This window comes from Burkholderia sp. COPS, assembly GCF_019425585.1.
In the GTDB taxonomy this organism is placed as follows: Bacteria; Pseudomonadota; Gammaproteobacteria; order Burkholderiales; family Burkholderiaceae; genus Burkholderia; species Burkholderia cepacia.
Genome location: NZ_WIXR01000059.1, coordinates 112,422 through 167,799, shown reverse-complemented (window position 1 = coordinate 167,799; position 55,378 = coordinate 112,422). Strand labels below are relative to the sequence as shown.

Sequence of the window (55,378 nt, the reverse complement as noted above, 5' to 3'; positions counted from 1 at the left end):
GCCGGCGGCGTCGAGTACGCGAGCCGCGCCCAGTGCGCCCCACACGCCGGCAAAACCGGCCCCCACTATCAGGATTTTCTGCGACATGATCATTGCCCTCGGTTGATGTCGACCGCGGCCATCCGCCGCGCGAAATCATCGTAGGGCGATGCGGACGCGCGCAGTAGGTCCGCAACCGTGCCCACGATGTTGCCTGCGCGGCACCAATCGATCGCATGTCACCGGAATCGATAGCAGGCATGATGTGCGGCGAAGTTCGTGCGTTGCTGCCCCCCTTCGTCACCCACCTGAATCGTCGATGAGGCAAATGAAATGCATCTCGGAAGATCGTACAAGCTATCGGAATTCCTGATCTGGACGCGCTGGAAGATCTACGAGCTGCTCATTTTCGGTTCCGTTCCGGTCGTGCTGTACAAGTTCTTTTCGATCACGTGGCTGTCGATCCCCCTGACGATCGTGGTGCTCCTCGGCACCGCCACGTCGTTCATCGTCGGCTTCAAGAACGTCCAGACGTACAACCGTGCAGCGGATGCGCTGGAAATCTGGACCGGCATCCTGAGCAAGAGCCGCCGCTGGGGACAAATTGCGCGCGACTTCGTCGCGGACGAAGAGGTTGCCCGAAAGCTGGTATACCGCCACCTCGCCTGGCTGACCGCGCTGCGATACGACCTGCGTCGCCCGAGGATCTGGGAAAGCACGACCAGACGCTACAACGCGGAGTACCGCCGCTTCTATCGTGTTCCCGAATGGGAAAAGGACATCGGGGAACTGCTGCCCCAATACCTGTCTCCCGCGGAAACGGCGCAGGCGCTGTCGTCCTCCTCCATCACGACATGCGTGCTGAGCCTTCAAGGTACGTCGCTCAAGACGCTTTACCAGGCCGGCCAGCTGAATTCGGGTTTTTACATGGAGCTTCAAAAGACGATCGGGGACTTCGTCGATCTCCAGTCGAGATCGGAGCGATTCAAGAACTTCCCCTATCCGCGCCAGTACGCGACCGTCAGCTCGCTGTTCGTGCGGTTCTTCTGCCTTTCGCTTCCGTTCGGTCTTCTGAACGAATTCAATCGATTGAACGACGGCGTGAGCGGCTTCATGCACGGCAACATGGTATGGCTGGTCGTGCCGTGCAGCGTCGCCGTCTCGTGGATGTATACGTCGCTCGAACAGGTGGGCGAAAGCACCGAGAACCCGTTTGAAGGCGGTGCGAACGATGTGCCCATTTCAACGCTGTGCAGCACGATCGAGCGCGACCTGAAGGCGATGCTCGGAGAACAAGAAAGCGAAGCGTCGAGCCGCACGATCATTGCGCTTTAGGGCGCTCAGCGCCTTTCCGACGCCGCTCGACGCGACTACACGCTGCACGTGCCGCCGTCGATGCCGTCGTTCGAGCCGCATCGCGCTCCCTGCCTGTTTCCTGCTCCGGGCAATCCACCTTTCGTCGATTGTTGTCGCCGAGACAACATGGTGAGGTCCTTCGCGGCGCTACTGCCGCGCGACTACATCGCCTACGCTTGGCGCTGACGGTGGCCGTACATGCTGCCCGATGCGTTCCGGAGCACAGGGACGACACCGCAAGCGCAACGCGCGAAACCACGCGGCAAATCTACGCCGCGTCGCGTCTTCACGCGTCATTGGTCGCGCCGGCAAACGCCTCAAGGAGAGCATCATGATGTCGCATGAATTGATCGCGCGGTACGGCACATGGGTCGTATTCCTGAACGTGCTCGGGTCTTCGCTCGGCCTCCCGTTGCCTGCCATACCGACGTTGATCACGGTAGGTGCTGGCACCGCGCTCGTCGCGCATGTCGGGTCGTCGACGCTGCTGCATTTCCTGACGATACTGGGTGCCGCCGTGATCGGCGGCCTGCTCGGCGATCTGGTCTGGTTCCAGGGAGGCAAACGGTATGGCAAGCGCACGCTTCACACCGTCTGCGGCCTGTCGCCGTCGCGCGAAGCGTGCGTCACGACGACCGAGCGCTTTTTCGGACGCTGGGGCGTTCGCGTGCTCGTCGTGGCACGATTCGTACCCGGCCTTTCGCTCGTTGCCGTTCCGCTCTGCGGTGCGATGGCCGTCCGGGTGCGTGCCTTCGTCCTGCACGATTGCGCCGGCATTGCGCTGTGGGCGTCGATCGGCCTCGCCGTCGGCACGCTGTTCGCGTCGCAGATCGATGCGATCTTCGCGACTGTCGCCCGTCTCGGCTGGCAAGCGCTCGTCGTGATCGGCATCGCCCCGGTGCTGTACTTTCTGTATGGCTACTGCCGCAGGCAGATGATGGCAAATGCGCTCGGGAACGCGCGGATCAGCGCGGGCGAATTGCATGCGCTGCTCGCGAACAAGCCGCGGCCGGCCGTGATCGATATCCGTTCCGCCGAGGGGAGAACGCGCGATCCGTTTGTCATTCCGGGCGCGCTGATCGCCGATGAACACCAGCCCCGCCAGATCATGGAGCGCTATGGAACGAACCGGACGCTGGTCATCTATTGCGCGTGTCCGCACGAAGCGTCTGCCGCATCGGTGGCCAGGCAGTTGCGGCTGTCCGGCGTCAAGCTCGCCTTGCCGCTCACCGGCGGCATCGATGCTTGGCGTGTCGCCGGCTTCGACGTGGAACCGATGATCGCGATGAACGACACGGCAATCGGCGTCGCCGGGCAGCAGCTTTTCACGCAGTGACCGCCATGGCGCCCTCATGCGCCGAAGCAGCGCGTATCGCCCGGCTCGTGCGGCGGGCGACCGAAATCGCCACCACGACTCTTGCTGCCCCGGCTTCGCGCGTCCTCCCGCCCCGACCCCGACGAACCGGGCATTGCGCTCCCGAGACCGTGCGCCGCTCGACAACTGAGCCGGTACTTTGCTCGGGTACACTCATGCCTCCGCCACACGCGCCGTCACAGCATGGACAGTCAGCTTTGGATCATTTGCGGGCTTACATTCGTCATCCATGTGATCGCGACACTGGCCTATGCGGTGCGGATTGCCGGCGTTCGAACGCGCCGGATCGCCTTGTCGTTCTCCTTGTTCGGGATCATCGCGCTGGTTTCCCGGACGGCCAACTCCTTCCAGGGGCCGTTCATCGCGAAACGGGTCGAAATGGATATTGCGCATCGGATGGGCAGCGGGTTGCTCACCGATTTCCGGCTCTTCCTGCTGAGCGCTACCGTGGCGAGCATTGCCGGCGCCTTCCTGATCCCGACTTTCCAGCGTTATTTCAGCCGCGCCGTCGAACATTTCCAGGTGAACCGTTCGATTCCGCGGCTGCTGGTGGACGCCTGCAGTCGCGCCGGCGTCAACTATCTTCGCGTGGGCGCACGATTGCCTTCCCGCCACAACGTCACGCAGCTGACCGCGAGCACCGGCGTGTCCTGGAAAGTCATCGTGCTGAACGTGGCGGCCATGGCGATCTGGACGGTCGGTGTGTTCGCGTCGCTGTATGCGGGTTACCTGAAACCCGACCTGAGGGTGACATGCGCGAACCTGTCGTCCGTCATCAACGGCTTCGCGACCGTGGTGCTGGCCGTCGTCATCGACCCGCAGGTTTCCGTCATGACCGACGATGTCATCGAGGGCCGGATATCGGAAAACAGCTTTCGGCGGGCCATCACGACGCTCGCCGGCGCGCGTGTTCTCGGCACGCTGTGCGCTCAGGCGGCGCTCGTTCCGGCGGCGTGGGTCATCGTCCACGTTGCGGAAATCATTTAACCAGGAATAGTAGTCTGCGGATGCTGTATCGTAAGCACCCACACAGTCGCGCAGACGGGCCCACGATCTCCGTCGAGATGTTCCAGATGATCCCACTCCACAGCAATCCAGCGTTCTATCAGCTCCTTGCCGACAGCTACGCCCGGCTGCTTGGCCGCCCCCTGGTGCCTCAGGCCATGCACGTGGACGAAGCTACCGAATGGCTCTATGAGCATGCGCCGTTCGCGGTACTCGCGCACAACACCGATCCCGACCCGGTCTTTATTTACGGCAACAAGGCCGCGCAGCGCCGGTTCGGGTACAGCTGGGATGAAATCACCCGACTGCCGTCCCGACTTTCAGCCGAGGCCCCGAATCGCGAGGAGCGGCAGCAATTCCTCGCACGCGTACAGCGGCTCGGCTACGAGGCGGGCTACAAGGGCGTGCGGGTCACCAAGTCAGGCCAGCGCTTCATGATCGAGGAAGCCACGCTGTGGCAACTACTCGACGCCGACGGCACACTGCACGGCCAGGCGGTCGTCATCCCGCGCACGCGGGACATCTGATCGAGCGGCCCGGTTTCTGAACCAGGGTCTGGCCGCCCTGCACGCTCCCCCCTTCCATCGACTGCATTGGTGCGGAACGGGCAACACCATGCATCCCGAGTCGGTCTGGTGCGTCGGCTCGTCTTTGCCTAGCATGCAAGTACGTGTGGTCCATCGACGGGATGGCACTCGAGGGGATTGACTGGCAGGCAAGCGCTGCGCCGTTGCGCTGATTCGCTTCGAAGAACAACGCAGCGCCTCGATACGCAAGGTACGAGAGACGTTCGCGTTGGCTATACCAGCAACCGGGAGGCATATGGAGAACGAGAGGTTGCAACCTCCGCCGCTGACACTGCTCGACAAATACCGCGGGAAGGAATTCGCCCCGCTCTACACGACCACGGTCACGGTCTCTGGCGGTACATCCAGGCACGGCCGTGCATCGGGCGTCGCGAAATCCGACGACGGCAGTCTCGCCCTCGATCTGCGCGTACCTGTCGAACTGGGCGGCCCGGGCGGCGGCACCAATCCCGAGCAGCTATTTGCCGCCGGTTACGCCGCATGCTTTCACGGTGCGCTGAGCCTGCTGGCGCAACGCGCGCGGGTCGATATCCGGGAAACGACCGTCGCCGTTGAAGTCTCGTTCGGCCGCGATCCGGTAGATGGCGGATATGCGCTGGTTGCCAACGTCATCGTCCGCATGCCGGGTGTCGAGTTGCCCGTCGCGGAAGGTCTCGTACGCGACACGGAACGTCTCTGTCCTTATACGAAGATGGCACGACAAGGCATATGTGGCTTCATCGCCGTGTCGGCATGATGAGCGACTGGTGCGGAAGCGGCAACAGAGTGCGCACCTTGCCGGTACTACTGGCCCCCGGGGCGCACGATTACGATGGTTGCCAGGCAGGTGCTGCGGCGAATCACCATCCGACGCGCCGGCGGCACCGCTTCAACCGATCAGGAGAACAGATCATGACGCAACGTATCAACTACTTCCAGCAATCGCCGGAACTGACCAGGAAGCTCATCGAGCTGGACGGCCTGTTTCAGAAGACGACGATCGAGGCGCCGGTGCGCGAGCTCGTCGAGATCCGGGCATCGCAGCTCAACGGCTGCGCATTCTGCGTCGACATGCACATCAAGATGGCGAAGATTCATGGCGAGCGTGAATTGCGCCTGCACCACGTCGCGATCTGGCTCGAATCGACGCTGTTTTCACCCCGCGAGCGCGCCGCGCTGGAATGGACCGAGGTACTGACCCGCCTCCCCGCGCATGGCGTGCCGGACGACCTCTACGCACGCATGCGGGAACACTATTCCGAGCAGGAATTGTCGGATCTCACCGTCCTCGTGGGCGCCATCAATAGCTGGAACCGGCTGAATGTCGCATTCCGCATCGTGCCGGGATCGTTCGACAAGATGTTCGGGCTCGACAAGGCCAACCTGGAGTGACGACATGAAACGCATCATGCTCGTACTCGCGTCGCTGGTATCGTCGCTGCTGATGGCCGTTCAACCCGCCGTCGCCGCGCCGCACGCGAAGGTCACGCCGCTGACCACGGAGCCGTTGCCCGAGTATCCGGGCAAGGAAGTCCAGATGATCGTCGTGGACTATCCGCCCGGCAGCGTCGACCCCGTTCATCGTCACGACGCGCACGCCTTCGTCTACGTGCTCGACGGCAGCATCGTGATGGGCCTGAACGGCGGCAAGGAGGTCACGCTCCATGCCGGCGACACGTTCCACGAAGGCCCGGAGGATGTCCACACGGTCGGGCGAAATGCCAGCAGCACGAAGCCGGCAAAATTCGTCGTGTTCCTCATCAAGAACAAAGGCGCACCGGTCCTCACCCCCGTGAAGTAGGGTAATCGTCGTCGCGGCCCGGTAACGGCGGGCCGCTTCGCCGGTTTCAATCGCGACAATGCGTCGAACCCATGTGTTTCGTGTACGGCGACGACTCGATCCACTTCGGATCGGCAAACAGCAGCGGATCGATTCGTGTTTGAGGCCACGTTGAGGCGATCGAGCGACTTGAGCGGATACGCGACGGGCGATCGCCCGATCGGGCGCCGGCGCACCGTGGTGGCGTCGGAACCTGACCCGGTTGACACGGCGGATGCGACCATCGGCCTGATCTTGCTTACCGCCCTCTGATATATGCACAGTGATCGGCCGCCGCGAACTGCCCCCGCTTCATTGGAATCAATCGCTGTCTCAAGCTTCGCGATCAGCCAACTCGCATCAACCTTCGATGCACTTGTCTCGAACCCCGACTCGCTTTCCGCGATACCGATCGCGGAGATGAGCCGCGGGCTTCGCGCGACGCGTGACCAAGTGGCCGCGCGCGGATCTCGCGCCGGCCGCATGCCCGGTCTCCGCCGGTACCTGTGCCCTCCTTCGTACGCGCCCGGCCGTCAGCGGCTCGCCGCAAAGGCATCGATTCCGGTCAGCTTCGCGGACCACGCCCACAGACGCGCCGCCTCATCCGGATCGATCGCATGCGGTCGCACGCCGAATTCCTCGTTTCCCTGCGTGACGACCGCAACGTCGCAATCCTCGCAATAGATACCGCCGATCGCCGCAAGGCGCGGCGACGTTGCCGCCCATACCTGGGTTGCGGCACCCTGGGCCGGCGTCTTGAAAGTCGGATCGACCGGCACACCGTGCTCGTCCACCCAGCCCTGCGCCATCATCTCTTCACGTGTCAGATGGCGCTGCAGCGGCGTCGCGATCTTGCCCGGATGCAGCGAATAGGCGCGGACACCGAACGGGGCGCCCAGCGCGTCGAGCTGCACCGCGAACAGCGCGTTGGCGGTCTTCGACTGCCCGTACGCGAGCCATTTGTCGTAACCGTGTGCGAACTGGACGTCATCCCAGCGAATCGGCGACAGCCGGTGCCCGAGCGACGACACTGCGACCACGCGGGCGCCGCCGCCGTGCGCAAGCACGGGCCACAGCCCGTTGACGAGTGCGTAATGGCCAAGATGATTGACGGCCATCTGCGCTTCCCGGCCATCGCCGACGCGCGTCTCCGGGCACGCCATGATGCCCGCGCTGTTGATGACGATGTCCACGTTGCGCCGCCCATCGACGAACCGCGCCGTGAATGCGGCCACGCTCGCGAGATCGGCGAGGTCGAGTGCCGCAATCTCCACACCGTCGATGCCGCGCGTTGCTTCGCGTGCGGCATCGACGTGCCGTGCGCCGACGACAACGGTCGCACCGGCTTGCGCCAGTGCGCGCGTCGTTTCCAGGCCGAGGCCCGAATGGCCGCCCGTGACGATGGCGGTCTTGCCACGAAGGTCGAGATCGGCCAGTACGTCGCTTGCCGTCGACGCTGCGCCGAATCCGGAATGAAGGGGGTGTTGCCTGCTCGTCATCGAAGGCTCCTGGAACGATGCGTGAAGCACGCGCCCGCCTGTCGGTCGCGTCACTGCACGAGGCCATTTTCCGGCGGCGCCCCCGGACTGTGAATGCAATAGAATCCGATTTTTCGTCGAGATCGTCCGGAGCGTGAACGTGGATCCCCTGTCGGAAGTGCTGTCGCTGCTGGAAACGCGCGACTCGTATTTCACCGGCCTGAGAGCGGGCGGCCAGTGGGCGGTTGCCATTCCCCCGCCCGAGGGAATCAAGTTCAATGCGGTTGTCGAGGGAAGCTGCTGGCTGACCGTCGACGGCGCCGGGGTGCCGATCCGGCTGCGCACGGGAGACTGCTTCCTGCTCGCATCGCCGCGGGCATTTTCGCTGGCGAGCGATCCATCTGTGACGCCGGTCCCCGCCGCCGACGTGTACCGGAACGTCGAACACGGCATCGCGCACTATGGCGAACAGGCGAACTGCTTTCTGATCGGCGGCCGCTTCTCGTACGAGGAAGGCATGCCGCTGCTGCTTGGCAGCCTGCCGCCCGTGGTGGTCGTGAGCGGCGAATCCGAACAAGCGGCGGTGTTGCGCTGGGCGCTGCAGCGGCTCGCACATGAGTTCGGCAAACCATCACCGGGGGCGTCGCTGATGGTTCGGCATCTCGGCCACATGATGCTGGTCGAGATCCTGCGCCGCTACGTGGACGACGGCGCGAACAGCGATGTCGGATGGCTCGCCGGGTTCGCGGATTCCCGGGTGAGCACGGCGCTTGTCGCCATTCATGCGGAGCCCGCGCGACGCTGGACAGTCGACGAACTCGCGACCTGCTGCCACGTATCGCGGTCGACGTTCGCGCTGCACTTCAAGCGGCGGCTGGGATTCGGGCCGCTCGAGTACGTACTGCGCTGGCGCGTGCAGCTCGCAATGCGGGAACTGCGACGCTCGAACGCATCGATATCGGCAATTGCGCAAATGCTCGGCTACGACTCGGATAGCGCGTTCGGACATGCGTTCAAGCGCATCGTCGGTTGCTCTCCCCGTGCCTATCGACATGACATCACGGGCGGGGCGGGCGGCTAGCGTCATCGCCCGCCACGCTACGGCCTCTGCTGGCGCCCCAGAACCCGTTTCAGTCACGCCAGTGATGCTGCCATCCGCCGATGGGATTCACTCCGATCAACATCATCGGGATAAGTATTCTTATCACAATAGCATTGTTATCAGATAAAACTCGCAATCGACACAACGCGCGACCACGAGCGTCCCCGTCGTGACGGCCCTGTCGAAAGTTGGCAGAAGCCTTTGCGTAGCCTCCCCCCCCTGTGACAACTTCAGTGCGTGGCGCGCAATCGCGTGAATTCACCACGGTTCCGCACCTGTCGACCGACGACGACTGGCGAATTGACATCATTGCTTCGCAAACGGTGACAACCCCATTTTTGTCTACGCCCGCCTGCAGTGGCATGCGCGCTATGTGCCGAATCCCGTTTCGTCGAACGCCAATCGAATGATCGCGCCGGCTTACCGCTCGCATCACGGAACGACGTGCGTCGGCTGGCCACTGACACTGCCTTCGCACTGACGTCCAGACGCGGGCCCCCTGTCGATTCGACAGTTGTCACAATTTCGGCAAGCAACATCAGGTGCATACCACCCCTGCCCGATGTCGCTAAATGGGGAAAAGTTTCGTTTTCCGTAAGAGGCATGAACGGTCGGCGTCGACTGGTTGTCGAGGCAGTTGCGTCGTCGCGGTCGAAATAAGATGGACACCCGCTCGACGATGCGCGTATGATGGTTTCATTCGAGCGCCCGTTTGCTGTTTGCCCGCTCGCCCTCCACCCGCCACCGTGTTGCGTCGCGTACTGCCTCGCTCGCAACGTTTGTCCCTTTCACACCGACCCGCCGCGCCAAGCATCAGGCGATGCTGGCTGAATACGCTCGTCCTTGCGAGTCGCCGCAATCGATCGCCAGGAGTTCATGATGAGCATGCATATTTACCGTGGATTCGAGATCTATCCACTGATTTACCCACACGTGCCTGCGTTGGATGGCAACCCGCATAACTACGATGCCGGCTTCGACGCAGCGGTCAAGATTTGTCTTCGCGGCACCACCGATACGCTGACGCAGAGCCAGACGTTCAGGCTTCTCGACGACAGTCCGTTCGATACCGCCGGTGACGCACGTCGTGCGTCATTGCGCTATGCCGAGAGTGTCATCGACGAAAATCGCGAAAAGCAGGGCTTCTTTTCGAGCGCCGTCTGACGCGACTCACGATGGCAAAGCAACTTTCCAGCAATTTGGAGGACGAAATGATCGTCGACGAACTTCTTGACCTGATCAGAGGGTGCAAGGTCACGCGGAGCGACGCTGTCCTGCCCGCTGGAATGACCCATTCCGCGCTATGTCATCAACAGGAGTTGCAGATGTTCGCGGCCGTGCGTGCGTTTTCAATCGGAGCCGGGTATTCGGAATTCGAATCCGACGAGATCGCAAGCACCGTCATGACACGACTCGGCTAGATTTCCTGTCGACCGTTTTCAACCAGGAGTTACATGACAACCATCACACTGAAGACCAACGAACCGATCGATGTCGCGCTGCGACGATTCCGGCGCAGTATCGAGAAGACCGGGTTGATTCGGGAGTTGCGCAGTCGCACCAGCTACGAAAAGCCCACGACGGAGCGCAAGCGGAAAAAGGCCAGTGCCGTTGCCAGGCAGCGCTTGCGGACGAAACGCCTGATGCCGCCCCGCAAAATGTTCTAGGAACATCGAGCACGCCGTGCCGGCCAGAGGGCCGCGTGCGTCGCCCTCTCGCCCTCCGGCATGAATTGCGGTGGCCGGACGACGCAGGCTGCAAGCCGGCCGGCCGCCTCGCAGCCGCAAGAAGGATGATCAGTACGCCCGTCACGCCGTGCAGCCGTGGTGCTGCCCGACATTGACTCCAGCATCGCCTTAGGCGTGAGCGCACGTGCGCTCGCCGTGCAGCAAGTCAGGATGAAAATCATAATTAGAAGGCGAAAAACATGAGCGGGTACTGCGACGCGGCACACGAGTTGGCCCATATCAGACGATCGATCGGGCTGCTTGAGCAAGCGCAACACGCGTTCATCAACAGATCGACCGTCAACGATCCAGCGTACTGGAGAGTCAAGCTCAACAAGCTTCGCACGCAATCCGGGCGCAACAAGGTTCTCTCGCTCCAGGTGGACGAACTCCTGGCCCGCCTCGAACGCATTCACGATTCACGCTCCCGAAAATAAGAGCCGACTCCTCCGTCGCCCCCTCTTTTTCCGGGTGCACGCGCATTGCAGGGAGCAATCCCGGGAGCACCATCATGATCGACGCCAACCCAGGCAACACGTTTCGACACCTTCCACTCTCGCCCGAGCAGGACGCGGAAATCCGGCACTATATAAAGAAGAAGGCGCGAAAGGGCGAAGCGTGGGACACCCCTGAGTTGGCGATGATGCTCGGAGACATGCTTTCCCCTCCGCCAAGCGACGACGAGACGCCAGAGGCTACCGTCGAAGAAGTGAAACTGGCCTGCGAACATGCATTGGCCTCGATCGACGAAGCCATGGAGTCCGTATCCGCACGTGAAGAACGAGTCGCCGCGATGGAAGCCGAGGAAATGAAGCACCCCAGGCGGTAACGCATCCACGATGCCCGAAGCTCGAGCCGCAGTTGCGCCGCCGCCCCTTTGCCTTCAGCCGGATCGAACGGCCTGGCCATCCCTCCGCCCATGACGTCGCGTACGCAATCGCATCGTCACTCGCCTCGAAAAAACGCGAATTTCCGCGAACGCCCCGCCTGCAACGGGGCGCCCGTCGTTCAGCGGCCGATCGGCAACCCCGTCGGCTCGATCCAGCCCAGCTTGTAAGCGATCAGCAGCGACAGGAACAGCGTGACCGACAACCCGACGCGTGCCGCGAGCGACCATGCCATCCGCTTGGACTTGCCGCGATCGTGATTCATGAAATACAGCGCGAAGATCAGGCTCGCGATGATCATCGCGAATGCCACGGAAACCAGCAGAGTTTTCATTGGTGATGCCCTTGAAGATCTGAATCGGCCTGAATCAGTTCGGCCAGTTTTTGCCGCTCGTCGGCGAGCGCGCCGACGCCCGACGCCGGCCAGTCCAGCGCGACGCCGTTGCCCAGCGAATCGCGCACGAGCGCCTGGTAGCGCCGGTCGTTGATCCGGCCGTGGTCCATCGTTTCCGAGATCTCGCGCCGGAACGGCAGCGGGAAACTCGCGTACGCACGCGACAGCGCCGCATATTGTCTCGCATCGATCTCTTTCGACGATGGTATGACTGTCCAGATCACCACGGCCACGATGGCCGTGAACGGGATCGCAGTGTAGCGAAGGATGAACTTGATCGGGGTCATGAAGCGGTGGGCAGAAGTGATCGCGAATGCGGGCGGCACGGCAATGCGGCAGCGAAGACGCGGCCGGCCCGCGCAGCACGACATTGTACTGTCAGCCCCATACGGCTGACAGAGTATGATAATGACATTATCATGTCCATCACATGATTCAAGAGACCCGGCACCCGTACGCATGCGGCGTTCCCGCCCTGCCACCCGGCGCCGGTTTTCATGTCCGTGCCCGCGATCCGCGGCGATTGAGCGAAGCCACCATGCCAGCGCAGTACTTTCGAAACCTGACGGGAAAACACCGCAGCGCGACCGCAAACCGTCAGCTCGGGTTTTCGCTGGCGTTCGTCGCCGGCGCGGCCAATGCCGGCGGCTTCCTCGCGGTCAAGCAATACACGTCGCACATGAGCGGCATCGTATCGGCGATCGCCGACCAGACGGCGCTCGGCGACGTGCGGCTCGCGCTGGCCGGCATCAGCTCGCTGGGGTCGTTCCTGATCGGTGCCAGCTGCTCGGCGATCCTCGTCAACTGGGGCCGCCGTCGCGGCCTGCACAGCCAGTTCATGCTGCCGCTGCTGGTCGAGGCCGCGCTGCTGCTTCTGTTCGGGCTGCTCGGCAGCCATCTCGCGCTGTGGGAAACCTTCTTCGTGCCGGTGACCGTGACGCTGCTGTGCTTCATCATGGGGCTTCAGAACGCGACGATCACGAAGCTGTCGGGCGCGGAGATCCGCACCACACACATGACCGGCATCGTGACCGACCTCGGCATCGAACTCGGGAAGCTGTTCTACTGGAACCGGTCGGCGATCGACGTCGACGCGCATGCGGTGATCGCCAACCGCTCGAAGCTGCGGATTCACGCAACGATGCTTTCGTCGTTCTTCATCGGCGGCCTGGCCGGCGCGATCGGCTTCAAGCATGTCGGCTACGTATCGACCGTGCCGCTCGCCGCGGTGCTCGTCACGCTGGCGATCGTACCGGTGATCGACGACCTGCTCGCGCTGGTCCGCAGCAAGCGCTGAATGCGCACCCGGCCGCGTTTCCCCACGCTTCCCCGCGTGTCCGGTAGTGGCACCGAAGGCTCATCGATTATAATTTGATTAACATACCGACCACCCTCGCCCCGCAATGGAAACAAAAACCGCCCGCCTGACCGTCCTGATCGATCCCGCGAAGAAGGAAGCATTCGAGATGCTCTGCGCAGAGCAGGATCTCACGCCTTCGCAAGTCGTGCGGCAACTGATCCGCGAGTATCTCGACCGTCACGGCGTGACGTACAAGACCAAGAGCGCGCTCGGCAAGCGCGTGAAGTAAGCGAAGCGCGGCCGCACCGGCCACGCACGCGGCGGCGCTTAAAAGCCGCTCAACGCCTACGCGCCAATCTCCCACCGCCCCGGAGGCTGCGTACGCTGCACCAGCCGCTGCGGCTCGATGCACTCCCCGGCCTTCATGCGTCTCGCCGTGGCTCCCAGCTTGAGCTCGCCGGCCTGTGCGCACGCAAGTGCGCGTTCGAGCAGGATGCGGAGTGACGGCAGCCGCTGGCCGCCCTTCCACGCGAACGCGATGTAGTTGTTGTCGTCGCCGCACGGCACCAGCGTATACGACGCACCGAACACCGCTCGCAGTTGCTCGAGATGTTGCGGCAACGCCGGATCGTCGTCCATGAAGTTGATCGCCAGTACGCCGGTATCACTCAGGCGCGCCCGGCACGCAGCGAGGAATGCGGCACCCGTGCACCGGCCACGCATGCCGTCCGCGACGAACGCGTCGTGCAGGATCACGTCCGTCCGGACCTCCGCCCTTTCCAGGTGATCCGCGGCGTCGGCGCATACCACCTTGAACCGGCCGTCATCGGCAGGAATCCTGAATACGTCCCGCAGCGCGATCACGTCCGGGTTGATCTCGACCGCGTCGATCGCCGCACCGGGCAGGTGCCGGTAGCAGTACTTCGCCAGCGAACCGCCGCCGAGCCCGAGCATGCAGATGTGCGCGGGCTCCGGCTGCAGCAGCAGAAAGCCCATCATCACGCGTGTATAGCCGAGCTCGAGCCGGCCCGGATCCCGGAGCGACATGAAGCTCTGCGTGCCGAAATGGTCGAAATGGAGCGAAAGCGCGTGCTGCGTCTCCAGCACGAAAGGCCGGCCGTCGTTCAGCGGCGTCGCCAGGAACCTGACGAACGCATCGTAGGAAAATCGTTCCTCGGCCATGGGGGGGAAGTCGATCAAGCAGTCGATTGGCGCGGGTGCACTCAGACCTTCTTCAGGTAGCAGGCCTTCAGCATGAAGCCGCCCATGTCGGTCTTGCAGTCGACCTCGTGATCGCCGCCGACGAGCCGGATGCTCTTGACCTTGGTACCCATCTTCAGCGTGATCGACGAGCCCTTCACGCGCAAGTCCTTGATCAGCACGACCGAATCGCCATCCGACAGCACGTTGCCGTTCGCGTCCTTGACGACGTCGCCGGCCGGCTCGTCACCGGTTTCGGCGCCGGCACCGGCCGACCATTCATGGCCGCAGTCCGCGCATACGGTCAGCGTGCCGTCCGGGTAAGTGTTTTCCATCGCGCATTGCGGGCAGGCGGGGGCGGCGTTCATTGCAGCTTCCATTCGGGATGAGTTGGGTCGTCGATAAAAATGCCGGGCGCGCTGGCAGCGTCGCCCGGCCGGCCTGACGGCACGCGCCGACGGATCGGCGGACCACCGTCGGCGCACACGGCATTATAATGCAATTCACATATCTTGATCGCTGTATTATAATCGGCGTTTTCGTGCCGTTCGCCGGATTTGCAACCCGTTTCCCCGAGAATGCCGGCACATCCACGCAGGATGCACCCCCCCCCGGCCTCGCCGCCGGCTTCTCCGGGTTCCGCGGGAAAGCGTGTTTCACGCGCGCCAGGCGCAGCGCCGGCCCGGCACCGCACACCGATTCCCCGTTCTGAGGCTTTCCGACATCGTGGCAACCGTCGTGTACGTTGAAATCGGCCCCGCGTGGAACCGCAACCGCGGCGGCGCCGCACGAAAAGCAGCCGTCGACGCGGCGCGCGGCTTCGACAGCGACATCCTGCTGATCGCGAACGGGATCAGCAGCAACGCAAAGGACAGCGCCGCCGTCGCAGCGCTGCAGGTGCACGGCGGCACGTCCGCGCAAGTGCTGGCCACCGGCCCCGACGAGGAGGCGGCGCTGCAGGCGCTGCTGCCCGTGCTGCAAGCGCGCTGATTCGCGCACCACCCGGCGTCACGGCATCCCGCCCACCCCGAATCCCCTTTTCACGAGGAAGCGATGAGCGACAACTTCACGTCCAACACCCCGAACCTGTCGGCCTCCGCCATCTGGGCGCTCGAGCGCCTCGCCGACGTCCGCTACGGGCGCGATGCGCCCGCGCTCGGCTGGTCGATCGCGCGGGAACTCGTCAGCGCGGGCTTCGTCAGCCATTCCGCACACGGCCGCTCCGGCGCGTCGATCACGGCCGAAGGGCGGACCTTCCTGAAAAGCCGGAAGTAGACCGCCGGCGGCGGCGGATCGACTTGATCCTTTTGAGCATCACAATGGCGATTTTGCGCCTTATGAGGATCGCCCTGCGCTTCTAAAGTGGAGTCACCCCGAACGAACGGGCGTCAACTTTCCGATCAAGGAGCCAGTCATGAGCCGCATCGCCATCCCCGCCATCGAAACCGCCACCGGCGCAACCGCCGACGTGTACGCACAAGTCCGCAAGGTCGCCGGCGGCACCGTCCCCAACCTGTTCGCCGCCGTCGGCCATCTCGCGCCGAACGCGCTCGCGGCCGTGCTCGACGCCGAAGGCGTGCTCGCCGGCGGCACGCTGACCCGGCAGGATCTCGAAACGATCAAGCTGCTCGTCAGCGCCGATACCGGGTGTGACTACTGCGTCGCCGCGCACAACCTGCTCGGCAAGATGACCGGCCTGTCGGCCGACGCACTGCGCGCGATCCGTTCGCGCGAGCCGAACACCGGCGACGCGAAGCGCGACGCACTGATCCGTTTCGTGCTGAACCTGCAACGGACGAGCGGCACGATCACCGACGACGAATTCGCCGCGATCCGCGAAGCCGGCTACACGGACACGCAACTCGCGGAAATCTCGCTCGCGATCGCGCTGACGATCTTCACCAACACGTTCAACCGCATCAACGACACGGTCGTCGATTTCCCGCCTGTGAAGTAAGTCGCGCGGCTGCAAGAGCATCGGGACGGCATGCGGTACCGCTGCCGTTTCGATCGCGCCCGTCGCCGGCTCCATTGCCGCGGCGGGCGTGCCGCCTGGATGACGGCTACAGCGCTGCCTGGGGGATCGGAAAATCCAAGGTGCCGCGCTGTTCGTCGAGTGGTTCGTCGGGCCGGACAACCGTAGCGATGGGCCTGGCATCGAACCGTGCGCCGACATCTGGCTGATCCGCCTGCGATTGCATCGAACCGCAGCAGGCGCCGCCTCCTTCGCGTTTACTCCGCATCGCCGGCCACGCCATCGTCCAATGCCGCCGCATCGCGCGGACCACCGAACGACTGGCGCCGCCATTCACCTGGCGTCATCCCCGCCCAGCGCGTGAACACGCGGCGAAACGCAGCCACCGACTGATAACCGACGTCGGCCGACACGGCCTCCGCGCTGGCCGACGGCCGGCGCAGCGCATTCGCGGCGAGGCTCATCCGGATATCCGTCAGCAGATCGGCGGCCGAGTGCCCGAGTTTCGACTGGAAATGACGCATGAAGGTCGCGCGCGACATGCTGCACAGCGCGGCCAGTTCGGGCAGCGTCCACGGCCTTGCCGGATCGTCGAGCATCGCGACGATCGCGGGCGCGAGGCGCGGCTGGCCGGCCAGCGCCAGCAGGCCGGTCGGCGCCTGCCCCGATTCGCTGATCGCGCGCAGCGCGAGCGCGAACAGCGCCGCCGACAGCGCGTCGAGGATCGCGAGACCGCCGAGTTGCTGCTCGAGCGATTCCGCGCGCATCAGCTCCACGAGCGCGGTCAGCCGCGCGGTGGCGGCCAGCGCGTCCGCCGTGCGGCTGTCCGCCACCGCGCGCACGACGAGATCGGCCGGCAGGTGGCGCCGGATCAGCCGGTCGTGCGGCGGCGCGACCACGAAACGCCCGCACAGCATGTCCAGCCGCTCGCCGGTGCCCGCGTTCTCGCCGATGAAGACGTGACCGCCGGGCCGCTTGACCGCCGACACCGGCGGCAACCCGCTGCCGTCGTGGAGCACATGCGGGGAACCGTGCGGCAACAGCACGAGATCGCCGCCGCCGAGTTCGCGCACGGAGCCGTCGTCGGGATTCTCGAGGATCGCGCGGCCGCGCAGCACCACGTGATACGGAATCTCGCACGCAGGCGATCGTTCATACGTGACCGCCCACGGCGCGCCGAACGCGCAGCGGATTTCGAGCTTCCCGGTGACCGTGACGAGCGCCATGAAGCGGCTCAGCCAGTCGGATTCGGGTGTCATGTCGAGGGGTGAACGCACATCGGAAGTGCGGCGCGCGCCGCATGAAAGTCCGATTATCGCGCGGTCTGCCGCTGCAATCGCGCACGTTTCCGGTTCGACGCCGTCGATGCACCGGCGTCACTCGCGGCCGCCGGAGGCCGCCGGACGCGACGCCCGCCGCGACAAGGGTTTTGCTATCATTCCCGCGCCCTGTCTTGCCGAAATGGACCTGCCCGCTCGCAGCGTGCCGCGCTCGCGTACCGCCGATCACACGCCGCCGCTCACCGACCAACACCGCCGCCCGACCTGCCGGCGAGCGCGTGAACGGGCCCCGACCAGCGCGGCATCGACGTGCCGACGGCCCGGCCGTCCCATGCGCCCCCTTCTTTCCGGAAACCACGATGCCGCCTGTCTCTTCCCCGCCCGTTCTCGACACGCCGCGCCTCATCCTCGAAGGCCATCCGCTCGGCGACTTCGACGCGCTCGCCACGATGTGGGCCGAGCCCAAGGTCGTCGAGCACATCTTCAACGGCGAGCCGTCCGCGCCGCGCGACTCGTGGATGCGCATGCTCGCGTATCGCGGGCTGTGGCCGCTGCTGGGTTATGGCTACTGGGCGATTCGCGAGAAGGCGTCGGGCCGCTATGTCGGCGACCTCGGCTTCGCCGATTTCCACCGGCTCATCGAGCCGTCGATTCGCGGCGTGCCGGAAGCCGGCTGGGCCCTCGCGACGTGGGCGCACGGCAAGGGCTACGCGACCGAGGCGCTCGCGGCCGCGCTTGCGTGGCTCGACGGGCAGCAGCGGTTCGAGCGCAGCGTATGCGTGATCAAGCCGACCAACGTTGCGTCGATTCGCGTCGCGGAGAAAGCGGGTTATGGCGAGCCGCAGCGTATCCGCTTCAACGACGCCGATTCGTTGCTGTTTTCGCGCAAGCGCCGATAGGCGGGCGTGGTCCGTCGGTCACGTCAGTCCACGACCGGTTCGTAAAAGCGCAGGAAGAGGCCGTTGTCCATCGGCCAGCAGTTCCCGCTTTCGTCGAGCAGAATCCAGTCTCCCGGCTTCACCGGACGCCAGCCTTCCGGCGTCGCGACTGCCCACGTGTCGTGGCGCCGCGCCACCCGGTCATGGTCGCCATCGACGAACCATCGTGTGGCATCGACGTAGGCGGTACGTTTTCTGAATCTCATCCTGCCACCCAAGAAAGCGGATATCTGCGTCGCGCTCAATGACGGAGCGCGAATCGCGTGTCGGTGCGGGGCGCGCATCGCGATGCCGCAGCGTCCGCGTCGAGCGCACGCTGCCCGGCCTGCAACGCATGCGTCGCCGCCTGCGTTTCGTGCAACGCCGCCCAGCCCTCGGCGACGAGCGCCTGCAACGTTTCGCGTGCGACGATGGAGATCCGGACATCGGTCTCCTGCATTCTCCCGAGCGCAGACACGACCTCGTCTGGCTGATCGGGCGCCAGCGCAAGCACGAACCGCGAACGCGTCTCGGCGGCGCGGACGGCCTCGGCCCAGTCGGCCCGCGCCACCGCGGCTTCGATCGCGTTCGTGAGCGCTTCGAGACTCCGCACGACTTGCCACGGCATCATGTCGCCTTCCCGTCAGTTGCCTGTCACCGTCCGCATGACGGACGAAATCGCGGCGCATCATGCGCGCGCATCAGGAAGCGAAATTGTAGGGAACGATACGCGGCGACATCGGTAATATTTTGTAATGAAATGTCGAGTAACCTTGCCTGGCGGGGAGATCGACTCGTACAGACGACGTTCGAGACGGTGGAATTCCGCAAACGGTTTCGCCGGAAGCATGTTCGACGGCCCCCGCTCAGCCGCGCCGCTGCCGGACATCGCATCGAAGCGATTCGGCAACACGCGCGTGCTGGATGCCGCCCGCTTCGCGCGTTCCGCCCGGCAGCGGCGACTTCCCGATAGCTGCGTGTCATACCCGGATTCAGATTTCGCCACATTTCGGCGAAATTCTGCACCGTATCATCCGCATCGCTTCTGCGACGACGCGGTGCCGACATCATGGTGACCGCGTCTGACGAACGACTCGTCAGGACCATCCGCTCCGACGGTCATCCGGCCGACAGGCACGGTAACGCCGCGCGCTTGCCGCTATCGCCCGGACGCCGTGTCCCTGCCCAAAGCCGCGGCCGTGCTGGCCGGCCATCCTCCACCCAGCGCCTTGTACAACGCGACGAGATCGGTCGTGGTCTGCAATGCGCCCTGCTCCGCCTGCTGGCGCCCCTCCGACCACTGTCGCTCGGCGTCGAGCACGTCGAGGAACGGCGACAATCCCTTGCGGTAACGGTCGCGTGCCAGTTCGAGCGCGCCCTGTTCGGCCTTCGCCGCATCGTCGAGCGCGGCCGCGCGCGCCTGGTCGGTGCGATACACGGCCAGCGCGTTGTCGACGTCGCGCAGCGCAACCAGCACGGCTTGCCGGTAAGCCAGGGCCGCTTCGGCCTGGCGCGCTTGCGACAGCCGCAGGTTCGACACGAGCGCACCACCGGAAAATACCGGCAGCGACACGGCAGGCCCGAACGCATAAAACAGATGCGACCAGTGAGCAAGTTCACGCACGTGCGACGCGCGCAGGCCCACCTGCCCGGTCAACGAGATGTCCGGATAGAACTGCGCGACCGCGACGCCGACATCGGCGGTGGCCGCATGCAGGTCGGCCTCCGCGCGGCGAATATCGGGGCGTCGCCGCGCCAGCGTCGACGGCAGGCCGACCGGCACGGTCGGCGGCACGCCCGGCAACGCCCGCGGGGCGGCCAGCCAGTCGTCGAGCGCGCCAGGCGCACCGCCGACGAGGTACGCGAGACCATTGCGCAACAGCACGATCTGCTGGTCGAATTGCGGCAGCTGCGCGCGAATCTGTGCGAGCCGCGCGTCGGCACTGCGCACGTCGAGATCGCTCGCCAGGCCGTGCGCTGCCCGCTCGCGCGTGAGATCGAGCAGGTCGTGCTGCGCACGTTGCAGGTCGTCGGCAAGCGCGCGCTGTGCCTCGGCACCGCGCAGTTGCAGATAGGTCTGCGCGACTTCGGCCTCGAGCGACAGCAGCGCGTCGTCGCGGCTCGCGACCGCTGAACGCGCCTGCGCATCGGCCGATTCGACCGAGCGGCGCACGCGCCCGAACAGGTCGAGTTCCCACGATGCGTCGAATCCGGCCTGCCACAGGCTGACCGGCGCCTCGAGGGCATCGAGCGCGTCTTGCGCACCTCGCCGCGCGCTCGCGCCGGTACCCGGCCCGAACCGGTCGAGCGGCGAGCCCGGTGCGCCGAGCTGGTCGACGCGGCGGTCGATGCCCTGCTCCTCGACGATGCCTTTCAGGCCGAGCTGTTCACGCTGATAGCTCGCGTTCGCGCGCACGTCGGGCAAACCCTGCGCGGCGGCCGCGCGAACCTGCGCCCGCGCCTGTGCGATACGCAGCACGGCAGCCTGCACGCCGAGATTGTCTTGTGCCGCGCGCTCGACGAGCCGGTCGAGCAGCGGATCGCCGAACGCCTGCCACCAGCGCGGATCAGGATCGACGTCGGTCACGGGCGACGACCGCATGGCGGTGTCCGGGGCCGCTTGCGCATCGGCATGCATCGCATGCCAGGTGTCAGGCATGTCGGCGTGCGGCGGCTTGTAATCGGGGCCGACGGTACAACCCGATAACGTTGCGTATGCAACCAGTGCAATCGCCGTGCCGCGCACGAGGCACTCCCTGCGGCTACGATCGTGTCGGCGCATGCGCATCTCAATGCCCTCCCGCACCGCGCGCCGCTTTCACCGGCGAGAACAGGAACGTCAACGGAATGCTGAACGCGCAGAACACCGCGAGCAAGGCGAACACGTCGATATAGGCGAGGATCGTCGCCTGCAGCACGAAGGTTTCATACAGCCGCCCGGTGGCCGTTTGCAGCGCGACCGACGGCGGTCCGCCGGTCAGCTCGCCGATCGCGCGCGCGTTGTCCTGCAGCGCGGCCTGGAAGTTCTGCGACAGCGGCGACATGTGCCCGGACAGATGCGCCATCCGCGCCTGGGTACGCTCGCGGATCAGCGCGGTCGATAGCGAAATGCCGATCGAACCCGCGACGTTGCGGAACATCGTGAACAGCGCGGACGCATCGTCGTTGAGCCGTCGCGGCACGGTCAGGTACGCGAGCGTCGTGATCGGCACGAACATGAAGCCAATCGCGAGCGACTGCGCGCACCGGATCATCACGAGATGCCGGTAGTCGATGTCGGGCACCAGCATGCGCGAATAGGCGAGCGCGCCGCACAGCAGCACGAAGCCGGACCCGACGAGATAGCGTGTCTGCACATGCGGCATCAGCCGGCTCACGAACGGAATTTCGAGCGTGATCAGCAGCGCGCCCGGCGACAGCACGAGCCCCGCAAGCGTCGCCGTATAGCCGAGATGTTGCTGCGCGAGCTGCGGCACGATCACCGCGCTGCCGTACAGCACAGCCGCGAACGTCGCGATCGTCACGCAGCCGAGCGCGAAATTGCGATCGCGCAGGCACGACAGGTCGACCACCGGCTTTTTCGCGCGCAGCAGCCACAGGGTCGCGCCGACGAGACCCAGTGCCGACAGCACCGCGAATATCCGGATAAGCGGCGAGCCGAACCAGTCCTCGTCCTCGCCGCGATCGAGCATCACCTGCAGGCAACCGAGCCCGATCGCGATCAGCCCGATGCCGATGTAGTCGACGGAGATCCCGCGTTCGGCGCCGCGCCGCCAGGGCGGGTCCTCGACGAGCTGCATCACCGCGAGCACGGTCAGCGCACCGATCGGCACGTTGAGCAGGAACACCCAGCGCCACGAAAAGTGATCGGTGATCCAGCCGCCGAGCGTCGGCCCGAGCACCGGCGCGACGACGATCGCGATCGCCGAGATCGAGAACGCGCGGTTGCGCTCTTCGGGCGGGAACGTGTCAAGAATGATCGACTGCTGGTTCGGCTGCAGGCCGCCGCCGAACAGCCCCTGCAGCACGCGAAACACGATCAGTTCGCCGAGATTGGTCGCCACGCCGCACAGGAACGAGCACACCGTGAAAGCGGCGATGCACAGCACGAAGTAGCGCTTGCGGCCGAGCAGGCGTCCAAGGAAACCCGAGATCGGCAACACGATGCCGTTCGCGACGAGGTACGACGTGAGCGTCCAGGTCGCTTCGTCGTAGCTCGCCGACATCGTGCCCGCGATATGCGGCAGCGCGACGTTGACGATCGTCGTGTCGAGCACTTCCATGAATGCGGCGAGCGTGACGACGATCGCGACGAGCCACGGGTTCGAGGCCGGACGCCATGCGTCGCCCGGCTCACCGTTTCGGTCGGACGGCCGGTTCATCGGCGGAGTCCGCGAAGCGGGAACGGCATGCGAGTGTCGGGCATCGGAACGCTCCGGTCGGGGCCGGCCGCCGTATGCCGGCGCAACATGCGGCGGCCGTTCATTTCAAATGCACGGTCGGCTCGACCGACAGACCGAGACCGAGCGGCGGACGGTTCGGCAGCGGACCGTCGAGCACGATCTTCACCGGTACGCGCTGCACGATCTTCACGAAATTGCCGGTGGCGTTCTCGGCCGGAAACGCGGAGAAGCGCGCACCGCTGCCGAGCTGAATACTGTCGACGTGGCCGTGCAGGTCGAGGCTCGGGTACGCGTCGACGGACACGTCGACGCGATCGCCGACGCGCATCCGTTCCAGCTGCGATTCCTTGAAGTTCGCGGTGATCCATACGCGCGGCGCGACGAGCAGGAAAATCGACGTTCCCGGCTGCAGGAACGAGCCGAGCTGGACATTGCGCCGTGTCACCCACCCGTCCGACGGCGCACGCAATTCGCAGTACGACAGGTTCAACGCGGCAGTATCGAGCTGCGCGCGCGCCTGCAACACTTGCTGGCGCTGCTCCTCGACGGCCGTCTCCGCCTGGCGGATCTGCTGCGGCACGAGGCTCGCGGTGCGCGCCTGCGCCTGAGCCATCGCGACGTTCGCATCGGCGCTCGTGCGTTGCGCGTCGGCGGCGTCGATCGCCTGCTGCGACGTCGCGCGCGCATCGACCGCGCGCTGCCGCTCCTGCGCGGCGAGCGCCTGTCGATAGGCAGCTTCCGCCGATTCGATCTGCGCACGTGCCTGCCGGTACTGGGCTGGATACTGCACGTGCGCGATGTCGAGCTGCACGCGCGCCGCATCGAGCCGGGCCTGCACGAGGCCAAGCTGCGCCTGCGCTGCGTCGACCTGCGCGCGGTAGTCGCGCGGATCGATCTCGACGAGCACGTCACCGCGTCGCACGAACGTGTTGTCGTCGACCGCGAGCCGCGTCACGTAACCGGACACGTGCGGCGCCACCGCGACCGCGTTGCCGTCGGTGTACGCGTCGTCGGTGCTTTCCTGGTCGCGCGTCGCGAGCCACCAGACCAGGCCCGCGACGAGCAGCACGCACAGCATCGCGCCGAAGACGAGGAGCGGCTTCTTGCCGGGACGTTTGCGTTCGCCTTCGCCGTGGCCGCCGTCTCCATCGCCACCGGTGCGTCCGCCGCGATCGTCGTGCGGATGGCCGTCGCCTCCACCGCCACCCGAGGCATCGGTCGAACGTTCGTCGTCGCGGCGCGGTGCCGGGCCGTCGCCGTTGCCGCCGGGCCGATCGTCGTCGCCCGCACGCGCGACGGCGGCCGGTGCCGGACCGTCACCGTTCCGGCCGGCCGGTTCGCCGGATTTCCCCGTCACGCGCGCCCGGCCCTCACGCCATCCGGAGATCGGTGCACGCGGCGCGAAGCCGAATCGCTCGGGTACGGACAACGGACACGGAATGGCATCGGGCATCAAATGGCGCTCCTGGCGGCGGCCGCGTACGTCATTGCACGCGCCGGCCGCGTCGCACGTCATCCAGCAAACGGCGGGCCCGGGCGCAGCAGGCGAAGCGCCGGGCCGCCGATACGGCCGAAAAACGCCGGGGCATCGTCACGTACCAGTCGCGTTCCCGCCGGACGCTGTGACGGGCGCCTCCGGATCGCGCGCCAGCCCTTGCGCGAACACCTTCAGGCCTTCGAGCAACGGCGTCAGCGCGTCCCACAGCGCTTCATCGTGCAGCAGCCGGTACGCGCCGCGCACGCCGGGCGCGACATGCTCGTGCTGCGCCGGCTGCCATGCGCCGACGTGATGCAGCGCATCCGCGGCCGCGAACACGGCCTTGCCGAACTGCTCCGGCGGAATGCGCGACAGCGCCATCAACAGCACCGCGAGATTCTGCATCCCGCTCTGCATGCCCGGCTTGTCGAGTGCATCGACGAACGTATCGGCCAGCCGCGCGTTCGCGCCGACGACCTCGCTCGCCAGATGCAGGAATCCATGCCGGTGCAGGCTGCCGAGCAGGTGCTCGAGCGCTTCGTGCGCACCGGGCTCCGTGTGCGGCGGCGTCGAGTCGCCGGACGGACGTTCGATCATCGGCTGTGCTCCAGGTGAGGCGCGCGGCAGCCGCCGCTCGAGCGACTCCGCATGCGCCGAGTTCGTAGTTCGTGCGTTGCGCGGCTCACCGCATCGCCGGCAAACGCCACTGTCAGCGCGAGTGGCCGGGCGGCACCTTGTACTCGCTGCGCGCGCCCATCGCGTCCTCGACTGTCTCCACGCCATGCAGCGCGGCCACACCGTCGACGACGGTTCGCCGCTCGGCCTCGTCGATCTGCCCGCTGAGCCGCACATGCCCGTGTTCGACGATCGCTTCGACGTCGCGTGGATGGCCGGCCAGCCGGCCGAGTGCCGAACGCACGCGCTCGGCTACCTGGGCGTCGCCTGCATCGCCCGCAAGCCAGTCCGCACGCAGGCCTGCGATCGCGCCCCGCGCATGGTCGGCCACCCGCCTCGCCTGCGCATTCGCATAATCGGTCACGCCGTGCCGGCCCGAGGCCGCCTTGTCGCGCAGGTACGCACGCCGCCGCCGGCCCGATGCCGGATCGAGGAAGTACATCGCGACCGCGCCGCACGCAACGGCTACCGCAAGATTCAACAACGGGTACGAAGGAGGTCTGGCGTTCATGGCAGCACCGTAGGCAATCCCCGGAACGACCGGGTTTCGTCGCGACGTGCAGCACGTGTCGTTCCCTGTGCGCCCTGCACCCGCCGGAAGACGGCGCGCCGCCATGCGTTCATCGCGCGGATGCCCTGCATGCCGATGTGCATGGACAGAAATGACAAGCGGTTGAAAAATCGTCCGCGGGTCGCGCCCCGATCGCGCGCAGCCCCGCAGCGTCACGTCCGTCATGATTCCGGCGAAGGTTCGGCCGGTTCGCGGTCGCAATCGGTATCCGGATCGGCGTCCCGGGCGGCTACCCGCTTCGCTTTGTCGAGGTAGGTCTGCGCCATTGCGCGCAACTCTTCCTCCGATGCGTCCTCGATCCCGATCAGCCGGTCGCTCGCCGCGTGCGTGACGGCCACGAGTTCGTCGAGCTTGAGGTGCATCGCGACACTGTCGCGGTTCTGGTTGCGCTGCAGCAGGAACACCATCAGGAATGTGATGATCGTCGTTCCGGTATTGATGACGAGTTGCCATGCATCCGAATAGTGGAAGAGCGGGCCGGTGACGAGCCACAGCGCCGTGACGGCGACCGCGCTGCCGAACGCGACCGGCGAGCCGGCCCACACGGTCACGCGCGACGCGAAACGTTCGAACGCGCGCGTGACGGGGTGCCTGACCGTGACCGCCCGGGGATCGGTCGCAGCCTGTCCGTCCGGGCCCGTCCGGACACTGGATGGATCGCTCGATTCACGCATGGCGCCTCCCGGATACAAATGTCTAGATCGGCGCACACGCGGGCCCGCGACACGCAACGGCACGCGGTTCCGTGCCCGCAGGCGGGCGCCGTCCAAAGGCGGAGCAACGTGCGTGCCCGCGCCGCACGGCCGCTCACGGCGCCTTGCCGTGCATCTTTTGCCAGCGCTCCATCAGCGCGATCTCGTCGCGCTGCGCCGCGACGATCCGGCTCGCGAGCTGCCGCAGCGTCGGGTCCTTTCCGTATTTCAGCTCGACCTGCGCCATGTCGATCGCGCCCTGATGATGCGGTGCCATGTGGGCGACGAAATCGCGGTCGGCGTCGCCCGTGTACCGCGCGGCCTCCATCGCGTCCATCATTTTTTGGTCGGCGCGCTTGTACGCCTGCGTAGATGAATCGGGCACGCTGGCCGGTTCGGCGGGGCGCAACTGGCCCGCCGCCGGCAGCGCCGACGCGCACGCCGCGAGCACCGCACCGGCGACGCACCGGCGCACGGACAAGCAAAGGAATGCTGGCATGGGATAGGTCCTCGATAAAGGATTGAAACGGGTCACACGCGATCGCCCCTGTCGTGCTCGAGCATCGCCAGGCGCGTCGGCGCGTGGTTCACCGCCACCGGGCACGCGCATGCGCGTCGCCGCGCGCGACCAGCGTACGGATTCGATCGGCGGTGCGGCACGCGATCGCCTGAATCGTCAGCGACGGATTCACGCCGCCGACGGTCGGAAACACCGAGCCGTCGCATACCCACAGATTCGGAATGTCCCAGCTGCGGCAGTCTGCATCGACGACGCTCGTCGCCGGATCGCTGCCCATCCGCGCGGTCCCGGCGAGATGGCAGGTATCGTCCTCCTCGTGCCAGACGTCGCGTGCGCCGGCCGCTTCGAGCGCGCGCCCCATCTGCGCAAGCGCGTGACGGATCATCCGCCGGTCGTTGTCGTCGTATGCATAAGTCACGCGCGCGACCGGCAGCCCGAACGCGTCGCGCTCGTCGGCGAGCGTCACGCGGTTGTCCGCGCGCGGCAGCGTCTCGCCGACGATCTTCAGGCCGGCCTGGAAGTTGTAGCGCGCCATCTCGCGCTTCAGCGCGTCGCCCCACAACCCGCGCGCGGCCAGCTTTCTCGCCCATTCGATCGGCAGCGGCCCCTGGCTCATCCAGCAGTAGCCGCCGAAGAAATCCTTGCCGTCGTCCGCGTAGTTCCAGTGCTCGGTCAGCGACAGCGACGGCGGCCCCTTGTACCAGCGCACTTCGTCGTCCATCGTCCCCCACGACGCCTGGTTGAGCTGCGCCATCATGAAGCGACCGACGAGGCCCGAGCTGTTCGCGAGCCCCTGCGGATGCCGCCCGGTCGCGGACAGCAGCAGCAAGCGCGGCGTCTCGATCGCGTAGCCGGCGACGACGACGTTGCGCGCGCGCTGGAAACGTATACGCCCGTCGCGGGCATAGTGCACGCCGGTCACGCGATCCCGTTCCGCTTCGATCCGCAGCACCATCGCGAGATCGCGCACTTCGGCGCCGGCCGCGAGGGCACGCGGAATCCACGTGACGAGCGCACTCTGCTTCGCGTTGGTCGCGCAGCCGGCAATGCAGAAGCCGCGATACACGCACGGGTGCGCGCGACCGCGCGGCGCGGACAGCGTCGCCAGCGGAGTCGGTGTCCAGCCGATGCCGAGGGCGTCCGCGCCGCGCGCGAGCACCAGCGCGGCCGCATTCAGTTCATGCGCGCGATACGGATAGCGCGGGCGGGGCGGTCCCCACGGGTAACGCACGGGCCCGCTGATCTTCAGCGCCTGTTCGACCTCGCCGTAGTAGCGCCACATCTCGCGCCAGTCGAGCGGCCAGTCGACGCCGTAGCCGAGCGCGGTACGCGAGCGAAACCACTCGGGCCGGAAACGCAGCGACACCATCGCGAAATGCACGGTGCTCCCGCCGATCGCACGGCCGCTGTTGTTGGTGCCGAGCGTGAGCGGATCGGCGCCGTCACAGATCCGCTCGTCGGTCCAGAACAGCTTGTGCTGGTGCGTCTCGTCGGACGCGAATTCCTCGAGCGGCCGCCACCACGCGCCTGCATCGAGCGCGACGACCGAGAACCCGTATTCGGCGAGCTTGCACGCGAGCGTGGCGCCGCCCGCGCCGGTGCCGACGATCACGAAGTCGACTTCGTCGTGGTCGCCGAACATGCGCATCGGCGACCAGCCGCCGACGCGCAACGGATCGGGCGCGCGGCCATCGCGGCCGCGCGGCGTCTCGGGAAACGGCGATGTGTCAATGGCCATCGCGGTCGCCCTCGTCCACGCGCGCTTCAGCTTCCCAGGGGTCACGCCGGTTGAATCCCATCCGCACGTAGCCGCGCGGGCTCGCGGGGCCACCGAAGCCGATCTCGTTCCAAGCGAACGGGTGGCTGTAGTACGCACCGCAGATATCCATCAGCACTCGCTTCGCGAAGAACGTACGCGGATCCATGCCACCCCAGACCGGCGCGACGCTTCGATCGATTTCGCCGTGCTGCACCGCATGCAGCAGCACGTCGGCGTCGTTCGCGCCGAGCGAAGCGAACGCGCGGCCGTGCGCATGGTGCGCCATCGCGTCGAGCGCGGCGAGGCCGGTCTGCCAAGCGGCCCGCAGCGGCGGGAGCCGCGCATCGCGGTAGCCGTCACCCTCATCAGCCGCGAGTCGCGCGTCGAGCAGTGCCGCCGTCGGGACCACGCCGGCATCGCCCGGCTCCTGCGGCACGATGCGCGCGCACAGCGCATCGAGCGTCGCGAATCGTTCGGCATCCAGATGACGCGGCGCGGCGTCCTCCACCCGCAGCCGCGCATCGATCGCGCGACGCGTTGCGTCGTTCCATGACGGCGTGTCACGTTTGGCAAGGACGTCGTAACCGGCATAGCGCGGCAGCGCGACCGCCGTGCTGCCGCGCACACCGCTCATTGCCCTTCCCCTTCGGCGAGTGCGGTGGCGGCGAGCCCCGCGATCGCGAGTGCGGTGAAGCCCGGCGGCGCCGGCAGCGGCGGGCCGGACAGTACGTTCTGTGCCGCATTGCCCCAACCGCCCATCTGCCGCGCGACGCCGCGCGCATGGAACGCGACGCCGACGGTCCCGAGTACCGCCGTCGCGCGCAGCCACACGCGGCAGAACCGCAAGTCCGCGCTCCGGCGCGACAGCGCGAGCTGCGCGGTCGCGAGCGCGGCAATCGGCGGTACGACGAGCGGCGCGAACATCGCGCGATGCTGGAACGCACCGCGAAAATGCAGCAGCCCGACTTCGCCGAGCGTGCCGACGAGCCCCGCCGCGACCAGCGCGGCCAGTGCGCGCCCGGCCGGCAGGCCGGCGAGCCGTGGCGCCTCGGCCGGACTCGCGCGCAGCCGCTCGCCCGCAGCGCCGAGCGCGCCCGCCAGCAACAGCGCGAATGGCGCGCCGAGCGGTGCGCCGTAGAACAGGTTGTGCCAGCTGAAGCCGCCGGGCCGCTTCGTCACGTTGTACAGGTGGAATGCAGCGCCCGCGACACCCACCGCGGCCGACGCGACGTGCACGGCGTCGCGCAGCCGGTGGCGTGCGGGCGTGTCGTCCGCGTGGCCGTGCATGCTCGCGATCACCGACAGCGTCGACATCGCGAGCGGCGCGAGCATCGCGCGATTGTGAAACGTGCCGCGATAGTGTTCGACGCCGCTGTCGGCGAGTACCGAGCCGGCCAGCAGCAGCGCGCTTCGGTTCAGCAGCCGTACGGCGTCGGCCAGCAACCTGTCGCGCTCGGCGACGCGATCTCGGGGGTGTCGCATCGTGCCTCCTTGCGATCGGGATTCAGAGCGCGAAATCGCGCAGGTCGGCCGCGCGCAATTCGAGGCCGAGCCCGGCGCGCGTCGCATCGATTCCGAGCGTGCCGTCGACGAGCACCGGCGCGCCGTCGAACAGCATTCGCTCGATGCGCACGTGATCGTGAAACCACTCCACATGTCGGATGCGCGGCGCCACGCATCCGACATGACGATGCAGCGCGGGCGCGCAATGCGCGGACAGGTCGACGTGATGCGCATCGGCCAACGCGGCCGCGGCGAGAAAACCGCTGATGCCGCCGCAGCGCGTCGCGTCGGCCTGCAGCACATCGACCGCGCGCGCCTCGAGCAGGCGCAGGAAATCGTCCGGCGTGTACGCGTACTCCCCGGCCGCGATGTCGACCCGCGCGCCGACGTGCTCGCGCACGAACCGCAGCCCTGCGACGTCGTCACTGCTGACCGGCTCCTCGAACCAGCGAATGCCGTAATCGGCGGCGGCCTGCGCGAACTCGACGGCGGTGCGCGGCGCATACGCGCCGTTCGCGTCGACGAACAGGTCGACACGCGGCCCGAGCGCGTCGCGTGCCGCGCGCACGCGCGACGGATCGCGCACGTCGTTCGCACCGACCTTGATCTTGCACGCGCGCACGCCTTCGGCACGCCACCCGTCGAGCTGCGCGGCGAGCGTGCGCATATCGTAGGTCGTGAAGCCGCCGCTGCCATACACCGGCACGCGTTCGCGCACGCGGCCCAGCAGCAGCGCGAGCGGCGCGTCGGCGAGTTTCGCCTTCGCATCCCACAGCGCGGCATCGATGGCCGAAATCGCGGTGGCCGCGATGCCGCTACGGCCGATATTGCGCACGGCGCGCCGCATCGCATCGACGGCGGCCGGCACGTCGACCGCCGGCCGGTTGCGCAACACGCCGGCCAGCAGCGACGTCACGAGCGGCACGGCGCTCGCGTCCGTATACGTATAACCGAGCCCCGTCACGGGTCCCGCGTCGATCTCGACGACAACGACGGTCGTCGCGGTCCACGCGTAGGTGCCGTCGGCTTCAGGCCGGTCGGTCGGCATGCGGTACGCGCGAGCGCGCACGTCGTCGATCGCCGGTGCGGTGGAAAGTGCCATCGTTGCGCTCCGGTCTGCTTGCAACTTGCTTGCGGACATCCGGTGCAACCGGTGTGCCTGACGCCGGCAGTGCGGCACAGGCCTTGCGCGACGGTCTGCATCGGCTCATTAGGATCCAAGGAGAATCGGCATGGCGACAGTGGCGGATTTCATCGTCGAGCGGCTGTACGACTGGGGCGTGCGCCGCATCTACGGCTACCCGGGCGACGGCATCAACGGCTTCTTCGGCGCGCTGCGCCGCGCGGAAGGCCGGATCGAATTCATCCAGGCACGCCACGAGGAGATGGCGGCCTTCATGGCGTCCGCGCATGCAAAATTTACAGGCGAGCTCGGCGTCTGCGTCGCGACGTCCGGCCCCGGTGCGTCGCACCTCGTGACGGGCCTGTACGACGCGCGGCTCGACCATATGCCGGTGCTCGCGATCGTCGGCCAGCAGGCGCGCGCGGCACTCGGCGGCCACTACCAGCAGGAAGTCGATCTCACCGCGCTGTACAAGGACGTCGCCGGCGCATTCGTGCAGCTTGCAACCGTGCCGGGCCAGGTGCGGCACCTGGTGGACCGCGCCGTGCGCACCGCGCTCGGCGCACGCACGGTCACCGCGCTCGTGCTGCCGAACGACCTGCAGGAACTCGACTATTCGCCGCCGAAACGCGCGCACGGCACCGTGCATTCGGGCATCGGCTACACGGCGCCGAAAGTCGTGCCGTATGCGGACGACCTGCGGCGCGCGGCGGATGCGCTGAATGCAGGGTCGAGGGTCGCGCTGCTGGTCGGTGCGGGCGCGCTACGCGCGACCGACGAGGTGATCGCGGTGGCCGACCGGCTCGGCGCGGGCGCCGCGAAGGCGCTGCTCGGCAAGGCCGCACTGCCGGACGACCTGCCGTGGGTCACCGGCTCGATCGGACTGCTCGGCACCAAGCCGAGCTACGACCTGATGACGGAATGCGACACGCTGCTGGTCGTCGGGTCGGGCTTCCCGTATTCGGAGTTTCTGCCGAAGGAAGGCCAGGCGCGCGGCGTGCAGATCGACCTGAAGGCCGACATGCTGAGCCTGCGCTACCCGATGGAAGTCAACCTCGTCGGCGACAGCGCCGAGACGCTGCGCGCGCTGCTGCCGCTGCTGAACGAGCGTCGCGACACCGCATGGCGCGACCGGATCGCGAAATGGAACCGCGACTGGCGCGACACGCTCGCGGCGCGTGCCGCCGCGAAGGCGAGCGCCGGGCGCGGCGTCAATCCGCAGCGCGCGTTCACCGAACTGTCGCCGCGCCTGCCCGACGACGTGATCCTGACGAGCGATTCGGGCTCCTGCGCGAACTGGTACGCACGCGACCTGATGATGCGGCGCGGGATGATGGGCTCGTTGTCGGGCGGGCTCGCGTCGATGGGCGCCGCGGTGCCGTACGCGATCGCCGCGAAGTTCGCGCACCCGGTGCGCCCGGTGATCGCGATGGTCGGCGACGGCGCGATGCAGATGAACAACATGGCCGAGCTGATCACGGTCGCCAAATACTGGCGGCAGTGGCCCGACCCGCGCTGGATCTGCATGGTGCTGAACAACGAGGACCTGAACCAGGTCACGTGGGAACAGCGCGTGATGGAAGGCGATCCGAAGTTCGACGCATCCGAGCAGATCCCGAACGTGCCGTACTACCGCTTCGCGACGCTGCTCGGCCTGAAGGGCATCTACGTCGACGATCCGGAGCAGCTCGGCGCCGCGTGGGACGAAGCGCTCGCGTCTGACCGGCCCGTCGTGCTCGAGGTAAAGAGCGACCCCGAGGTGCCGCCGCTGCCGCCGCACGTGACGCTGCAGCAGGCGAAGCATTTTGCCGAGACGCTGGTGAAGGGCGATACGCGCGAAACCGGCGTGATCGTCGGAACCGCGCGGCAGGTGCTGTCGGCCGTGCTGCCGGGCCACGGCGGACACGGCGGAAAGGACGGGACGTAACAAAAACACGCGCGTGCGCGGAACGGCGCGACGCGGCGCGTCAGCCGAAGTCGACGTCGTCCCGCCCGTCGCCCCGCAGCGCGAGCGCCGTGTTCACCAGTCCGACCTGCGCGAGCGTGAACGGAAAGTTTCCGCACATGCGCCGCGCCTTCACGTCGTACTCCTCGGACAGCAACCCGACGTCGTTGCGCAGGCCGAGAAGCCGCTCGAACAGCGCGCGCGCGTCGTCGTCGCGCCCCTGCATCCGGTAGACCTGCGCCAGCCAGAACCCGGCGGCGAGAAACGCGCCCTCCTCGCCTTCGCAGCCGTCGGCGAAGCGCGGCGGGCGATAGCGGAACGGCAGACCGTCCTCGATCAGTTCGCGCTCGATCGCGGCAACCGTCGCGACGACGTGCGGGTCGCGCGCGTCGAGCATTCCCGTCAACGGGATCAGCAGCAGGCTGATGTCGAGCCCGTCGCCGTCGAAACGGTCGGTGAAACGGCCCAGTTGCGCGTGGTAACCGTGCTGGAGCACCTCCGCCCGCACCGTGTCGGCCCAGCGCCGCCAAACGTCGAACGGCGCATGATGGCCGAACGCGCGCGCGGAGCGATATGCGCTTTCGACCGCGGCCCAGACCATCACCTTCGACGACGTGAACGGATGGCGGCCGCTGCGCACTTCCCAGATCCCCTCGTCCGGCTCGCGCCAGATGGTCGCGAGATGCTCGATCAGCCGCCGCTCGAGTGTCCACGCGTCGTCGTCGGGCGGCAGCCCGTGGCGGCGCGCCTGGTACAGTGCGGCCAGCACCTCGCCGTACACGTCGAGCTGTTGCTGTTCGGCGGCTGCATTGCCGAAGCGCACCGGCCGCGCGCCTTCGTAGCCGGCCAGGTGAGCGGCCTCCCATTCGTCCGCGCGCCGCCCGCCGTCGGCCGCATACAGTACCTGCAGTTGCGACGGATGATCGGCAATCGCGCGCACGAGCCAGTCGCGCCAGCGTGCCGCTTCGTCACGATATCCGCAGCGCACGAGCGCGCGCAGCGTGAAGCTCGCGTCGCGCAGCCAGCAGAACCGGTAATCCCAGTTGCGCGAGCCGCCGAGGCATTCAGGCAACGAACTCGTCGGCGCCGCGACGATCCCGCCCGTGTGCACGCTCGACAACAGCTTCACCGTTATCAGCGCCCGCTCGGTCGCGTCGCGATACGGACCGTCCGGCGCACCGGACGCGGACCACGCACGCCAGAACGCGTGCGTGTCGCGCAGCGATGCGTACGCATCGGGCACGGCCGGCGGCCGGTCGTAGGAACGCGCGTAGCTGATGCAGAAGTCGGCCTGCTCGCCAGCCGCGATGCGTGTCGTGCCGACGAGCCTGTCGCCCCGCACGTCGAGCCGCGCGTCGGTGTCGAGCCACATGGCATCGCCGCCCGTCATCATCCGCCAGCGCCGGCCGAAGCGTCGGCACCACGGCAGCGCGCGGCCGTAGTCGAAACGTACGCCGAGATCGATGTCGAGCGCGACCGTCCCGCGCTCGCCGCGCACGCTGCGGATCAGGCACGGATCGGGCGCCGCCCAGCTCATCCAGTCGATCACGACGACGCAGCCCGATGGCGTGTCGAACGTCGTTTCGAGAATCGCGGTGCCGGGCAGGTAACGACGCCGCGCATGGGTCGAGCCTTCGCGCGGCGCCAGCCGGAAGCGCCCGTTCTGCGGCGTGCCGACGAGCGCGGCAAAGCACGGCGGCGAGTCGAAGTCCGGCCAGCACAACCAGTCGATGCTGCCGTCGCGTGCGACGAGCGCGGCGCTGCGGCCGTCGCCGACGATTGCGTAATCCTCGATCCGCATCGCGCTCACCGGTTCCATCTGCGGGCGGCGGCGAACGCCGACGCGAGCACCGCGACGGCTGCGCCGAACGCGACGACGCGCGACACGCCGAGCCCGGCGTCGGCGCCGGTGCGACGCGCCTCGGCGCCGAACGCGCCGCGCGTCGCGTGGCGGCCCGGCACGCTTTCCCACAGGTTCGAGACCCGCGGGCCGGCCGGCTCGGCACGTTGCTGGCCGCGCACGGCGGTCTGCGCAAGATAGCGATCGAAGCAGCCGGGCGCGATCCCGTTCGCGACGATCGCCGCGAGCGACGACCAGCCGACCCAGCGCTCGCGGCATGGGTGGCGCGCGGCGCGCACGATCGCGTCGGCCGCGACCTCCGGCGCGTAAACCGGCGCGACGGGACGCGGCGCGTGCGGCAGGACCGATTCGGCCCAGTCGAACTGCGGCGTGTCGATCGCGGGCAACTGCACCATCGTCACGCGCACACGGCTGCGCGCGTGCAGCAGTTCGCAGCGCAGCGCGTCGGTGAAACCGCGAATCGCGTGTTTCGCGCCGCAGTATGGCGCCTGCAACGGAATCGACCGGTACGCGAGCGCCGAGCCCACCTGTACGATCGTGCCGCGATTGCGCGCGCGCATCCGCGCCAGCGCCGCCCGCGTGCCATACACGCAGCCCAGATAGGTGACGGCCGTCACGCGCGCATAGTCTTCCGGTGAAATCTCGTCGAACGGTGCGAACACGGTGACCATCGCGTTGTTGATCCAGACGTCGAGCGGGCCGAGTTCGGCCTCGATGCGTTGCGCGGCCGTGTCGAGCGCGGCCGCGTCGCTGACGTCGACCGCGATCGGCAGCGCCCGGACGCCATACGCCCGCACTTCGCAAGCGGTGTCGTGTAAAGCGCGCGGATCGCGCGCGAGCAGCGCGACGTTCGCGCCGCGCCGCGCGAATGCATGGGCCGTCGCACGGCCGACACCGGCGCTCGCCCCCGTGATCGCAACGGTCTCCACTTCCGGTCCCTCCTCTGTTGCCAGATCGCCGCCGCGCCGCCACGCTCGCGAACGCACCGCGCCGTAATGCGATCGGTGCAGCAAGCGGCATGCCGGGCCGCGTGCCGCCGTTGCGATCCGTGCATCGACCGCGCGGGCACGTCAAACGTCAAGCGTCAAGCGTCAAGCGTCAAAGCGTGCGCCAAATTTACAACGGTGCGGTAATGCACGGGATGCTGCGCGCGCAACGCGCTCGAAAGCCGTCCGCGCACGGGAATTGCTACGCCACGCACGGGTGTCCGATTGCTGTTCTGTTCTCGCGCCGTCGATCCCGGCAAGGAGCCGCGTTGCCCGTTCCGCTGTCCCTGAAACCGCGCCACGTCGCGTGCATGGCCGTGGCGGCCTGCGCGGTCGCGCCGGCCGCCGCGTGCGCGGCCGCCGAACCGCTGCCGCTCGCGTACGTCGCGCATGCAGCCGGGCCGGCCGCGCAGCCGGTGTTCGTGCTCGGCTGGGCGCTGCTCGGGCTGTGCACGTTCGTGTGCGTCTCGATCGCCGCGCTGCTGCTGCTCGCGGTGTTTCGTCGTCGCCCGGGCGCCGGCAGCCCGGGCAACGGCCTGATGTTCGTGACCGTCGGCAGCGGCGTGTCGATCGTGCTGCTGTTCGCTGCGCTCGTGTACATGCTGTGCGTGCTCGGCGCGGTCGCGTCACCACCCCGTCCGCCCACGCTGACGATCGCCGTGACCGCGCACGACTGGTGGTGGGACGCCCGCTATCCGGCCGGCACGGGCAACGATGCGTTCGTCGTCGCGAACGAACTGCACATCCCGGTGGGCGAACCCGTCGCGATCGAGCTGAACAGCGCCGACGTGATCCACGCGTTCTGGGTGCCCCAGCTCGCAGGCAAGACGCAGGCGATTCCCGGCCAGACGAACCGGCAATGGCTGCAGGCCGACCGGCCGGGCGTCTATCGCGGGCAGTGCTCGCAGTACTGCGGCGCCCAGCACGCGCACATGGCGCTTGAGGTCGTGGCCGAACCGCCCGCCGCGTTTCGCGCGTGGCTGGCCACGCAGCGCCAGCCGGCCCCCGTGCCAGGCAGCGACGCCGAACGGCGCGGCCGGCGCGTGTTCGGTGCGCGCTGTGCGGGCTGCCACGCAATACGCGGCACCGATGCGACGGGCGATGCGGGCCCCGATCTCACGCACGTCGGCACGCGCCGACTGCTCGCGGCCGGCACGCTCGACAATACGCCCGACAACCTGCGGCGCTGGATCGCGCATGCGCAGCAGATCAAGCCGCAATCGCTGATGCCGTCGATTGCGCTCGCGCCGCGCGACGCGGACGATCTCGCCGCGTATCTCGCCACGCTGCACTGAACCGAGGATGCCGATGGCCATTGCCCGCGACACGCCGCCCCCGCTCAGCCGCGTACCCGATCTCGGCGAAGCGCCGCCCGGCTCCCCGCACGAGCGCGCGCTCGCCGAGCTGTGGGAATCGGCACCCGGCTGGCGCGGCTGGCTCGGCACGGTCGACCACAAGCGCATCGGCCTGCGCTACATCGTCACCGCGTTCGCGTTCCTGCTGCTCGGCGGCGTCGAGGCGCTGGTGATGCGCATCCAGCTCGCGCGGCCCAATGCGACCGTGCTCACGCCCGCGCAATACGACTCACTGTTTACGATGCACGGCGTCACGATGATCTTCCTGTATGCGCTGCCCGTGCTGTCCGGCTTCGCGAACTACCTCTGGCCGCTGATGCTCGGCTCGCGCGACATGGCGTTCCCGCGGCTGAACGCGTTCTCGTACTGGGCCTTCCTGTTCGCCGGGCTGTTCCTGTACGCGAGTTTTCCGCTCGGCGCGGTGCCCGACGGCGGCTGGTTCAATTACGTGCCGCTCACGTCACTCGACTACAGTGCCGGCGCGAACATCGACATCTATGCGCTCGGGATGATCCTGCTCGGCATCTCGACGACCGGCGGTGCCGCGAACTTCGTCGTCACGCTGCTGCGGATGCGCGCGCACGGGATGTCGATCGACCGGCTGCCGATCATCGTCTGGGGCACGCTGACGGCATCGGTCGCGAACCTCGTCGCGGTGCCGTCGGTCAGCCTCGCATTCCTGCTGCTGTGGCTCGACCGCAATGCCGGCACGCATTTCTTCGACGTCGCGAACGGCGGGCGGCCGCTGCTGTGGCAGCACCTGTTCTGGATGTTCGCGCACCCGTGGGTGTACGTGGTCGTGCTGCCCGCGATGGGCATCGTGTCGGACGCACTGCCGACCTTCTGCCGGCGCCCGCTCGTCGCGTACGAGGCCGTCGCGGTGTCGACCGTCGCGACGATGCTGATCGGCTTCGAAGTGTGGGTGCACCACATGTTCGCGACGGGCATCGCGCCGCTCGCGCTGGCGTTCTTCGGGGCGGCGAGCATGCTGATCTCGATCCCCAGCGCGGTCGCGGTATTCGCGTGGATCGCGACGATCTGGACCGGCCGCCCCGTGTTCCGCACGCCGTTCCTGTATTTCGCGGGTTTCGTGCTGATGTTCGTGATCGGCGGCGTGTCGGGCGTGATGACCGCCGCCGTGCCGCTCGACTGGCAGCTCACCGATACGTACTTCGTCGTCGCGCACCTGCACTACGTGCTGCTCGGCATCAACGTGTTTCCGGTGCTCGGCGGCGTCGCGTACTGGTTCCCGAAATTCACGGGACGGATGATGAACGAGCGCTTCGGCAAGCTGACGTTCTGGGTCGTGCTGGTCGGCTTCAATCTTGGCTTCTTTCCGATGCATATTTCCGGGCTGCTCGGGATGCCGCGCCGCATCTACACCTATCCGGCCGGGATGGGCTGGGACACGTCGAACCTGCTGACGACGATCGGCTCATTCGTGTTCGGGATCGGCATCGTGATGTTCGTCGTCAACGCGCTGGTGAGCGCGCGGCGCGGTGTGCGCGCCAGCGAGAATCCGTGGGGCGCGGCGGGTCTCGAATGGTCGGTCGCGTCGCCGGCGCCCGTATACAACTTCGCGGTGCTGCCGCTCGTCGCGTCGCGGCATCCGCTGTGGGAAACGCGCGACGATCCGGCGCGCACCAGCCTGCGGGTCGGCTACCGGCTCGCCGACGGCCGCGAGGCGCTCGCCGTCACGCCGCTCGCCGCCGCGCCGAACGCGATCCTAAAGATGCCCGAAGACAGTTGCGTGCCGTTCGTGCTCGCGCTGCTCGCGACCGCCGTGTTCGCGGCGCTGCTCGCGCGCTCGCCGACGCTCGTCTGCGCGGGCGTCGCCGGTTGCGCGATCGCGACCGCCGCGTGGCTGTGGCCGCGCCGCGTGCTCGGGCAGCGCGCCCGCCTGCCGGCACGCGACGACACGCAGGCGCCGGCCGCCGCGGCCGGGCGTCACCCGGTCGAACCGCCCTCCGCGACGATGCCGCGCGGCGCGCCGGCCGCGTGCATCGAGCCGCTGCCGGTCGGCAGTCAAGGTGAACGCGCGGGCGGCTGGTGGGGCGTGCTCACGCTGATCGTGACCGAGGCCGGGCTGTTCGGTTACCTGTTGTTCTGCTACTTCTACCTGCAGTCGCAATCTTCCGCGCCGTGGCCGCCCGAAGGCATGCCGAAGATCGGGCTCGCGGCCGCCAATACGGTCCTGCTGCTGTCGAGCAGCGTGTTCGTGTGGCTCGCCGAGCGCGCGCTGCGGGCCGGCAGCCGGCCGCGCGCGGTCGCGATGCTCGTCGTCGCGCTGGTGCTCGGCACCGCGTTCGCGCTCGTCCAGCTGCACGAATGGCGCGGCCACCCGTACGGCCCCACCGCGCATCTGTACGGCAGCCTGTACTTCACGATCACCGGGTTCCACCTCGCGCACGTCGTGGCCGGTCTCGCGATCCTCGCGCTGCTCGCCGGCTGGACGGCCGCAGGCTTCTTCGGCCGCGAACGGCGCGTCGCACTGACAGTCGGCGGGCTCTACTGGCATTTCGTCGACTTCGTGTGGCTGTTCATCTTCACGGCACTGTACGTGTCGCCTCACTGGCTCAGGAGCCCGGGATGAACGGCGCGCGACGCTCGTGGACACCGTGGCTCGCGATCGCGGCCGGCCTCGTCGGCGCCCCCGCGCTGTGGTTCGCGCAAATGCTGGTGTCCGAAACGCTCGCCTCCACCGCGTGCTATCCGTTCGGCATCGAGCAGGCCGTGCCGCGCTGGGCACACGTTGGCGCGTGGCTCGCGCTGATCGCAGCGGGCGCTTTTGCGCTGGCCGCGGCCTGCGCGACCTGGCTCGCACACGCATGGCGACACCGGCACGATGCCGATGCGCCCGCCGTGGCACGCGACGACAGCACGCGCTTTCTCGCGCGCTGCGGGATGCTCGCCGCGCTCGGCTTCGTGATCGGTCTCATGTTCACCGGGATCGTCACGGCTTTCGTGGGGCCCTGCACTCCATGGCACTGATCCTGATTCCGAATCCGAATCCGCCCGGGTTCGCGCGGCTTCGCGTGCCGGGCCGCCGCACCGGCGTCGCGCTTGCGATATGCGCCGCGCTCGCGGGCTGCGGCCCGCACGACGAGAAGGGGACGAACGACAATACGGCACAAGCCGCGTCGTCGGCGTCCGCGCCGACGATCGAGCCCGACGCCGATTCGAATGACTGGCATTTCACGCGGATTCGCGAATCGGTGCCCGCTGCCAGCGCGGCGATGGCGGCGCGCGCGAACGACGATCCACGGCTTGCGCCGCTGCGCTCGGCCGGTGCTTCTGGTGCTTCTGGTGCCGCTGGCGCCTCTGGTGCTTCTGGCGCATCCGCGCCGCCGGGTCCGGTGCCGGACGCCCGAACCCGCCGCCCGGCCGTCGCGGCCGCTGCCGCCGATACCGACACCGCGACGATCGCGCGCGGCCGTTACCTCGCCCGCGCCGGCGACTGCTCGGCATGTCACGACGCGGCCGATCACACGCCGTATGCGGGCGGCCAGCCGGTGAATTCGCCGTTCGGGCCGATCTATGCGCCGAACATCACGCCGGACCCGGTACACGGGATCGGCAATTACACGCTGCGCCAGTTCGACGATGCACTGCGGCGCGGCGTACGCGCGGACGGCGGCCGGCTGTATCCCGCGATGCCGTACCCGTCGTTCGCCCGCCTGAGCGACGACGACGTGCGTGCGCTGTACGCGTATTTCATGCGCGGCGTCGCGCCATCCCCGAACGTCGCCAGGCTCACGCAGTTGCCGTTTCCGTTCGACCAGCGCTGGGCGCTCGCGCTCTGGAGCGCCGCGTTCGCCAACCGCGACCGGTTCGTGCCGCTTCCGTCGCAATCGGCCGAATGGAACCGTGGCGCGTATCTCGTGCAGGGGCCCGGCCACTGCGGCGCGTGCCATACGCCGCGCGGCCCCGGCTTCAACGAACGCGGCTACGACGAGCGCAGCGCCGCCTTCCTGACCGGCGGCATCAACGACCACTGGTTCGCGCCGAACCTGACCGGCGCGGACACCGACGGCCTCGGCAGCTGGTCCGTGGACGATATCGCCGCCTTCCTTCGTGACGGTCATGCGGTGCGCGGCGCGGTGTTCGGCGCGATGGCACCCGTGGTCGGCGAGAGTACCGCGCTGCTCACCGACGCCGATCGCCGAGCGATCGCCGTCTATCTGAAATCGCTGCCGGCGCGCCCGACCGCCGCCACGAATCCGCTGGGCATCGGCACCCCGCGGCTGACGGCGGCCGGCCCGCGTCCGGAAGGCGGCCAACAGGCACCCGGCGCCGGCGTGTATGCGGGCTTCTGCGCGCGCTGCCACGGTGCGGCCGGTACCGGTGTGCGCGATCACGGGCCGCCGCTCGCGGGGAATTCAGCCGTGCTCGCGGCCGACCCGACCAGCGCAATCCGCATCGTCGTGGAAGGCGCCCGCCCGGCTCCCGGGGAGCCGGGGATGATGCGCCGGATGCCGTCGATGCGTGGCACGCTGACGAGCAGCGAGATCGCATCGGTGGTCAGCTATGTGCGCGGCGCGTGGGGCAATCGCGCGGCGCCGGTGTCCGAGCAGGAGGTGAGTCGGTTGCGCAAGGCGATCCGACGGTAGCGCGAAGGCAGTCTCCCGCGTCGATACGGCAGGCCGCACGCCACCCGGCAGGTAATATTTTGTAATGATATGTAGAGCAATCTTTACCGGTTTTGCTCTGGCAAGCGCGCGCAACGCCCGCACGCGCGGCGCTTTCGCAAACGTTTCCGCACGAACGACATCCCGCCCGGTATTTCAGCCGGTTGCACGCCGGATACCGCTCCGAACGTGTTTACGCGTACAGCGCGTCGTTCGACTAAACACGAGACGGCCCCTTCATGCGTTCGCGTTCCTGCAACGCGACGATGCCCAGCCCGCGGCGAGACTCACCGAACGATGCAGATTTCGCCACATTCTGCCGGAATGTTTCTCAGTATCATGCGCGTCTCTTCGGCTTCCCCATGTTCGGACGGGCCTGAGCGCTCGCCACTTTCCCGTTTCGCCCCCTCGTTTAGCGATGCCCATCCGAATCCTGCTCGTCGAAGACGACGTCCCATTGTCCTCGCTGATCGCAGACTATCTGCGCATGCATCAGTACGAGGTGGACACGCTGTTCGACGGCACCGATGCCGTGTCCACGATCGTCGCGCGCCGCCCCGACCTGGTGCTGCTCGACATCAACCTGCCGGGCAAGGACGGCTTCGAGATCTGCCGCGACGCACGCATGCAGTACGACGGCATCGTCATCATGATGACGGCCCGCAACGAGCAGTTCGACGAGTTGCTCGGCCTGGAATTCGGCGCGGACGACTTTCTCCGCAAGCCGGTCGAGCCGCGCATCCTGCTCGCGCGGATCAAGGCCCACCTGCGACGGATGCGCTTGCGCCCGGTCGACGGCGCACCGGCATCGCCGCAGCGATTCGAGTTCGGCAAGTTTTCGATCGACCGCGCGGATCGCAAGATTCGCCTTCCCGACGGCAGCGCGCCGCGCCTGACCTCGACCGAATTCGACCTGCTGTGGGCCCTCGTCTGCCGCGCCGGCGAAGTGGTCAGCCGGGAAGACCTGACGCAGCTGCTACGCGGAATCGAGTTCGACGGCTTCGACCGCTCGATCGACGGCCGCATCTCCAAGCTGCGCCGCAAGCTGCGCGACGACCTGACGGAACCGAAGCGCATCAAGACGATCCGCTGCAAGGGTTATCAGTTCAGCAAGCACGCGTGGGAGTGACGTGCCGCGGCGCGTGCGCGCTGTCGTGGCACGCGAGCGCACGACCGCGCGCCCTGACCGTCCGCCGCCCTATCGCATGTTGCCGGTATGGCCCAGCGAATAGCGCCCCGGCTGCGGCCACACCGTCAGGCCGTGCGGCTCCATGCCGACGGGAATCGATCGAACCGCGCCGCTCGTGGTGTCGATCGCGTAGACGACGTCATCGAAGCGGCCCGACAGCCACAGCGTCTTGCCGTCCGCGCTGACGTTGCCCATGTCGGGGCTACCGCCGCCGGGGATCGGCCAGGTCGCGACCACCTTGCGCGTCGCGAAGTCGAGCACCGATACGCTGCCCTTGCCATGGCGCGGCCCGTGGACGAGATTGGAACCGCGATTCGCGATGTAGAGCTTCGTGCCGTCGCGGCTCGGATACAGCCCGTGCGTACCGACGCCGGTCGGGATGAAACCGGTCTTCGCGAAGCGGTCGCCGTCGACGACGTATATGCCGTCCGCCATCATGTCGGCGACATAGAACAGCTTGCCGTCCGGCGACACGCGGATGTCCTGCGGCATCCCTTTCCGGTCGAGTTCGAGGTAACCGAGCACCTTGCGATTCACCAGGTCGATCTTCGCGAGCTTGCCGCCGAACTCGCACGTGAAGAGCGCATACCGGCCGTCGATCGAGAAGTCCGCATGGTTGATGCCCTTGCATTGCGGCACCTCGAGGCTCGATTTCAGCGCCATCGTGCCCGGGTCATGGAAGTCGAGCCGCGCATGCGCCTCGGCCACGACGATCGCCTCCTTGCCGTCGGGCGTGAAATACATGTTGTACGGGTCGTCGACGCGCACTGCCGGGCCGGGCTTGCCCGTCTTCGGATCGATCGGCGTCAGGCTGCCGTCGGTGCGCCCTTCCGCATTGTTGGCGACCCACAGCGTCCGCAGGTCCCACGCCGGCACGACGTGCTGCGGGCTGCGGCCGACGGCAAACCGGTCGACGACCTTGTACGTGGCCGGGTCGATCACGTAGACATCGTTCGATCGCAGGTTCGGCACATAGATGCGCGGCAGCGCGCCCGCCACCGCCGCGCTCATGCGGCCGGCCTGGGCCTCGCCGTACAGGTTGTCCGGGTTGATCACGGGCGGCATGCCGGGTACGGCCGCGACGGCGGACGCCGCGATCGCACCCTGGGCGCAAAAGCTGGCCAGCGCAGCCGCGACGACGATCGCGGGACGGGGGAAGCGGATATGAAGGCGAAGGCGCGGTTGCATGACGATGTCCCGGTTCGATGGCATGGAACGACGGCAAAGGCGGCGCAATGGCGCGGCGGCGTCAGCGGCCGGCGGTTTCCTTTCTGATCGCGTCGACGGTGCGCGACACGATCGCGTCGGTGCCCAGCCGGCCGAGTTCGACGCTCGCATGACGCGGATCGCCGCCGTAAACGCCGTCGACGGCGCCCGGCTTCGCGGCGTTGCGCAGCTTGTCGACCCTGACCATGCCCGGCGCGACCGCCAGCAGCAGCGACGTATCGGCCAGCCCCGCGTGCGTGCCGATGTCCGCGGCCGGCACACCGTGCTCGCGCAGGAGTTGGTCGTAACCGTCGGAGCTGGTGCCGTAATACTCGGCCGGCACGAACGCGCGCGCGCCCGTGCCGGCCCACGACTTGTTCAGCCGCGCGACCGACTGCCGGATGTCGTTCTGGTAGCCGCCGTGGTCGCCGAGGAACACGATGTTCGTGAAGCCATGGACCCGGAAGCTGTTGGCTGCGGACTCGAGGGTCTTTTCGAAGACGTCGTCGGGCACGGTGATCGTGCCGGGAAAGCGCATGTGCGACGTCGGCGGCGCATAACCGCCCTCGGGCACATAGGCGATGACGGGGGCGACGATCGCGTTGCCGAGGCCTTGCGCGATCCGCTCGGACAGTACCGCGACCCGCGCATTGTGCTTGCCCAGCGCGACGTACGGCCCGCTTTGCTCGGTTGCGCCGACCGGGATCAGGATGGTGGTCTTGCCGGCCCGGATGCTGTCGCGCAGCTCGGTCCAGGTCATGTCTTCGAGCCGCACCGTGGCGGGCGCCTGGGCGAGCGCGGCTTGCGCGACGGTGAAAGCGACAGCGGCGAAGACGGCGCGTGGCAGGCATTTCATCGCGGATTCTCGACGGAAGGAAAGAGATGACGCTGCGTTCCCTCGCACCATAAACGAACTCGCGCGACTTGTCGCCGACCGCGGCGCAACGACGCACGCCCGACGTCGCGAGAAAGCATTTCGTCAGGATTGACCGGTGGATCGCGACGTCTCTCGTTCCGTGCCGGCAAGCGTCACGCCGGCAACACGGCCACCGCCTTGATCTCGACGATATAGCCGGGCGCGCCGCCCAGCATGTGCGCGCCGACCGCCGTCCATGCCGGCTTCGGGTGGGCATCGAGGTAGCGGTCGCGCACCTGCATGAACAACGGCAGGTCGCGCATGTCGGTATGGAAGGTCGTCAGGTCGACCACGTCGCTGAACGATGCACCCGCCGCGTTCAGTACCTGCTTCAGATTCTCGAACGCCTGCACGATCTGTGCTTCACGATCCTCGACGAGTTGCATCGCCGCATCGCGGCCGATCTGGCCGGACACGTACAGCGTATCGCCGACCTTCAGGCCGGGCGCATAGCCGATCTTCTCGTACACCGCTTCCATTCCCGCCGGAACGATGGCTTTGCGATCACGCATGGGAGTCTCCGTGGCCGGCGTCTTCGCGCCGGCCGGTTGGTGGGTGGATAGATGGATGGGTTGTCGACGAACATCCTGGACACATGCCAGGCGGCGCGACGACGCGCGACTCAACCCGTATCGCCGCCCGCGACCGGCAGCACCGTGCCGGTGATGTAGCTCGCCTCGTCGGAGGCGAGGAACAGGATCGGCGCGATCTGCTCGTCGAGGGTGCCGTAGCGTTTGAGATACGTCGATTCCGTGACCTGGCGCACGGCTTCGCCCATCCATGCCTGTTCCCGTTCGCTGTCGCCGGCCGCATTGCGCGGCACGCGGCGCGGCGGTGCGCTGGTGCCGCCCGGCGCGGTGGCCACGACCCGGATGTTGTGTTCCGCATATTCCATCGCGAGCGCCGACGTCAGTGCATTGACGCCGCCTTTCGCCGCCGAGTACGGCACGCGGCGAATCCCGCGCGTCGCGTTCGACGAGATGTTGACGATCGTGCCGCCGCCGCGCGCGAGCAGGTGCGGCAGCACCGCATGACACGTATAGAGCGTCGGCATCAGCGAACGGCGGATTTCCGCGTCGATCTGCGCGGGCTCGAATTCGGCGAACGGCCGCATGCGGATCGCGCCGCCCACGCCGTTGATCAGGATGTCGATACCGCCGAACGTCTGCACCGCGTGCGCGATCGCCGCATGCGCGCCGTCGTAGGTTTCGAGATCCGCGACGAACCCGGCCGTCTCGCCGCCCGTCGCTTCGGCCGCGACCTCGGCGACGAAATCCGCGCGATCGACAAACAGCACCCTGCCGCCTTCGGCCGCCGCGCGCAGCGCGACGCCACGGCCGATGCCCTGTGCGGCCCCCGTGACGACGATGACCTTGCCTGAGAATCGCTGCATGATCATGCCGCCTTTGCCGTGACGTTGGGGGTGAACTTCTCGTAGTGGAAGCTGTTCGGCTTCACGCCCTCGTCGTCGAAATACTTGCGCACCGCGTCGACCATCGGCGGCGGCCCGCACAGATACACGTCGACGTCGCCGTCGTTCAGCGCATCGGCCGGGATGTGCTGGGTGACCCAGCCCTTGCGCGGATGGCTCGACGCTGCATCGGCCACGACCGTTGCGAAGCTGAAGTTCGGCAGCTTCGCCGCATACGCTTCGATCGCATCGACGAGCACGAGGTCGAGATCGCGCGTCACGCCGTAGATCAGGTGCACCTTCTGCTGCGAGCCGCTGCGCGCGAGCACTTCGAGCATCGACAGGAACGGCGCGAGCCCCGTGCCGCCGGCCAGGAACAGCAGCGGCCGCTGCACGTCGCGCAGGTAGAAGCTGCCGAGCGGCCCGTGCAGTTCGAGCGTGTCGCCGGGCCGCGCCGATTCGAGCCACGTGCTCATCACGCCGCCGGGGATCTTCTTGATCAGGAAACTCACCTTCGCATCGGCCGGCGCCGACGAGAACGAATACGAACGGTGCTGGCCGCTCGCCGGCACGTCGATGTTCACGTACTGGCCCGGCAGGAACACGGGCGCGGCCGTGCCGACGTCGAGTTCGAGCACGACGGCCGCATCGTTGTGCTGCTCGACCTTCGTCACCGTGGCCGCGAACCCGCTCTGGCCCGTCTTGCACGCGACCGACGACGTCGGCACCGCGATCACGCAATCGCTTTGCGGCACCATCTGGCAGGTCAGCACGAGGCCGCCGTCCTTTTCGTCTTCGGTGAGCGCGTCGTCGATGTAGTCGTCGCCGAGATCGTAGCGGCCGCTCTCGGCGCGGCACTTGCAGGTGCCGCACACGCCGTCGGAGCAATCCATCGGCAGGTTGATCTTCGCGCGGAACGCCGCGTCGAGAACCTTCTCGCCGGCCTTGCAGTCGATGAAGCGGGTTACCCCGTCCTCGAAGTTCAGTGCAATCTTGTAGCTGGACATGGCGTCACCTCCACCTCCTTTCATGACAAAACAACAGCGTCAGACGTGATAGACGTCGAGCACCTGCCGGATGTAGTCGTTCTTCAGCACGATCTTCTTGTACGAGATCAGCAGCTCATCGCCCGCCTTGCGCAACGTGACGAACATCGTGCCGAAGAAGTGATCGGTCACGCGGTAGCGGTGGTTCAGCGTGTGAAAGTTGTAGCGCACGTCCACTTCGTTCTCGCGTTCGGCCAGCACCTCGACGTTCGTCACGTTGTGGCTGGTGCGCGGCTCGGGCGTCGATGCGCCGCTGCGCTCGGTCTTGATCCGGAACACGCGATCCTCGAGGCCGCCGCGGTCCGCGTAATACATCAGCGAGATCTGGCTTTGCGGATCGTCGGTCGGCCGATCGTCGTCGTCCCACGCGGGCATCCAGTACGTGACGTCCTCCGTGTAGCGGGTCAGCCACTCGTCCCACTGGCGATCGTCGAGCAGGCGCGCTTCGCGATACAGCGCGGCGCAGACAGTCCGGTAATCGAAGCTCATGCTGCCACCTCCCCGCGTTCCTTCTTCAGCGCATCGCGCATCACGTTCACCCAATGTTCGTGCTGGCACACGAACAGCCCTTCGTCCTCGCTGCGCTCGCCGGAAATGCGCGGGTTCAGCCCCATCTTCCTCGCGTTCTCGTCGGGCCCGTCGACCCACAGCGGCGCGCCGCGCGACAGGTCGTTCCACATCGCCGTGATGCCCGCATAACCGGCCTGGCACGCGCGAAACTCCTCGAGATCGTCGGCGGTACCCATGCCCGTCACGTTGAAGAAATCCTCGTACTGGCGGATGCGGGTCGTGCGGTCGGCTTCGCTCTCGCCCTTCGGCGCGAAGCAGAAGATGCTGACCTCGGTCTTGTCGACGCCGAGCGGCCGCACCACGCGGATCTGCGTGCTGAACTGGTCCATCAGGAACACGTTCGGGTACACGCACAGGTTGCGCGTCTGGTTGACGATGAAGTCGGCCTGCACGTCGCCGACGCGCGCCTTGATTTCATCGCGATGCTGGTACACGGGCCGCACTTCCGGGTTCATCGTCTGCGTCCACAGCAGGATGTGGCCGTTGTCGAAGCCGTACACGCCCGCGACCGACTTGCTCCAGCTGTTCGCGTCGACGGCCTTGGTACCGTCTTCCTTGCGCCGGCCCATCGTCGCCGCGTAGTTCCAGTGCACGGTGCTGACGTGGTAGCCGTCGCAGCCGTTTTCCATCTGCATCTTCCAGTTGCCTTCGTAGATGTAGGACGAGTTGCCGCGCAGCACCTCGAGCCCGTTCGGCGCCTGGTCGACGATCTGGTCGATGATCACGCGCGCCTCGCCGAGGTAGTCCTCGAGCGGCAGCACGTCGGCGCCGAGGCTGCCGAACAGGAAGCCGCGATAGTTCGCGAAGCGCGCCACCTTCTTCAGGTCGTGCGAACCGTGCGTGTTGAACTGCACCGGGTATTCCGTCGTCTTCTCGTCCTTCACCTTCAGCAGCTTGCCGGTGTTCGAGAAGGTCCAGCCGTGGAACGGACACGTGAAGCTGCCCTTGTTGCCGTGCTTGCGGCGGCACAGCATCGCGCCCTTGTGCGCGCAGGCGTTGATGACCGCGTGCAGCTCGCCGGTCTTGTCGCGCGTGATCACGATCGGCTGGCGGCCGATCCACGTCGTGTAGTAATCGTTGTTGTCGGGAATCTGGCTTTCGTGCGCCAGGTACACCCAGTTGCTTTCGAAGATGTGCTTCATCTCGAGCTCGTACAGCTCGGCGTTCGTGAAGATGTCGCGGCGGCAGCGGAATACGCCGGCCTCCTTGTCGTCCTGCACGGCGGTGGCGAGCAGGTGATCCAGGTCGTTGGCTTGGTCGATCGTGGCGGACATGATGGCTCCTCCCATGCGCGTGCCGCGTCCTGCAAGCACGCTCGCATCGGTAATCGGTTGAATCTCGCGGGAACCCGGCCGGCGGCGGCGCCTGCGCGCCGCCGTGCCGTCGGGCGGTTATGCCGTGGCGGAAGCGCGCAGGCGTTCGACGATCTGGTTGTCCTTGCCCTCGACGCGCGGCGTCAGGACGAAGTTGAACTCGATGTCCTGGTACGCGTCGGCCTTCAGGCCGAGCGCGGCGCCGCCGGTCTTGCCGGTGACGGGCGGGATCAGTTCCTCGCGGGTCGCATACGCGAAGTCATCCCAGATCAGCGGGTCGCCGTCGATGTTGAACTGGGTCGTCAGCTTGCGGTGGCCGTCGCTGGTCACGAAGAAGTGCACGTGCGCCGGGCGGTTGCCGTGGCGGCCGAGGCTGTCCAGCAGCTGCTGCGTCGCGCCCTGCGGCGGGCAACCGTAGCCGACCGGCATCAGCGTGCGGAATTCGTACTTGCCGTCGGCGCCCGTCTTCACCGCGCCGCGCAGGTTGAAGTCGCTCTGCTTGCCGGTCGGGTCGAAGTGCGAGTAGAAGCCGTGCGAGTTCGCATGCCAGCACTCGACCACCGCGCCGGCCACCGGTTTGCCGTCGACACCGGTGACCGTGCCGTGGATCACGAGCGGGCCCGCGCCGTCGTCCGCATCGAGGTCGATCTTCGCGACGCCGTCGCGCACCGGTGCGCCGGCGACGTACAGCGGCCCTTCGATCGTGCGCGGTGTGCCGCCGTCGAGGCCGAGCGCTTCGTCCTCGGCGTCCATCCGGATGTCGAGAAACTTCTCGAGGCCGAGGCCGGCCGCGAGCAGCGCCGCTTCGCCGTCCTGGCCGAGCTTGTTCAGGTAGTTCACGCCGGCCCACACTTCGTCGGGCGTGATGTCGAGATCGTCGATCGCCTTGAACAGGTCGCCGAGCAGCCGCAGCACGACCTGCTGCGTGCGCGCGTTGCCGCCCTTCGGGTTGTCCGCGCCCGCGTTCGACGCGGCCTTCAGCAGATCCTGCACTTCCCGGGTTTCGAAAACTTTGACGCTCATGATGATGTCTCCACGTGTATTTGGGGGAATGACGGCGGTGCGTGACTCGGGCTACCGCGCGACGCGGGTGAGTCCGTCGCGGGTGAAACGCCTGACCTTGTCCTCGTCGAGTTCGATGCCGAGACCGGGGCCGTCCGGCACGGTCAGTTCGAAGTCGCTGTAATCGAGCGGCTGCGTCAGGATCTCTTCGGTGATCAGCAGCGGCCCGAACAGTTCGGTGCCCCACTGCAGGTTCGCGAAACTCGCGAACAGGTGCGCGGACGCCACCGTGCTGCACGCGCCTTCGAGCATCGTGCCGCCGTACAGCTCGATGCCGGCCGCGTCCGCGATCGCGGCCACGCGCTGCGCGGCGAACAGGCCGCCGCTCTGTTCGATCTTGATCGCGAACACGTCCGCGCCGTGATGCTTCGCGATCTCGAACGCGCTGTCGGGGCCCTGCAGGATTTCGTCGGCCATCAGCGCGACCGGGAAGCGGCGCATCAGGCGCGCCAGCGCCGCGGCCGAGGCCACCGGCTGCTCGACCAGTTCGCAGCCGGCATCGGCCAGCGCCGGAATCGCGCGCGCGGCCTGCGTTTCGCTCCACGCCATGTTCACGTCGACGCGCACCGATGCGCGATCGCCGACGGCCTTCTTGATCTCGGCCACGTGCCGGATATCCGTCTCGGGTGCCTTCGCGCCGATCTTCAGCTTGAACACGTTGTGGCGGCGCTGGTCGAGCATGCGCTCGGCTTCGGCGATGTCGATGGCCGTGTCGCCCGACGCGAGCGTCCACGCGACCGGCAGGCGATCGCGCCGGCGCCCGCCGAGCAGCTCGCTCACCGGCACGCCGAGCCGCTTGCCGTGCGCGTCGAGCAGCGCGGTTTCGAGCGCGCTTTTCGCGAAGTGATTGACCTTCGCCAGCTTGCCGAGGAACGCCATCAGCGTCTGGATGCGCGTCGCATCCTTGCTGACGATCGCCGGCGCGAGGTACGCGTCGATCGCGAGCTTCATCGCTTCGGGGCTTTCCGGGCCGTAGGCCATGCCGGCGATCGTCGTGCCTTCGCCGAGGCCCGTCACGCCGTCGCTGCAGAACACCTTCACGAGCATCAGCGTCTGGCCGTGCATCGTGGCCACCGACAGCTTGTGCGGGCGGATCGTCGGCAAGTCGACGAGGCGGGTTTCGATACGTTCGATGGTGACGGAGGACATGGGGCACGCGGTGGGGGGTGAAGTTCTTGAGGCGATTTATACGTCCCGGCCAGATGGGGCGTCCAATACTTTTAGGCGGGATTTTTGATACCTGGCAGGTATTGAATTCGCGCTCATCACACTGAATACTGCGGTGCGCCATACCTGTTTTGGCTAGGTATGCGGGCTGAGAGGCTTGATGGGGCGCGGTCGTGCGGATGCGGGGCACCGTTTGGACGGGGGAGCAATGCGGCGGCTCGTGGCGGCGGGAAAACGGCCTGAAACCGACGGCCTGCCGAGTCGATCAGGGTTTTCCTGACGGGGGAAATGGTGCGGCTGGCCGCCCGGCCTTCAGCTTCGGCGTCGGTTTCCGCGAACAACCGGAAGGAATCGGGTTGGCGAGTGTCGACGTTCGTTGTCGATGTCCGTTGTTCATCAGAGGCTGACGGGCGCTGTCGGCCAGGAAGCGACACTTCTCCCGCGCGTCGCGCGGTCACTCAGGCGGCGGTAGTGCCCAATAAACGGCCGTTCGATGGGCGAAGTAACACTGCATCAACAGTGCGGATTCAACTGGTCGATTTGGTTCCACGGGGAGCCGACGCTCGTCCGGCGACGCCACTTCACTTTGCTCACGCTCGTTTGTCGGAGGTCACGACCGACTGACCTGTTGCAGATCGTGCTTACAACTCGTTCGGTCCTCCGGGGCCTCGGGGATAGGCGAACCGCTTCAGTACTGCTGATATAACATCATTCTTCGACGTTTCATCCAAGGTTCACTGGTGAAAGGAAACCAAATGATGCGACATCGTCTTGCTGTAATATCGTACTCGTCAGCAGCGGCTTGCTGACACTCCCTCCCTCTCGCACGTGTTAGTAGCGAATCTAACTAGACAGCCGCTCATGAAGGCGAACGGGATTGAAGTCCAACGAAAAGATGCGATCAGAGTAGACGAGCATGAGAGGACAAGACGAACAAAAAATTTCGTGGCTGCATATTAGCGATCTGCATGCTGGGCAAAAATCTCATGAGTGGCTGTGGCCAAGTTTGCGTACTCAGCTTTATGACGACTTTGCTCGGCTTAACGAGCGAATGCGCGGTTGGGATCTGATTATCTTTTCCGGTGATTTGACTCAAACGGGGTCCAAGGAGGACTTCACACTGTTGTCCGATATTCTCGCCGGCATGTGGGAAAAGTTTGGAACTTTAGGCCTTAATCCAAAATTGTTCTTGACCCCGGGAAATCACGATCTTGTGAGGCCGGACAAACGTGATCCCATCACCGCGGCGCTTAGATCGTATTGGACAAACGAAGATGTACGGAATGAGTTCTGGAACAATGAAAGTACCGCATACAAAGGTTATGTCGCCAACATTTTCTCGAATTACAACGATTTTATCGATGTCGTTAAGAAAAGCGGTATTCCTGTATGTACGGGAGTGTCCGGACTGCTTCCTGGCGATTCGTCTGCAATCGTTGAACACGATGCCTTAAAACTTGGGCTTGTCGGTTTGAATTCCACTTTCCTACATCTTTTCGACGTAGGCGAAGGGAGTCTAGACGTACATGTGAGACAGCTTCACTCCGTCACATCAGGCGATCCTGATGCATGGTGCGCGGCGAACGACTTTAATTTTCTCGTAACGCATCATCCGGTTAGCTGGCTGGAACCTCGCGCAAGGGATCATTTTTATCAGGAGATCCACACGCGCAACAGATTCACAGCTCATATGTTTGGGCACATGCACGCTCCGGAAATCCATAGTAGGACAAGCGGTGGCAGCAGTAAGCGCAATGCAGTTCAAGCAGCATCGCTTTGCGGTCTTCAGCATTGCGCAGGTGGAAAGCTGGATCGCATACACGGATACTCCGGCGGCTCCCTGACGTGCGGAGAAACCACACAGAGCATCACCTTTTGGCCGCGCGTCGATACTAAAGTCACCGCTGGTGGTCGTCGATTTATCCCGGATGCGACGCAGGACCTTACTGAAGACAACAACTTCACATGGGAACTTGGTACTCGTCGCGGAGTTGCGAAGCCGTCAACCGAACCGGCGCGCCCTGTTTCGACAGTTCTCGCTGATGCAGACGAGGAAGCTGCAGCCTCCGAGGGAGGCGCGAGCGCACTGGTCTACAGACTGGAGCCGGCACCGAGCCACGGCGCGGTTAGACGACTGGAGCAAAACCGGTTGAAGTCGGCCCTTGAGCAACACCGAACCGCATGGCTGGTCTCGGATTGGGGTTATGCCACGGATGAATTTATCTGGTCGGTGTTGTCTACCATGGCCTCCGATCTACCGACCACTTACCGGATTAGTCTTGAGGATTATAAAGGGCGCGACGATTTCTTCGCTCGATTCACACTTCAGACCGGAAAGAGCTTTCCCGAGTTCTGTAAGTCAATCTCCGGATCCGCAAGAGTCCTGCTTCTCATCGAAGATACTCCTGTCTCGCGCGGCACCATGCCGCAGAGCGCCGAATACGAGGCTGAGGTACTGCTAATAGTCGATGCTATTAGAGAGTACTGTGCCAACAGCTCTATCATCCTCGTGTCCCGACAAGCCCCGCAATCAGGATCGCTTGACCTTCCAGCCATAATCGAGATCAAGCCTTTTGATGAGGCAGATGTAAAGACCTACGTTATCAATCACCAATTTGGGGGGCAGGAAAAAGCGGGCGTCTATGAGATAACGGACATCTATCGGCTGAGCGGCGGGGTGCCCAGCGAAATTGACTCAATCCTGAAAGACTTGGCGTTCATCTCGCTCTCTGATTTGGTGGAGTTGAGGCTTACAAGTCCCGATTCGGGCGCGCCTGTATCTCACGTGAACAGTGGGGTTGATCGAGTTATCGAGCATCTCCGTCAATCGACGGATCCAGAGCTGAAGAAGTCTTTCGAGCTTCTAAAAATTCTGACGACGTTTCCCTATGGCGAAACGTTGATGCGCGTTCGTCGCATTGATTTTCGTCATACGTTCTATCTTTCGCATGTGACCGTTCTTGCAGACCGCGGATTGCTAGAATCCGTCGCGGTCTTACAAATGTTGGACGCACGGGCTGCAAACGCCTCTCAGAGCCCGAAACTCGTCGTTAAAAAAGCGGTCCGTGATTATGTACTATCGATTCTATCGGCAAATGAAAAGGAGGATCTAAATAGAAAGGCCGCTTCACTATATTTTGGTGAAAAGTGGGTCGTTGGCGAACCGCGCAAGCTCAAGGCGTCCGATCTAGCCAAGGCTCTTGGCGTCGATGGTGGGTTGGGAAACCCTCACACGGTTATCAACGCTTTGTTAAGTCACTGCGCCGAGTTTGATATTTTTGATAAATTCGATAATTGCCTCAAGCTCGCGAGAATTTTCTTGGCCGAGCTGGAAGATAAAGGTAATTACCGAAACTGCTTAACCGCATGCCAGGACTTTTTGCGACTACTGCCGGATGATCAGGAGCGCTACGTCGATGATCAAAACTGGATCAATCTCATCCAGGGAATCTGTCTACGTATGCTAGGCGACCATGAGAAAGCCTGCTCTATTTTCGAAGCCTTGGAGGATGTCGGGTTTACAAAGAGGATGAAGCAGAAACTGTACCTCAACTGGGCTTTAGCGGTGCAAAGCAGTAATAGCGAACTCGCCAAGATTTTGTCCGAAAAAGTTCTTTCACTCGGCAAAGGAACGTTTCAA

General features: G+C 66.3%; 57 protein-coding genes (2 of these 57 only partly in view). 26 read left to right on the top strand and 31 right to left on the bottom strand.

The window, feature by feature from the left end; all coding sequences use genetic code 11:
- A protein-coding gene (locus FOZ70_RS34270; RefSeq protein WP_059555942.1) for an NAD(P)/FAD-dependent oxidoreductase crosses the window boundary here: on the bottom strand, positions 1 to 87 show its beginning. Its footprint begins 1,122 nt before the window's first position; only the first 87 of its 1,209 coding nucleotides appear in the window; the start codon lies at positions 85 to 87; the stop codon falls past the left edge of the window.
- A gap of 225 nt (positions 88 to 312) precedes the next feature.
- Between FOZ70_RS34270 and FOZ70_RS34265 the strand changes: the two genes are divergently transcribed.
- The 7 genes from FOZ70_RS34265 to FOZ70_RS34235 all read left to right on the top strand — a co-directional run bounded on the left by FOZ70_RS34265 (position 313) and on the right by FOZ70_RS34235 (position 6,082).
- Positions 313 to 1,314 (top strand): bestrophin family ion channel, encoded by a 1,002-nt coding sequence (locus FOZ70_RS34265; protein WP_021158225.1) that lies wholly within the window; start codon positions 313 to 315, stop codon positions 1,312 to 1,314.
- A 352-nt stretch (positions 1,315 to 1,666) separates the two neighbouring features.
- Positions 1,667 to 2,671 carry a DedA family protein/thiosulfate sulfurtransferase GlpE gene (locus FOZ70_RS34260; RefSeq protein WP_219707671.1) on the top strand — a complete coding sequence of 335 codons (1,005 nt, stop codon included), beginning with the start codon at positions 1,667 to 1,669 and terminating at the stop codon, positions 2,669 to 2,671.
- Between the two features lie 222 nt (positions 2,672 to 2,893).
- Positions 2,894 to 3,697: a lipid II flippase Amj family protein gene (locus FOZ70_RS34255; protein WP_059492744.1), complete on the top strand. Its 804-nt coding sequence runs from the start codon at positions 2,894 to 2,896 to the stop codon at positions 3,695 to 3,697.
- An 86-nt stretch (positions 3,698 to 3,783) separates the two neighbouring features.
- On the top strand, positions 3,784 to 4,242 hold the full coding sequence (locus tag FOZ70_RS34250) for an MEKHLA domain-containing protein (protein WP_048028598.1): 459 nt from the start codon (positions 3,784 to 3,786) through the stop codon (positions 4,240 to 4,242).
- A gap of 295 nt (positions 4,243 to 4,537) precedes the next feature.
- Entirely contained in the window at positions 4,538 to 5,038 is a 501-nt protein-coding gene (locus FOZ70_RS34245) for an Ohr family peroxiredoxin (protein ID WP_219707670.1), read from the top strand.
- 155 nt (positions 5,039 to 5,193) lie between these two features.
- Positions 5,194 to 5,673 carry a carboxymuconolactone decarboxylase family protein gene (locus FOZ70_RS34240; protein ID WP_059587609.1) on the top strand — a complete coding sequence of 160 codons (480 nt, stop codon included), beginning with the start codon at positions 5,194 to 5,196 and terminating at the stop codon, positions 5,671 to 5,673.
- A 4-nt stretch (positions 5,674 to 5,677) separates the two neighbouring features.
- Entirely contained in the window at positions 5,678 to 6,082 is a 405-nt protein-coding gene (locus FOZ70_RS34235) for a cupin domain-containing protein (protein WP_060219803.1), read from the top strand.
- Positions 6,083 to 6,633: 551 nt separating this feature from the next.
- Here the strand turns inward: FOZ70_RS34235 and FOZ70_RS34230 are convergent.
- The gene (locus tag FOZ70_RS34230) at positions 6,634 to 7,599 is read right to left on the bottom strand and encodes an SDR family NAD(P)-dependent oxidoreductase (protein ID WP_219707669.1); all 966 of its coding nucleotides are present in this window, start codon (positions 7,597 to 7,599) and stop codon (positions 6,634 to 6,636) included.
- 139 nt (positions 7,600 to 7,738) lie between these two features.
- Here FOZ70_RS34230 and FOZ70_RS34225 point away from each other — a divergent pair, with 139 nt between their 5' ends.
- The 6 genes from FOZ70_RS34225 (at position 7,739) to FOZ70_RS34200 (ending at position 11,236) form a co-directional block, all read left to right on the top strand.
- Complete coding sequence (locus FOZ70_RS34225; protein WP_219707668.1) at positions 7,739 to 8,659, top strand: AraC family transcriptional regulator; 921 nt, start codon at positions 7,739 to 7,741, stop codon at positions 8,657 to 8,659.
- A 900-nt stretch (positions 8,660 to 9,559) separates the two neighbouring features.
- Positions 9,560 to 9,844, top strand: a complete 285-nt coding sequence (locus tag FOZ70_RS34220; protein WP_027792578.1) for a hypothetical protein — start codon at positions 9,560 to 9,562, stop codon at positions 9,842 to 9,844.
- A gap of 47 nt (positions 9,845 to 9,891) precedes the next feature.
- Positions 9,892 to 10,101: a hypothetical protein gene (locus tag FOZ70_RS34215; RefSeq protein ID WP_042973949.1), complete on the top strand. Its 210-nt coding sequence runs from the start codon at positions 9,892 to 9,894 to the stop codon at positions 10,099 to 10,101.
- A gap of 33 nt (positions 10,102 to 10,134) precedes the next feature.
- Entirely contained in the window at positions 10,135 to 10,347 is a 213-nt protein-coding gene (rpsU, locus tag FOZ70_RS34210; protein WP_219707667.1) for a 30S ribosomal protein S21, read from the top strand.
- A 260-nt stretch (positions 10,348 to 10,607) separates the two neighbouring features.
- Positions 10,608 to 10,844 carry a hypothetical protein gene (locus FOZ70_RS34205; RefSeq protein WP_059492741.1) on the top strand — a complete coding sequence of 79 codons (237 nt, stop codon included), beginning with the start codon at positions 10,608 to 10,610 and terminating at the stop codon, positions 10,842 to 10,844.
- 74 nt (positions 10,845 to 10,918) lie between these two features.
- Positions 10,919 to 11,236, top strand: a complete 318-nt coding sequence (locus tag FOZ70_RS34200; RefSeq protein ID WP_219707666.1) for a hypothetical protein — start codon at positions 10,919 to 10,921, stop codon at positions 11,234 to 11,236.
- Positions 11,237 to 11,415: 179 nt separating this feature from the next.
- Here the strand turns inward: FOZ70_RS34200 and FOZ70_RS34195 are convergent, their stop codons facing one another.
- Positions 11,416 to 11,628 carry a twin transmembrane helix small protein gene (locus tag FOZ70_RS34195; RefSeq protein WP_006489184.1) on the bottom strand — a complete coding sequence of 71 codons (213 nt, stop codon included), beginning with the start codon at positions 11,626 to 11,628 and terminating at the stop codon, positions 11,416 to 11,418.
- Positions 11,625 to 11,975: a hypothetical protein gene (locus FOZ70_RS34190; RefSeq protein ID WP_027792574.1), complete on the bottom strand. Its 351-nt coding sequence runs from the start codon at positions 11,973 to 11,975 to the stop codon at positions 11,625 to 11,627. Before FOZ70_RS34190 ends, FOZ70_RS34195 begins: the two co-directional genes overlap by 4 nt.
- 251 nt (positions 11,976 to 12,226) lie before the next feature.
- On the opposite strand from FOZ70_RS34190, the gene FOZ70_RS34185 reads away from it, so the two are divergent.
- Complete coding sequence (locus FOZ70_RS34185) at positions 12,227 to 12,985, top strand: YoaK family protein (protein WP_021158210.1); 759 nt, start codon at positions 12,227 to 12,229, stop codon at positions 12,983 to 12,985.
- Positions 12,986 to 13,091: 106 nt separating this feature from the next.
- Complete coding sequence (locus tag FOZ70_RS34180; RefSeq protein ID WP_021158209.1) at positions 13,092 to 13,277, top strand: ribbon-helix-helix protein, CopG family; 186 nt, start codon at positions 13,092 to 13,094, stop codon at positions 13,275 to 13,277.
- A gap of 56 nt (positions 13,278 to 13,333) precedes the next feature.
- On the opposite strand, the gene FOZ70_RS34175 is transcribed toward FOZ70_RS34180, so the two are convergent.
- Positions 13,334 to 14,170, bottom strand: a complete 837-nt coding sequence (locus tag FOZ70_RS34175; RefSeq protein ID WP_021158208.1) for a spermidine synthase-like protein — start codon at positions 14,168 to 14,170, stop codon at positions 13,334 to 13,336.
- Between the two features lie 41 nt (positions 14,171 to 14,211).
- Positions 14,212 to 14,556 (bottom strand): zinc ribbon domain-containing protein YjdM, encoded by a 345-nt coding sequence (locus tag FOZ70_RS34170; RefSeq protein WP_021158207.1) that lies wholly within the window; start codon positions 14,554 to 14,556, stop codon positions 14,212 to 14,214.
- Positions 14,557 to 14,914: 358 nt separating this feature from the next.
- Between FOZ70_RS34170 and FOZ70_RS34165 the strand changes: the two genes are divergently transcribed.
- The 3 genes from FOZ70_RS34165 to FOZ70_RS34155 all read left to right on the top strand — a co-directional run bounded on the left by FOZ70_RS34165 (position 14,915) and on the right by FOZ70_RS34155 (position 16,145).
- A complete protein-coding gene (locus FOZ70_RS34165) occupies positions 14,915 to 15,178 on the top strand; it encodes an HPr family phosphocarrier protein (protein ID WP_042973918.1) in 264 nt (87 codons plus the stop codon).
- 63 nt (positions 15,179 to 15,241) lie between these two features.
- Positions 15,242 to 15,463 carry a hypothetical protein gene (locus FOZ70_RS34160; protein WP_021158205.1) on the top strand — a complete coding sequence of 74 codons (222 nt, stop codon included), beginning with the start codon at positions 15,242 to 15,244 and terminating at the stop codon, positions 15,461 to 15,463.
- A gap of 139 nt (positions 15,464 to 15,602) precedes the next feature.
- On the top strand, positions 15,603 to 16,145 hold the full coding sequence (locus FOZ70_RS34155; protein WP_059492739.1) for a carboxymuconolactone decarboxylase family protein: 543 nt from the start codon (positions 15,603 to 15,605) through the stop codon (positions 16,143 to 16,145).
- Positions 16,146 to 16,420: 275 nt separating this feature from the next.
- Here FOZ70_RS34155 and FOZ70_RS34150 read toward each other — a convergent pair whose 3' ends face one another.
- Positions 16,421 to 17,422, bottom strand: a complete 1,002-nt coding sequence (locus FOZ70_RS34150; protein WP_219707665.1) for an AraC family transcriptional regulator — start codon at positions 17,420 to 17,422, stop codon at positions 16,421 to 16,423.
- A 380-nt stretch (positions 17,423 to 17,802) separates the two neighbouring features.
- On the opposite strand from FOZ70_RS34150, the gene FOZ70_RS34145 reads away from it, so the two are divergent.
- On the top strand, positions 17,803 to 18,342 hold the full coding sequence (locus tag FOZ70_RS34145; protein ID WP_048028920.1) for a GNAT family N-acetyltransferase: 540 nt from the start codon (positions 17,803 to 17,805) through the stop codon (positions 18,340 to 18,342).
- Positions 18,343 to 18,365: 23 nt separating this feature from the next.
- On the opposite strand, the gene FOZ70_RS34140 is transcribed toward FOZ70_RS34145, so the two are convergent.
- The 13 genes from FOZ70_RS34140 to FOZ70_RS34080 form a co-directional block, all read right to left on the bottom strand.
- On the bottom strand, positions 18,366 to 18,587 hold the full coding sequence (locus FOZ70_RS34140) for a hypothetical protein (protein WP_219707664.1): 222 nt from the start codon (positions 18,585 to 18,587) through the stop codon (positions 18,366 to 18,368).
- Between the two features lie 35 nt (positions 18,588 to 18,622).
- The gene (locus tag FOZ70_RS34135) at positions 18,623 to 18,991 is read right to left on the bottom strand and encodes a hypothetical protein (RefSeq protein WP_219707663.1); all 369 of its coding nucleotides are present in this window, start codon (positions 18,989 to 18,991) and stop codon (positions 18,623 to 18,625) included.
- A 528-nt stretch (positions 18,992 to 19,519) separates the two neighbouring features.
- Positions 19,520 to 21,148 carry an efflux transporter outer membrane subunit gene (locus FOZ70_RS34130; protein ID WP_219707662.1) on the bottom strand — a complete coding sequence of 543 codons (1,629 nt, stop codon included), beginning with the start codon at positions 21,146 to 21,148 and terminating at the stop codon, positions 19,520 to 19,522.
- Between the two features lies 1 nt (position 21,149).
- Positions 21,150 to 22,742, bottom strand: coding sequence for a DHA2 family efflux MFS transporter permease subunit (locus FOZ70_RS34125; protein ID WP_219707661.1), 1,593 nt, complete (start codon positions 22,740 to 22,742; stop codon positions 21,150 to 21,152).
- 100 nt (positions 22,743 to 22,842) lie between these two features.
- Positions 22,843 to 24,216, bottom strand: coding sequence for an HlyD family secretion protein (locus tag FOZ70_RS34120; RefSeq protein ID WP_219707660.1), 1,374 nt, complete (start codon positions 24,214 to 24,216; stop codon positions 22,843 to 22,845).
- A 138-nt stretch (positions 24,217 to 24,354) separates the two neighbouring features.
- Complete coding sequence (locus FOZ70_RS34115; protein WP_219707659.1) at positions 24,355 to 24,837, bottom strand: DUF1641 domain-containing protein; 483 nt, start codon at positions 24,835 to 24,837, stop codon at positions 24,355 to 24,357.
- A 112-nt stretch (positions 24,838 to 24,949) separates the two neighbouring features.
- Positions 24,950 to 25,426, bottom strand: coding sequence for a BON domain-containing protein (locus FOZ70_RS34110; protein ID WP_219707658.1), 477 nt, complete (start codon positions 25,424 to 25,426; stop codon positions 24,950 to 24,952).
- Between the two features lie 221 nt (positions 25,427 to 25,647).
- Positions 25,648 to 26,160, bottom strand: a complete 513-nt coding sequence (locus tag FOZ70_RS34105) for a low affinity iron permease family protein (RefSeq protein ID WP_021158193.1) — start codon at positions 26,158 to 26,160, stop codon at positions 25,648 to 25,650.
- A 133-nt stretch (positions 26,161 to 26,293) separates the two neighbouring features.
- Complete coding sequence (locus FOZ70_RS34100; RefSeq protein WP_059813481.1) at positions 26,294 to 26,677, bottom strand: DUF305 domain-containing protein; 384 nt, start codon at positions 26,675 to 26,677, stop codon at positions 26,294 to 26,296.
- An 88-nt stretch (positions 26,678 to 26,765) separates the two neighbouring features.
- Entirely contained in the window at positions 26,766 to 28,436 is a 1,671-nt protein-coding gene (locus FOZ70_RS34095; protein WP_219707657.1) for a GMC family oxidoreductase, read from the bottom strand.
- A complete protein-coding gene (locus FOZ70_RS34090; protein WP_059587625.1) occupies positions 28,426 to 29,091 on the bottom strand; it encodes a gluconate 2-dehydrogenase subunit 3 family protein in 666 nt (221 codons plus the stop codon). Before FOZ70_RS34090 ends, FOZ70_RS34095 begins: the two co-directional genes overlap by 11 nt.
- On the bottom strand, positions 29,088 to 29,939 hold the full coding sequence (locus FOZ70_RS34085; protein ID WP_111998405.1) for a hypothetical protein: 852 nt from the start codon (positions 29,937 to 29,939) through the stop codon (positions 29,088 to 29,090). Before FOZ70_RS34085 ends, FOZ70_RS34090 begins: the two co-directional genes overlap by 4 nt.
- 22 nt (positions 29,940 to 29,961) lie before the next feature.
- Positions 29,962 to 31,062, bottom strand: coding sequence for an enolase C-terminal domain-like protein (locus FOZ70_RS34080; protein WP_021163164.1), 1,101 nt, complete (start codon positions 31,060 to 31,062; stop codon positions 29,962 to 29,964).
- A 130-nt stretch (positions 31,063 to 31,192) separates the two neighbouring features.
- On the opposite strand from FOZ70_RS34080, the gene FOZ70_RS34075 reads away from it, so the two are divergent.
- Positions 31,193 to 33,010 carry a thiamine pyrophosphate-requiring protein gene (locus FOZ70_RS34075; protein ID WP_219707656.1) on the top strand — a complete coding sequence of 606 codons (1,818 nt, stop codon included), beginning with the start codon at positions 31,193 to 31,195 and terminating at the stop codon, positions 33,008 to 33,010.
- Between the two features lie 40 nt (positions 33,011 to 33,050).
- Here the strand turns inward: FOZ70_RS34075 and FOZ70_RS34070 are convergent, their stop codons facing one another.
- Entirely contained in the window at positions 33,051 to 34,829 is a 1,779-nt protein-coding gene (locus FOZ70_RS34070) for a glycoside hydrolase family 15 protein (RefSeq protein WP_258025806.1), read from the bottom strand.
- A gap of 5 nt (positions 34,830 to 34,834) precedes the next feature.
- On the bottom strand, positions 34,835 to 35,818 hold the full coding sequence (locus tag FOZ70_RS34065; RefSeq protein WP_059486151.1) for an SDR family oxidoreductase: 984 nt from the start codon (positions 35,816 to 35,818) through the stop codon (positions 34,835 to 34,837).
- A gap of 326 nt (positions 35,819 to 36,144) precedes the next feature.
- Here FOZ70_RS34065 and coxB point away from each other — a divergent pair, with 326 nt between their 5' ends.
- The 5 genes from coxB to FOZ70_RS34040 all read left to right on the top strand — a co-directional run bounded on the left by coxB (position 36,145) and on the right by FOZ70_RS34040 (position 42,987).
- Complete coding sequence (gene coxB / locus FOZ70_RS34060; RefSeq protein ID WP_059677956.1) at positions 36,145 to 37,170, top strand: cytochrome c oxidase subunit II; 1,026 nt, start codon at positions 36,145 to 36,147, stop codon at positions 37,168 to 37,170.
- A gap of 13 nt (positions 37,171 to 37,183) precedes the next feature.
- On the top strand, positions 37,184 to 39,823 hold the full coding sequence (ctaD, locus tag FOZ70_RS34055) for a cytochrome c oxidase subunit I (protein WP_219707654.1): 2,640 nt from the start codon (positions 37,184 to 37,186) through the stop codon (positions 39,821 to 39,823).
- Positions 39,820 to 40,221, top strand: coding sequence for a hypothetical protein (locus FOZ70_RS34050; RefSeq protein WP_059621001.1), 402 nt, complete (start codon positions 39,820 to 39,822; stop codon positions 40,219 to 40,221). Before ctaD ends, FOZ70_RS34050 begins: the two co-directional genes overlap by 4 nt.
- Positions 40,212 to 41,840 carry a cytochrome c gene (locus tag FOZ70_RS34045; protein ID WP_219707653.1) on the top strand — a complete coding sequence of 543 codons (1,629 nt, stop codon included), beginning with the start codon at positions 40,212 to 40,214 and terminating at the stop codon, positions 41,838 to 41,840. The genes FOZ70_RS34050 and FOZ70_RS34045 overlap by 10 nt, the downstream gene beginning before the upstream one ends.
- Before the next feature lie 436 nt (positions 41,841 to 42,276).
- Positions 42,277 to 42,987, top strand: coding sequence for a response regulator (locus tag FOZ70_RS34040; RefSeq protein WP_021159138.1), 711 nt, complete (start codon positions 42,277 to 42,279; stop codon positions 42,985 to 42,987).
- A 69-nt stretch (positions 42,988 to 43,056) separates the two neighbouring features.
- Here the strand turns inward: FOZ70_RS34040 and FOZ70_RS34035 are convergent, their stop codons facing one another.
- The 9 genes from FOZ70_RS34035 to FOZ70_RS33995 all read right to left on the bottom strand — a co-directional run bounded on the left by FOZ70_RS34035 (position 43,057) and on the right by FOZ70_RS33995 (position 51,720).
- Positions 43,057 to 44,235 (bottom strand): YncE family protein, encoded by a 1,179-nt coding sequence (locus FOZ70_RS34035; protein WP_176130765.1) that lies wholly within the window; start codon positions 44,233 to 44,235, stop codon positions 43,057 to 43,059.
- Between the two features lie 61 nt (positions 44,236 to 44,296).
- The gene (locus tag FOZ70_RS34030; protein ID WP_048028934.1) at positions 44,297 to 45,109 is read right to left on the bottom strand and encodes a creatininase family protein; all 813 of its coding nucleotides are present in this window, start codon (positions 45,107 to 45,109) and stop codon (positions 44,297 to 44,299) included.
- Positions 45,110 to 45,282: 173 nt separating this feature from the next.
- A complete protein-coding gene (locus FOZ70_RS34025; RefSeq protein WP_048028936.1) occupies positions 45,283 to 45,681 on the bottom strand; it encodes a RidA family protein in 399 nt (132 codons plus the stop codon).
- A gap of 110 nt (positions 45,682 to 45,791) precedes the next feature.
- Positions 45,792 to 46,568 (bottom strand): benzoate diol dehydrogenase BenD, encoded by a 777-nt coding sequence (gene benD / locus FOZ70_RS34020; protein WP_059587639.1) that lies wholly within the window; start codon positions 46,566 to 46,568, stop codon positions 45,792 to 45,794.
- Complete coding sequence (gene benC, locus FOZ70_RS34015) at positions 46,565 to 47,587, bottom strand: benzoate 1,2-dioxygenase electron transfer component BenC (RefSeq protein WP_021159133.1); 1,023 nt, start codon at positions 47,585 to 47,587, stop codon at positions 46,565 to 46,567. Before benC ends, benD begins: the two co-directional genes overlap by 4 nt.
- Before the next feature lie 39 nt (positions 47,588 to 47,626).
- Positions 47,627 to 48,115 (bottom strand): benzoate 1,2-dioxygenase small subunit, encoded by a 489-nt coding sequence (gene benB / locus FOZ70_RS34010; RefSeq protein ID WP_219707652.1) that lies wholly within the window; start codon positions 48,113 to 48,115, stop codon positions 47,627 to 47,629.
- Entirely contained in the window at positions 48,112 to 49,470 is a 1,359-nt protein-coding gene (locus tag FOZ70_RS34005; RefSeq protein WP_175936027.1) for a Rieske 2Fe-2S domain-containing protein, read from the bottom strand. Before FOZ70_RS34005 ends, benB begins: the two co-directional genes overlap by 4 nt.
- A 117-nt stretch (positions 49,471 to 49,587) precedes the next feature.
- On the bottom strand, positions 49,588 to 50,532 hold the full coding sequence (gene catA, locus FOZ70_RS34000) for a catechol 1,2-dioxygenase (protein WP_042974834.1): 945 nt from the start codon (positions 50,530 to 50,532) through the stop codon (positions 49,588 to 49,590).
- A 51-nt stretch (positions 50,533 to 50,583) separates the two neighbouring features.
- The gene (locus tag FOZ70_RS33995) at positions 50,584 to 51,720 is read right to left on the bottom strand and encodes a muconate/chloromuconate family cycloisomerase (RefSeq protein ID WP_219707651.1); all 1,137 of its coding nucleotides are present in this window, start codon (positions 51,718 to 51,720) and stop codon (positions 50,584 to 50,586) included.
- A 934-nt stretch (positions 51,721 to 52,654) separates the two neighbouring features.
- On the opposite strand from FOZ70_RS33995, the gene FOZ70_RS33990 reads away from it, so the two are divergent.
- Positions 52,655 to 55,378: the 5' portion of a metallophosphoesterase gene (locus tag FOZ70_RS33990; protein WP_219707650.1), read on the top strand. The gene runs 591 nt beyond the window's last position; 2,724 of the gene's 3,315 nt are visible here — the first part of the coding sequence; the start codon lies at positions 52,655 to 52,657; its stop codon lies beyond the right edge, outside the window.

Excerpts from the sequence above, each read along its gene's own strand:
- FOZ70_RS34250 (WP_048028598.1), top strand. The coding sequence starts at position 3,784 with ATGATCCCACTCCACAGCAATCCAGCGTTCTATCAGCTCCTTGCCGAC.
- FOZ70_RS34115 (WP_219707659.1), bottom strand. The coding sequence starts at position 24,837 with ATGATCGAACGTCCGTCCGGCGACTCGACGCCGCCGCACACGGAGCCC.
- benD (WP_059587639.1), bottom strand. The coding sequence starts at position 46,568 with ATGATCATGCAGCGATTCTCAGGCAAGGTCATCGTCGTCACGGGGGCC.
- catA (WP_042974834.1), bottom strand. The coding sequence starts at position 50,532 with ATGAGCGTCAAAGTTTTCGAAACCCGGGAAGTGCAGGATCTGCTGAAG.
- FOZ70_RS34105 (WP_021158193.1), bottom strand. The coding sequence starts at position 26,160 with ATGCGTGAATCGAGCGATCCATCCAGTGTCCGGACGGGCCCGGACGGA.
- FOZ70_RS34030 (WP_048028934.1), bottom strand. The coding sequence starts at position 45,109 with ATGAAATGCCTGCCACGCGCCGTCTTCGCCGCTGTCGCTTTCACCGTC.
- FOZ70_RS34025 (WP_048028936.1), bottom strand. The coding sequence starts at position 45,681 with ATGCGTGATCGCAAAGCCATCGTTCCGGCGGGAATGGAAGCGGTGTAC.
- benB (WP_219707652.1), bottom strand. The coding sequence starts at position 48,115 with ATGAGCTTCGATTACCGGACTGTCTGCGCCGCGCTGTATCGCGAAGCG.
- rpsU (WP_219707667.1), top strand. The coding sequence starts at position 10,135 with ATGACAACCATCACACTGAAGACCAACGAACCGATCGATGTCGCGCTG.
- FOZ70_RS34220 (WP_027792578.1), top strand. The coding sequence starts at position 9,560 with ATGAGCATGCATATTTACCGTGGATTCGAGATCTATCCACTGATTTAC.
- FOZ70_RS34235 (WP_060219803.1), top strand. The coding sequence starts at position 5,678 with ATGAAACGCATCATGCTCGTACTCGCGTCGCTGGTATCGTCGCTGCTG.
- FOZ70_RS34070 (WP_258025806.1), bottom strand. The coding sequence starts at position 34,829 with ATGCGGATCGAGGATTACGCAATCGTCGGCGACGGCCGCAGCGCCGCG.
- ctaD (WP_219707654.1), top strand. The coding sequence starts at position 37,184 with ATGGCCATTGCCCGCGACACGCCGCCCCCGCTCAGCCGCGTACCCGAT.
- FOZ70_RS34195 (WP_006489184.1), bottom strand. The coding sequence starts at position 11,628 with ATGAAAACTCTGCTGGTTTCCGTGGCATTCGCGATGATCATCGCGAGC.
- FOZ70_RS34005 (WP_175936027.1), bottom strand. The coding sequence starts at position 49,470 with ATGTCCGCCACGATCGACCAAGCCAACGACCTGGATCACCTGCTCGCC.
- FOZ70_RS34265 (WP_021158225.1), top strand. The coding sequence starts at position 313 with ATGCATCTCGGAAGATCGTACAAGCTATCGGAATTCCTGATCTGGACG.
- FOZ70_RS34175 (WP_021158208.1), bottom strand. The coding sequence starts at position 14,170 with ATGGCCGAGGAACGATTTTCCTACGATGCGTTCGTCAGGTTCCTGGCG.
- FOZ70_RS34085 (WP_111998405.1), bottom strand. The coding sequence starts at position 29,939 with ATGCGACACCCCCGAGATCGCGTCGCCGAGCGCGACAGGTTGCTGGCC.
- FOZ70_RS34160 (WP_021158205.1), top strand. The coding sequence starts at position 15,242 with ATGAGCGACAACTTCACGTCCAACACCCCGAACCTGTCGGCCTCCGCC.
- FOZ70_RS34255 (WP_059492744.1), top strand. The coding sequence starts at position 2,894 with ATGGACAGTCAGCTTTGGATCATTTGCGGGCTTACATTCGTCATCCAT.
- FOZ70_RS34045 (WP_219707653.1), top strand. The coding sequence starts at position 40,212 with ATGGCACTGATCCTGATTCCGAATCCGAATCCGCCCGGGTTCGCGCGG.
- FOZ70_RS34245 (WP_219707670.1), top strand. The coding sequence starts at position 4,538 with ATGGAGAACGAGAGGTTGCAACCTCCGCCGCTGACACTGCTCGACAAA.
- FOZ70_RS34135 (WP_219707663.1), bottom strand. The coding sequence starts at position 18,991 with ATGATGCCGTGGCAAGTCGTGCGGAGTCTCGAAGCGCTCACGAACGCG.
- FOZ70_RS34090 (WP_059587625.1), bottom strand. The coding sequence starts at position 29,091 with ATGAGCGGTGTGCGCGGCAGCACGGCGGTCGCGCTGCCGCGCTATGCC.
- FOZ70_RS34240 (WP_059587609.1), top strand. The coding sequence starts at position 5,194 with ATGACGCAACGTATCAACTACTTCCAGCAATCGCCGGAACTGACCAGG.
- FOZ70_RS34130 (WP_219707662.1), bottom strand. The coding sequence starts at position 21,148 with ATGCGCATGCGCCGACACGATCGTAGCCGCAGGGAGTGCCTCGTGCGC.
- FOZ70_RS33995 (WP_219707651.1), bottom strand. The coding sequence starts at position 51,720 with ATGTCCTCCGTCACCATCGAACGTATCGAAACCCGCCTCGTCGACTTG.
- FOZ70_RS34155 (WP_059492739.1), top strand. The coding sequence starts at position 15,603 with ATGAGCCGCATCGCCATCCCCGCCATCGAAACCGCCACCGGCGCAACC.
- FOZ70_RS34080 (WP_021163164.1), bottom strand. The coding sequence starts at position 31,062 with ATGGCACTTTCCACCGCACCGGCGATCGACGACGTGCGCGCTCGCGCG.
- FOZ70_RS34190 (WP_027792574.1), bottom strand. The coding sequence starts at position 11,975 with ATGACCCCGATCAAGTTCATCCTTCGCTACACTGCGATCCCGTTCACG.
- FOZ70_RS34170 (WP_021158207.1), bottom strand. The coding sequence starts at position 14,556 with ATGAACGCCGCCCCCGCCTGCCCGCAATGCGCGATGGAAAACACTTAC.
- FOZ70_RS34035 (WP_176130765.1), bottom strand. The coding sequence starts at position 44,235 with ATGCAACCGCGCCTTCGCCTTCATATCCGCTTCCCCCGTCCCGCGATC.
- FOZ70_RS34145 (WP_048028920.1), top strand. The coding sequence starts at position 17,803 with ATGCCGCCTGTCTCTTCCCCGCCCGTTCTCGACACGCCGCGCCTCATC.
- FOZ70_RS34100 (WP_059813481.1), bottom strand. The coding sequence starts at position 26,677 with ATGCCAGCATTCCTTTGCTTGTCCGTGCGCCGGTGCGTCGCCGGTGCG.
- FOZ70_RS34230 (WP_219707669.1), bottom strand. The coding sequence starts at position 7,599 with ATGACGAGCAGGCAACACCCCCTTCATTCCGGATTCGGCGCAGCGTCG.
- FOZ70_RS34185 (WP_021158210.1), top strand. The coding sequence starts at position 12,227 with ATGCCAGCGCAGTACTTTCGAAACCTGACGGGAAAACACCGCAGCGCG.
- FOZ70_RS34140 (WP_219707664.1), bottom strand. The coding sequence starts at position 18,587 with ATGAGATTCAGAAAACGTACCGCCTACGTCGATGCCACACGATGGTTC.
- FOZ70_RS34150 (WP_219707665.1), bottom strand. The coding sequence starts at position 17,422 with ATGACACCCGAATCCGACTGGCTGAGCCGCTTCATGGCGCTCGTCACG.
- FOZ70_RS34120 (WP_219707660.1), bottom strand. The coding sequence starts at position 24,216 with ATGCCCGATGCCATTCCGTGTCCGTTGTCCGTACCCGAGCGATTCGGC.
- FOZ70_RS34040 (WP_021159138.1), top strand. The coding sequence starts at position 42,277 with ATGCCCATCCGAATCCTGCTCGTCGAAGACGACGTCCCATTGTCCTCG.
- FOZ70_RS34215 (WP_042973949.1), top strand. The coding sequence starts at position 9,892 with ATGATCGTCGACGAACTTCTTGACCTGATCAGAGGGTGCAAGGTCACG.
- FOZ70_RS34095 (WP_219707657.1), bottom strand. The coding sequence starts at position 28,436 with ATGGCCATTGACACATCGCCGTTTCCCGAGACGCCGCGCGGCCGCGAT.
- FOZ70_RS34050 (WP_059621001.1), top strand. The coding sequence starts at position 39,820 with ATGAACGGCGCGCGACGCTCGTGGACACCGTGGCTCGCGATCGCGGCC.
- FOZ70_RS34125 (WP_219707661.1), bottom strand. The coding sequence starts at position 22,742 with ATGAACCGGCCGTCCGACCGAAACGGTGAGCCGGGCGACGCATGGCGT.
- FOZ70_RS34200 (WP_219707666.1), top strand. The coding sequence starts at position 10,919 with ATGATCGACGCCAACCCAGGCAACACGTTTCGACACCTTCCACTCTCG.
- FOZ70_RS34205 (WP_059492741.1), top strand. The coding sequence starts at position 10,608 with ATGAGCGGGTACTGCGACGCGGCACACGAGTTGGCCCATATCAGACGA.
- FOZ70_RS34075 (WP_219707656.1), top strand. The coding sequence starts at position 31,193 with ATGGCGACAGTGGCGGATTTCATCGTCGAGCGGCTGTACGACTGGGGC.
- FOZ70_RS34180 (WP_021158209.1), top strand. The coding sequence starts at position 13,092 with ATGGAAACAAAAACCGCCCGCCTGACCGTCCTGATCGATCCCGCGAAG.
- FOZ70_RS34110 (WP_219707658.1), bottom strand. The coding sequence starts at position 25,426 with ATGAACGCCAGACCTCCTTCGTACCCGTTGTTGAATCTTGCGGTAGCC.
- FOZ70_RS34260 (WP_219707671.1), top strand. The coding sequence starts at position 1,667 with ATGATGTCGCATGAATTGATCGCGCGGTACGGCACATGGGTCGTATTC.
- benC (WP_021159133.1), bottom strand. The coding sequence starts at position 47,587 with ATGTCCAGCTACAAGATTGCACTGAACTTCGAGGACGGGGTAACCCGC.